Genomic DNA, 57,671 nt, shown 5'->3' with positions numbered 1-57,671 from the left:
CCCTTAATCTCGCCGTGATCTTGTCCAATCCCTACACGCAAAAGCAACACTTCGCGCGTATTAAACTGCCCCAGTCATTACCCCGACTCATTCTTGTCCCTGGACGAGATGATTACACTTTTGTTCCTTTGGAAGCAGTGATCGCTAACCACCTTGATCACCTCTTCCCCGGCATGGATGTGGTGGAACATCACCTTTTTAGAGTTACGCGTAATGAGAATCTCGAAGTCGAAGAAGATGACGCAGAGAACCTCCTTACTGCCATGGAAAAGGAACTTGAGCGCCGACGTTTTGGTGCTTTAGTACGCCTTGAAGTAGAAGAAACAATCTCCGATTTTGTGCTCACTTACTTGGTGCGTGAACTCAACATCTCTAACCAGGACGTGTTCAAACTTCCCGCGCCACTGGACCTGCGATGCCTTAATATCCTCCATGACTTGGATATCCCAGATCTCAAATACCCTCGTTACGTACCAGTCACTCCTCTTGGCCTTACACCCCGTGAATCGGCGAGCGCACCGGATGTATTCGCAGCTATACGTGAGCACGACGTCCTTGTTCACCATCCATATGACGCATTCGCTACCTCTGTCCAAGAGTTCATTGCGCAAGCAGCAGCGGATCCGAAGGTACTAGCAATCAAGCAGACCTTGTACCGCACCAGCGGTGACTCGCCGATTATTAACGCTCTCATCGAAGCTGCCGAAAGTGGCAAACAAGTCGTTGCTATTGTTGAGATTAAAGCCCGATTTGACGAAGAAGCGAACATTACCTGGGCACGTAAACTTGAACGCGCTGGCGTGCATGTTGTGTATGGCATGGTGGGGCTTAAAACACACTGCAAACTCGCTCTAGTGGTCAGGCAAGAAGATGATGGATTGCGCCGCTACTGTCACGTAGGCACAGGTAACTATCACCCCAAGACTGCCCGCGGTTACGAAGACTTGGGGCTCCTTACCTGCGATCGTGACGTGGCCCAGGACCTCACCACCCTGTTTAACCAACTCTCCGGCTACGCGCCACGTGCCCGCTTCCGCCGTCTCCTGGTGGCACCACGTTCCCTGCGTAGCGGCCTGATTGAACGCATTGAGCGAGAAATCGCCAACCACAAAGAAGGTAAACCCGCCTGGATCCGTATCAAGGTCAATTCCATCATTGACGAAACCGTCATCGATGCCCTGTACTGTGCCTCCCAAGCAGGCGTACCCGTGGATATAGTGGTTCGAGGCATTTGTGGGCTACGCGCCGGAGTACCAGGCCTCAGTACAACTATTCGTGTGCGTTCCATTCTTGGTCGCTACCTTGAACACTCTCGTATTTATGCTTTCGCCAACGGGGGAGACGAAGAGGTTTGGATCGGTTCAGCAGACCTCATGCACCGTAATCTTGATCGCCGTGTTGAGGCCCTGCTATCGATTACCGACCCGAGTCAGAAGGCCTACCTCATCTGGCTTGTCACCCATGGCGCTAGCGATGAGGTCTCTTCTTGGCACCTTGAGGCTGACGGCTCGTGGATACGTCACACTCATAGTGAGGATGGCGAGCCCCTTGAAGATATTCAGAGCACGCTTATGGCCAATGCGCGTTCACGGGTGGCCTGTCAAAACGAAGGCTAAGGGTGATGAAAGTCTCTGAACCTACCGTTATTCGTGCAGCGGGAGCAGTCGTGTGGCGCCGTCACGGACGAGGCATTGATATTCTTGTTGTTCATCGTCCCTCGCGCCGTGACTGGTCCTTACCCAAGGGAAAAGTTGACCCCGGCGAAAGCCTACCGGCATGCGCAGTGCGAGAAATCGCTGAAGAGACGGGATACGACGTCACACTTGGCATGTATTTAGGAATCGTCAGTTATCGACTTCCTTCTGGTAAAAAAAAGGAAGTCACATACTATGCCGCTACGCTCGTGGAAGACGACGCTCCCTATATAACCGCACGCCCCCATGCTCACCGCGCTCCGGCTAGCGAGATCGACGACGTGCAATGGCTTCCGATTAAAGAAGCTAGGCGTATCCTCACCTATTCACGTGATCGTCGTCTGCTTAATTCAGTAGCCGACCTACTGGACCAGGGAGCACTCAAAACGCGAACTGTTATCATCACGCGCCATGCACGAGCAACGAAACGTACCCAGTGGTTACGCCGAGGTGACGGAAAAGAAGAAACACGTCCCATTACTGCTCACGATGGAAACAGCCAATCAGAGGCGTTGGTGCCACTTCTGGCTGCTTACGGTCCTACCCAAGTGATATCCAGCCCCTGGTTGCGCTGTATCCAAACGATTGAGCCCTACTGTCAGGCCAGTGGTGTTCCGCTGAAAAGTAAGCGTTACTTAACTGAGGCTGCTCACCGAAAGAATGCGCGTACTGCGTATCGGTTGCTGAAGAAATTGCTGGACCATACGGCGTCATGCACCGTGCTGTGCACGCACCGACCAGTCTTGCCGAGTCTTTTCGATGCGATTGAACCCTTGTGTACCTCAAATACACGAGGAGACTTGCCAAGGAAAGACCCATGGTTGAAAACAGCTGAAAGTATTGTCATTAGTGTGGCTAAGCCACGGGGAAAAATGCCACGTGTTATGAGTATTGAGAGAGTGCGCCCTGTGAATCTTTGAGAGTTTCTCAGTATTGTCTGACCATTTACCTTGCGTTAACCCATTACTGTTTTTTCCTTTACTTCCGCCTCCTACCGTGTGGGATGCAGGCATGAGCGCCTGCAGGAGTGGACTTCCACTTCATCAGCAGACTTCACATATTGAGGACGGATCACCGTGATGATTTCCCGCCGCGCAGCAATGGGCACATTTGCCGCACTCACCCTGAGCTTGGCCGCATGTGGTCGTGACGCTGGGGAAACAGCCGACTCTGGATCAAATGACAGCACTGCCCCCGCTAAGGGCGGCGCACAGGTACGTGGTTCCATTAAGGGGGCCGGTGCAACTAGCCAATCCGATGCACAGGATGCATGGATGAATGCATTCATGGATGCCAACCCTGACGCAGATGTTCAATATGGCGGCGGCGGTTCCGGTGCAGGACGCGAAAAGTTTCTTGCAGGTGCCGTTGACTTCTGCGGTTCTGACTCCGCGATGAAGGATGAAGAACTGGCTACCGCCGGTGACATTATTGAAGTTCCCGCCTATATTTCCCCCATTGCTATCTGCTACAAACTTGCAGGTTTTGAGGGTGATAACCATGTCCAGATGAGCGCCTCCACCGTGGCTAAAGTCTTCTCTGGTGCCATTACCTCGTGGGATGCTCCCGAGATCGCAGCAGACAATCCCGGTGTTACTTTGCCTTCCACTCCCATTATTGTGGTTCACCGTTCCGATAAATCCGGTACTACCAAGAACTTTACCGACTTCTTGTCTAAGGCAGCTCCACAAGACTGGACCAATAAGGCTGAAGAAGTCTGGCCCTTTGACGGCCAGAGTGGAGATGGTACCTCCGGCATGGTTACTACCGTGGCAGGTGCAGAAGGTGCAATTGGCTACGCCGATGAGTCCAAAGTCGATACCAGCGCACTGGGGACCATTTCCGTGGGTCTGGAAGGAACCTTCGTTCCCCCATCAGCACAAGCCGCAGCAAAGGCTCTTGAAGCCTCTAAGCCTGCTGAGGGCGCCACTGACACTGTGATGGCTTACTCCATCTCCCGTAACACCGCCGGTACGTATCCGGTCATCCTCGTGTCATATCTCATTGCACACCAGAAGTACGATGACGCCGATATCGCCGACACAGTAAAGGCATACCTGTCTTACTGTGTTAGCGAGGAAGGTCAGCAGCAGGCACACGATAAGGCCGGTAGCGCACCCCTTACCGATGCTTTACGTACCAAGGTGATGGCCGCGGTGGAGACCATCCAGTGACATCTGCAACCACACAATCACATCATCAAGCCCCGGGGGCCGTAGGAAACACTATTTTCGCTGGAGCCGCCCGGGGGGCCGGTTTGGTGATCATGGCCGTTCTTGCTCTCGTAGCGGCCTTCCTCATCATCCAGGCTTTGCCTGCGCTTAGCGCGTCAAAAGACGATCTGGCAGCAGTGGATTTCATGCGAGGAAAATCATTTGCCGGATATGTAGCCCCGTTGGTTTTCGGCACAGTGCTTTCCAGTGCTATTGCTCTGTTCATTGCTGTACCTCTCAGTGTTGCTGTCGCCCTCTTTATTTCTCACCTGGCCCCGCGTTATCTTGCTCATCCCTTGGGCTATCTTGTTGATCTTCTCGCCGCAATCCCTTCTGTTGTGTTCGGTCTGTGGGGATTTCTCTGGCTTATTCCGCGTGTCGAACCAGCAATGGCTTGGCTCAACAAGGTCGCAGGGTGGATACCCTTGTTTGCGGACTACCAGGCCCCAGCGAAAAATATTGCAACCGCGTCACTCGTTCTTGCGGTCATGATTTTGCCGATTATTACCGCAACCGTCCGTGAAGTGGTCCTCCAAACTCCCCGTCTTCATGAAGAAGCAAGTTTGGCGTTGGGCGCTACTCGTCAAGAAATGATCGCCCAGGCCGTTCTTCCCTTTGCCCGCTCAGGAATCATTTCCGCGTCCATGCTCGGGCTAGGTCGTGCACTGGGCGAAACGATGGCTGTGCTCATGCTTTTGAGTCCCGGCGACAAAATCAATTTCAAAATCCTTGCTCCCGGACAGCACCAAACCATTGCAGCCAACATCGCAGGACAATTTCGTGAAGCCTACGGATTGAGCGTGAATGTACTTATTGCTACCGGCCTTGTCCTTTTCGTCATGACTCTGGCCGTTAACAGTTTGGCTCGCTGGATCATTGCCCGACGTGCAGAATTCTCAGGAGCTCGCTGATGTCCGCACACATTGATGTACTTGCAGACCCCAAACCGCCCCGCTCCTCCCTCGTTGCCCAGCGTTTACCCCGTTGGTTTATTTGGGCGACGCTTGTAGGAAGCATGGTGGTTTCCACCATTATCGTTTTTGTCTTATCCGGCTCAATGACAGCAGCACTCGCCCTTACTGGTGTTCTCTGGATTGTCAGCGCCACCGGTTTGTCTTGGTGGTACGAAGGTGCGCGGTGGGGTAAAAACACCCTTCTGACTGTGTCCATCTTCTGTGCTTTTGCCATTGTCATGGTCCCACTAGCCAGCCTGGTGTGGATGGTTCTCGTTCATGGACTTGAACGCTTCGGCATTGACTTTCTTATGACCACTATGCGCGGCGCTACCGATGAAAATGGCGGTATGTACCATGGCATTGTGGGAACCCTGGAAATCACCGGTATTGCCACATTGATCTCTGTGCCGTTAGGCATCATGACGGCTATCTTTCTTGTCGAATACGACGGTGGTTGGCTCGCTAAAGTCGTAACCTTTTTGGTCGATGTGATGACCGGTATTCCTTCAATCGTCGCTGGCCTGTTTGCGTACTCAGTGTTCCTGATCGTCATGGGCCCTCGTTTCCAAGCAGGCATCATCGGTGCTGTTGCATTGAGTGTCCTCATGACTCCTGTGGTGGTGCGAAGTGTTGAGGAGATGCTCAAACTTGTACCTCATGAACTTCGTGAAGCATCTTATGCGCTGGGCGTTCCCAAATGGCGCACGATTATTGCGGTGGTCTTACGTACCGCGATCGCTGGTATTACTACCGGTGTCATGATTGCTATCGCCCGCGTGATTGGTGAGACGGCACCTTTGCTCATCACTGTAGGCTTGCCTATGAAGGCCAACACTGACCCTTTCCACGGATCCATGGCAACTTTGCCTGTCCTCGTGTACGACCAATACGCACGTGGTGGTAGCGCAGCAATGGAACGTGCATGGGCTGGCGCATTAACTCTCATCATCATCGTTATGCTGCTCAATATCATCGCCCGACTGGTGAGTTATTTTTTCTCACCGCGTGGCGGACGCTAAACCCCATACTTGCGAAACTTTAGAAAGGCGACGCCGTGTCAAAGCGAATCGACGTCAGAAACGAAAATATTTACTACGGGGACTTCCTAGCCGTCCGCGACGTGAACGTCACCCTCGACCCCTGCACCGTCACAGCGCTTATTGGCCCATCCGGTTGTGGAAAGTCCACCTTCCTGCGCACCCTCAACCGCATGCACGAGGTTATCCCCAATGCTCGTGTTGAAGGCGAAGTAATCGTCGATGGAGTGAACCTCTATGCGCCGGGAGTTGATGCCGTTCAGGTACGTCGCGAGATCGGCATGGTCTTTCAGCGTCCTAACCCATTCCCCACTATGTCCATTGCGGATAACGTGCTGGCTGGAGTAAAACTGAACAACCGTCGTATCTCCAAGTCTGATGCTGATGATCTTGTTGAAGAATCATTACGTGGAGCTAACTTATGGGATGAGGTCAAGGACCGTCTGGCTAAGCCCGGTTCCTCCCTCTCTGGTGGTCAGCAGCAGCGTCTATGCATTGCACGTGCTATCGCCGTTAAGCCTAGTGTCCTTCTCATGGACGAGCCTTGTTCAGCGCTGGACCCGATCTCTACCTTGGCTATTGAGGACCTTATTACCACCCTCAAAGAGCAGTTCACTATTGTGATCGTGACACACAACATGCAGCAGGCTTCTCGTGTCAGTGACTTCACTGGCTTTTTCAACCTTGAAGCAACTGGCAAGCCCGGTCAACTCGTCGAATTCGATACAACCGATGTGATTTTTTCTAACCCCAGCGAACAGGCAACCGAAGACTACATTTCTGGACGTTTTGGCTGATCCTCATGTGAAGCAGTGGGGGGCCGCGCCATTCGGCGCGGCCCCCCACTGTGTTTAACGAATATGGATTTTCGTCAGGTGCATCAGGTTCTGATATACGCGCGTAAGGTGACGTCTTCTTTCAGGACAGCAGTGCTTGAGATCCCATAATCGGTTTTTACCGAGCGGATAGTTATGGGTGGAAGAACTCAGAGAAGAATGGCGCTGAACAACCAGGTCATCAACGCTGCCACTGCGCCAGCTGCAGGGAGGGTAAGCACCCATGCGGTGATAATGTCACCAGCGACACCCCAGCGCACAGCGCTCAGACGCTTGGTGGCGCCTACACCCATGATGGCAGCAGTGATGGTGTGTGTTGTAGAAACGGGAGCACCGAAGCCAAACGCAGCAATGTAGAGCAAACCAGCTGAGACAGTTTCAGCAACAAAGCCATGGGCCGGATCAAGTTCGATCACCTTAGAACCTAAGGTCTTCATAATGCGAGTACCGCCGGTGTAGGTGCCCAGAGAGATTGCACCGGCCGCAGCCAACTTTACCCACAGAGGGATGGCATAGGACGTATCGTGTAAGCCACCAGCGGCAAGAGCAATCACGATGACCCCCATAGTCTTCTGAGCATCTTGCAAACCATGGCCAAGAGCCATCGCTGCTGCAGAAACTGTCTGAAGAAGGCGGAAGTGACGCATGGTGCGCTGATAAGGAAGATTCGCGCAGGCACGAAGAACAAGCACCATAGCGATGTAGGCGATGATGAAGCCACCCAAAGGAGAAAGGATCATCGGGATCACAACTTTGTCGATAATTGTGACCCAATGGACGTGGATGCCAGCAGCAAGACCAGCACCGGCAAGGCCGCCGATCAGTGCATGCGAAGACGATGAGGGAAGACCAAACCACCAGGTGATGAGGTTCCATGTAATAGCGCCAATCAAACCGGACAGCACCACGACAAGACCGGGCATGCCACTACCGCCATCAATCGACACAATGCCTGAACCGATAGTGTGAGCCACGCTCGTTCCGAGCATGGCGCCCAAAATGTTCATCACAGCTGCCATGAGTAGAGCGCGACGAGGAGTCAGGGCGCGGGTAGACACGGAAGTTGCGATGGCGTTAGCAGCATCGTGGAAGCCGTTGGTGAAGTCGAAGATCAGGGCCAAGGCCACGATCGTGAACACGACAAAAAGCATGATTGTTTCTTAACTGGAAGGGACTAGTGCCGGTCAGTGAATCAGGACTCGTGAATGGCGATTGCCTCAACGGTATTGGCAAGAGACTCGCACGCGTCAGTTGCCGCTTCAAGGCGCTCAACAATTTCCTTGACTTTAATCAGGCGAATTGGATCAGACTCTTCAGCAAATAGACGGCCGATAGTGGTGCGGTACAACTGGTCGGCCTGGTTTTCCAAGGAGTTAATCTCCACCCAGTAGTCACGCAAAGACTTCAGTGAACTTAAACGGGGCATTGCCTCTGCAGTGAGTTCTGCACAACGGCGGAGAATCTCTACCAACTCAGTGCACTCAGAAGGTAAGGAACCCACACGGTACAAAACAATACAGTCACCAGCTTCGTCAACCAGATCCACACAATCATCGAGACGGGTGCCTAAGAGATGAAGGTCTTCACGATCTAAGGGAGTAACGAAAGTTGCATTAATCATGCGGTGAAATTCATGCTGAGCATCGTCAGCAGCGTTTTCCACTTCGTGTAATTGCTTATTCAGCGTCAGACGCTCGGGACGATCAGCTGCGACGATCTGTGTGAGAATGTCGCATGCCTCCACAAAATGCTGAGAAGTAGTAGTCAGCAGATTGAACAGTGCTGAGTCGTTATTACGGGGATGCAGACGCATAACTAGTCTCCTGAGGCGACAGTGGGTGTGTTCAGAATAGACCACACTGACTTAAGGACAAATTTTTCGTGAACAACGCAGAAACTACCCGGCAAGATACACGCTAAGTAGGCGAGCAATTGCATAGGTAGGACCACCTGCTGCAAGAACAGGAACCAGTGCGCTAGCAATAGCCGCGCGACCGCCGGGAACCCACACGTGAGTCCACATTACGCGGTTACCAGAAGCCATTAAGACGCCAACCACGACGCCCGCAATCATGCAGACTAGAGCAGTCATCATCGCTGGGGTAAAGGTCGTGTGATCAGGTCCAAAGAATCCTGATAAAGCCAGAGTGAGGCCGGCTAAGGCGCTGACAAGAGCAGAAGCGGTAACTGTAGTGCTTTCAAGTAAGCGAGCAGGCATATCCAAGATGGTCAGTAGAGGACCAACGAACAGGGCTAAGCAGATGGGAACAATGAGTGCTGGATTCGCAACACCAGGTTCAAAAGCACACCACGCTGCGCCACTCATCATTACCAGCATGCCGGTGACAGCAGCACTAATGTCCTCGACAACTTCTGAACGTTTGTTACCTCGAGCCATCTGGGCAACAAATGCAGCAATGATACTAATGCCCATGACTGTTGCTGCGGCACCAAAATCATGGGTGACGAACACGGCGATAGACGCGCTTACACCAGAAACCGCGATTACCATTGAGTCCGGTCGGCAATGATGAGCGCGTACCAACGCAGGCCAACCTTGCGCGGCAGCCAAAATCATGACAATCGTGAGAATAAGGCGTACCCAGGTGGGTAGTGACGCGCTGGAAGCAAGAAGAACAGGTAGCAAACAAGCCGTAAGTAATCGTGTCCAGGCTGGATCAACGGCACTCGGCGTAGGGCCGGGAGTAGCACCAGTGCGCGTGCCATGCTTCGGGGCACGTGGATGACTCTGTGCCTGACAGGTGGAGGAACTCACCGTCCCATCATGTCACGATAGTTCGATTGAATCCCACTGCATGACATCCTGCCTTAGTCTTAGAGATGAAAGATCACAAGACCCGCCCGACCGGCATAAGAAAGGAGCGCTCATGAGCATCGTGGTTTTATCGCCTGCTGCTGACATCACTAAAGTGCTCCCCGGCGCGGCATTTCTCGGTGACCGTATTATCTGTCTTCCCCCCACACCGTCTTCCTATTCTAGGCTTGATCATGCAGACGCCGTACTCGTTGATGCGCGAGGAGACATGGCTCGTGCTCGGGCATTGTGTCAGTTACTGACCGGTCCCCTTCAGTGCCCACCCGTTATCGTGATCGCTGACGAAGTAGTAGCCGCATGTCTTAGTCCCGAGTGGGGAGTGGTTGATGTCATGATGACTACTGCTAGCGAAGCAGAAGTGGCTATGCGTATGCGCATGATCCGTCATAAGGAACCCATCAAAGAACCCCAGTTCGACGATGACCGTATCGAAGTGGGAGACCTGGTGATTGACCCTATCTCCTACAGTGCGCGCATCCGTGGCAACCTTGTGGACTTGACCTATAAGGAATTTGAACTCCTTAAATTTATGGCTACTAACCCTGGGCGTGTTCTGACGCGTCAAACACTTCTCGATGAAGTCTGGGGCGAGGGATACATTGGTGGAGCTCGCACCGTGGATGTTCATATCCGTCGTCTTCGAGCAAAACTTGGTAGTGAACACGATTACCTCATTGGAACTGTGCGCAACGTCGGCTATCGTCTCGATCATCCTGAAGAAGATTTCTAAGGATTTTAGAGGGCGGTAGGTGGCTGTCTGGAGAACGGTGACACTTTCGACTAAGGTGGGTCCACGGCGTCGGGCCGTGACGGGCCCCGGGCTCCAAACAAAGCCGCCACGAGCGGCATACGCGCCGACTGGCGCTCTCCGGCCCGACGTCCATAACTCTCTCCCACAGTGAACTTATCTGCTCAGTAGACCACAAGGCGCGATAGGGTAGAGGCATGGCTTTTACCTTCCCCGATAACATTTCTCCAGAGATCTACCCTTTGGCATGGCTCCTGGGAACCTGGCGCGGTTATGGCATCCTTACTTATGGTGACGCCATTGACGAGCAGGTTGTTTACCAAGAAATGACATTCGATGAGGATGGTGGTCCCTATGTTCGCCAGATCACCACGTTGTGGACTGTTGACGCCACAAAGAGCGAGAATCTCGACTTTGAAATGAGTGGCGCCGAAGGAGCTTCACGTATTACCCCTGCGCAGGTATGGAGCACCGAAACTGCTTACTGGCGTCCCGTGGGGCAGCGCCCAGAGATTCCTGAGGACGCAAAAGACGGACAAACTATGCCGGAAACCGACAAACCCGCCCGTCCCAGCACCCCGATCACCGACCTTGAACTCATAACTGCCGACCCCGCTGGACACGTGGCTGTCTGGGAAGGCTACGTTCAAGGACCACGCATTGAACTCGCTAGCCAAGCTGTGGGGCGCACACGTACTGCTGTTGAGGTCCGCGAAATGGGGCGCATGTTTGGCTTGGTGAATTCTGACCTCATGTGGACTCAAGATATGGCTGCTTTCGGCCAGGAAATGGGGACCTACGCTTCTGGTCGACTGAGCCGACTCGAGGAAGGGGGCTCAGCCGAACCTCCTATTGGTCAGGCACTCGGAGAACGAGAAGATTCCAACTGATTCTCGACCACAGTGGCGAGTATGCCTCGCACTGTCTCCCAACTTGAGTGCAGGGCTTGAGACCTAGAGTTCTTGCGTCGTACCTCTATTTTTCTTCACGTCAACGGAGAATAACGTGCCCCACGAATCTTCTGACCTCATTCGTCCTTGGTGGACAGATCCTATCCGAGAACAGCACGCACTCGTAGATGGACGAGCCATCGCGCTATTGGATAAGGAATTTATTCGTATTCATGGTGATGACGGGCGGAAACTCATCACCATGCTTAGCACTCAGATTGTGGATGAGCGGGCAGGCAGTCAGGTCCGTGAAGGTCTTTTCCTCAATCATCAAGGTCACATCACTTGGGCATATACAGCAATTCCGTTGGGGCCCGAATCAGGTGATGACCTCATCATGATGGTTGAGCCAGGTAGTGCCCACGAGTTAGCCGATTTCATTATGAGCCGGCGTTTCATGATGGATGTCGGCGCCACCGTCGATGAATCCTATGGCGTGTTTGGGGTGTGGGCATCTGGTCGCGCTGATCTCGAACGACTGACTCAGGACGAAGAAGTATTTGTCACCTCATGGGCGGACCCATGGCCGCAAACGCAGCCCGACGGCGCTGCATACTCTCACAACGCCAAGCATCCCGGTGCGGAATACGAGGCTTGCTTTGTTCTGTGCCAGACGAAGAGATCGTCTGCTCAGGACTTACAGCGAGGTAACGTGGCATGGGATCCTACCGACATACCTGTGGCGGATACGGTGGATGCGAGCCGAAACTTTGGTGGTGTTACGAACGGACTTGCCGTGTTGGGTGGCCATCTTTTATCTCGGTGGATGAATCATGATGATGGTCGTCACATTATTGCCGGAACCCACGCATGGAATGCTCTGCGCATTGCCGCAGGGAAACCTTCATGGCCCACAGACGGAGATGAACGAACCCTCCCACACGAACTCGATCTCCTGCGCACCAGTGTTCATCTGACAAAAGGCTGCTATCCCGGCCAGGAAACGGTGGCCCGTATTGTTAACCTCGGGAAACCACCCCGTAGGCTGGTCCTTCTTAATATTGACGGCTATTCAGCCTCAACTACGGCTCCTGGTGCCGCAGTCCGCATGGGCAAACGCGTCGTTGGTACCGTCACGAGCGTGGGCCGTCATTATGAATGGGGTCCCCAGGCCCTAGCTCTCATTAAACGAGCAGTTCCTGAAAATGAGGTACTTACTGTTGACGAAGCAGACGAGAGTTCTGAGACGAATGGTGAGTCCATAGCGCCGTTTGCAGAAAAATCAACGAATATGTCCTCGTTAGTGACCGGTGACAGCAGGGATGCCGGCCGAGGTAGTGAGAAGCCTGAGGCGCTCGCGGCCTCGCAACGTATTCTCGTCTCTGTCGACGGACGTTCAACAGCATCCCCTGATCGCCGTCCGGGAACTGAACTACGCCGTAGCGGTGTGGGGCTGGGGTCAGTTTCGCGCATGGACCGATAGGCTCACCTCGTGGATGTACTTTTTCTCGTCGCCCAACTCATCGGCCAAACTGTCAATGCCGTGTGGTATGCCGCAACCTTGGCTTTCCTCGCTCTGGCACTATGGGCACTGATTGATTCGCTTACTCGTCCTGCTGTGGCGTTTGAAGCCACAGGCAGACGGAGCAAAAACTGGTGGATTATCGTGAACTTTATTTGTCTCATTGCGGTTTTTGCCCTGAATTTCGCATCCATGTTTGGATTGATGGCAGTGACGGCCAGTGCTGTGTACCTTGCTGATGTTCGCCCTGCCTTGGCCGAGTTCTCATCCCGCCGAGGCTCAGGAAGGTTCTGACGTGCGTGCAGTTATTCAACGAGTCAACGGTGCTAAGGTCACTGTTGACAGCCGTACCGTTGGCGCGATCGAGGGTGAAGGCCTCATGGTCCTCATTGGAGCCACCCATGATGACGCTCCCGATGACGTGGCTTACGTGGTGAAGAAAATCGCTAATTTGCGCCTTCTTGAGGGAGAACTTAGTGTTCTCGACGCCGAAGCCCCCATTCTTGTTGTCTCTCAATTCACGTTATACGCCGACATTCGTAAAGGGCGCCGCCCCAGTTGGTTCAATGCTGCAGGCCGAGAGGTTGCGGAGCCGCTCGTTGAGCAAGTCGTCACCGGTCTTCGTGAACATGGATTGACTGTGGCTACGGGAGAATTTGGTGCGGACATGATGATTTCTATGAATGCTTCCGGCCCGGTCACTATTTGGGTTGATTCGCGCGACCGGTAGTCTTTTTGAACCGATAGTCTTTTTGAAAGGGATTGTGATGGGTAGTGGACTCAAGATTGCTGCGATGGATCTGGTGAAAAATTTTGTTTTTTCTGATGCAGTCCCCATGCAGTACCGATGGAAAATTCTTAAAAAATTGGACTGGCCGCATCTCGAGTACTCGATGATTCGCTCGAAGTGTCTGTTTATCGGAGATGTGCGTTTGGGGGAGGAAAACTATCTGAATCGTCAGGTTTTCATTGATGGATCAGCAACTGTCACCACGGGAAGTCATGTTCAATTCGGCCCTCGTTCTATGGTGATTACGGGAACGCACGAAATCGGTGAGGCAAAATGTCGTGGTGGGAAGAGTACGGCGCAACCAGTGCATATTGGAAATGGATGCTGGATTGGTGCTGGAGCAATCATTCTTCCTGGGGTAACAATCGGTGATGGGTGCGTGATCGCTGCTGGTGCCGTTGTTGCGAAGGATTGCGAACCGAATTCCTTGTATGCCGGTGTACCGGCAAGGCTTGTGAGAAAACTGTGAGCAGTTTGTCCTTCTCCTCGGCTGTATGCGAACAGATGCCATGTTTTTTGGTGATGACCGATAGCCTTGACTTAGCGTGCTTACTAGGAACATGACGATCAATGTTCATGGCATCTTTGCTGCAGAACCACATCGTGCTCTCGCGTTCCTGATATCGCGATTTGAGCACATATAGAGGAGTAGACCGAATGTTTGAACGTTTTACTGACCGGGCCCGCCGTGTCGTGGTGTTGGCGCAGGATGAGGCGCGCTCCCTTAACCACAACTACATCGGTACCGAGCATCTCCTGCTCGGGCTGATCCATGAAGGTGAAGGTGTTGCCGCTAAAGCTCTCGAATCACTTGACGTGTCTCTTGATGCAGTGCGCGAGCAGGTCATCGAGATTATCGGCGAAGGTAAGGCAGCCCCCAGCGGTCACATTCCCTTCACTCCGCGTGCTAAGAAGGTTCTTGAACTTAGCCTTCGTGAAGCACTGCAACTTGGACATAACTACATTGGTACCGAACACATCCTTCTCGGTCTTTTACGTGAAGGTGAAGGCGTTGCCGCTCAGGTGCTGACAAATCTTGGTGCAGACCTCAACACTGTCCGTCAGACCGTGATGCAGTTGTTGAGTGGTTATGAGGGCAAGGAAACTGTTACCGCTGGTGGCGGTTCTAAAGAAGGCGTTCCTAGCGGTTCAGCCATTCTTGACCAGTTCGGACGTAACCTCACTCAGGCTGCTCGAGAGGGCAAACTTGATCCCGTAATTGGTCGTCATAAAGAGATGGAACGCGTTATGCAGATCCTCTCTCGCCGCACCAAGAATAACCCAGTGCTCATCGGTGAACCCGGCGTGGGTAAAACTGCCGTTGTTGAAGGTCTTAGCCAGGCCATTGTTCACGGGGATGTTCCTGAGACTCTTCGCGACAAGCAACTCTACTCACTTGATATGGGCAGCCTCGTTGCCGGTTCTCGTTACCGTGGTGACTTTGAAGAGCGTCTGAAGAAGGTACTTAAGGAAGTCCGTAGCCGCGGAGACATTATTCTTTTCATCGACGAAATCCATACTCTCGTTGGTGCAGGTGCTGCTGAAGGCGCTGTTGACGCTGCGTCGATTCTCAAGCCCATGCTTGCTCGCGGTGAACTCCAAACCATCGGTGCTACTACACTTGAGGAATACCGCAAGATTGAGAAAGACGCCGCGCTTGAGCGTCGTTTCCAGCCTGTCACCGTAGAACAGCCCACCATTGATCAGACCATTCAGATTCTTAAGGGATTGCGTGATCGTTACGAGGCGTTCCACCGTGTAGTCATTACTGATGAAGCCATTGAGGCTGCTGCGAAGATGGCTGACCGCTACATTAATGACCGTTTCCTCCCCGACAAGGCCATTGACCTTGTTGATGAGGCCGGTGCACGTCTGCGTATTCGTCGCATGACCGCGCCTCAGGAACTGCGTGACATTGACGAAAAGATTGCTGAAGTTAAGCGCGAAAAAGAATCCGCGATCGATGATCAGGATTTCGAGCGAGCTGCTGCATTGCGCGATGATGAGCGCCGCCTTGGTGAAGAACGAGCACAGCGCGAAAAGGCGTGGAAAGACGGAGATCTAGATGAGGTTGCTGAAGTCGATGAGAATCTCATCGCTGAAGTCCTCGCCATGAGCACCGGCATTCCTGTCGTGAAGTTGACGGCTGCCGAGAGTGCCAAGCTTCTCAATATGGAGGCCGAACTGCACAAGCGCGTTATCGGCCAGGACAAGGCGATTGCTGCACTGTCCAAGACGATTCGCCGTACCCGTGCGGGGCTCAAGGATCCCAAGCGTCCTGGTGGTTCCTTCATCTTCGCCGGTCCCACCGGCGTGGGTAAGACTGAGCTCGCCAAGGCTCTTGCTGAATTCCTCTTTGATGACGAAGACGCTCTCATCCAGATGGATATGAGTGAATTTGCTGAGAAGCATACGGTAAGCCGTCTTTTCGGTGCCCCTCCCGGATATGTCGGATACGACGAGGGTGGTCAATTAACTGAAAAGGTTCGCCGCCGTCCCTTCTCGGTGGTGCTTTTTGATGAGGTCGAAAAGGCTCACCCTGATATCTTCAATTCGCTTCTTCAGATTCTTGAAGACGGACACCTCTCTGACGCTCAGGGCCGTGTGGTGGACTTCAAGAACACCGTCATCATCATGACTACCAACCTGGGCAGTAAGGATATTGGTAAATCTGTTGCGACAGGTTTCCAGTCCACCCAGGGGGGCACTATGGACTATGAGGAGATGAAGTCTCACGTTAACCGTGAACTCAAGCAGCACTTCCGTCCGGAGTTCCTCAACCGTGTTGATGACCTGATCGTTTTCCCCCAGCTCAGCAAGAGCGAAGTTCGCCAAATTGTTGATTTGATGATCGGTCGTCTGGATAAGCGTTTAGCAGATCAGGACCTCATGATTGAGTTGACCGACGCCGCCAAGGAACTTCTGGCTGAACGTGGATTCGATCCGGTTCTTGGGGCTCGTCCCCTGCGCCGCGCGATTCAGCGTGATATTGAGGATGCGTTGAGCGAGAAGATTCTCTTCGGAGAAATTACTCCCGGTCAGAAGATTATTGTCGACGCCGAGGGTGAAGGTTTGTTGGGTGAGTTCACCTTCCGTGGTGAAGCCAAGCCGATTACTGCCGAAGATATTTCTCAGGCAGTTGAGGAGGCAGGCGAAGTGGCCGACGCAGTAGCCGAAGCAGAGCCCGTCGACGAGTGAACGAGTTCCTGCTAGGTCTTTGGGCTATCGCTGACTTGAGATGATTTGTTTTCACCTGCTCTTTGGTTGGTATGGCTTTGCCCTAGTAACGGATAGATAGTGAAAGCGCTGACGCTCTATTTTTTAGAGAATGACTGAGGGGTGGAATGAACTAGATGGTTCATTCCACCCCTCAGCAGCATTACGGTTCGAGTCGTTGAATGAAGTGGTACAATTTTTCCTCAAAATGTTCAGGGTCGTATGTGTGGGCTCTCTTTTGAACCTGTTCTCTTAATTGTCGAAGAGACGAACTGGGCAACTTGCTAAGCCTAATTGTGTTATCAACGAGTTCATCTAGAGTACTCCATTGAAGAAGCGGAGATATGTTTTGAGTTACCTCATGTGGGCCGGCAGTGTTAATGACGCAGGGAATTAAACCGTACCCCATCGCTTCCACGGTAGTCATTCCGAAATGTTCTTGTGTTTCTGGGTAGTTGTCGATATCTGCGTTAAAACCTTGAGCGTGCCAATAAAAACGGGCATTTTTGTAAAGGCTTTGCAATTGTGAAAACGATGCATTAGGGAAGAACTTTACGGGAAGCCCTTCCGTGAGGTCCTCTAAATGCTTTAGGTATGAAAAGCCTTCTCCTTTTGCGGTTCCTGCTAACCATAACTCGTATCCATTGCAATCGATATCCTTAAAATTGCGAAATGCATTAATAAGTTCATGTTGGCTTTTGTGGGGAATATTTTTTTTGATAACCTCAAATCGTCCGACATTGAGAATTGCGTTCCTGCGTGATGATTTTTCTGTTGTTGACGGGAATAAGCAGGGAGGTTCTAATACTTCTGAAATAACCCCCCATCTTTCGTTAATATACGATTTCGTAAAATGCGAATTCGCTAGGATGAGATCGTATGTTTCAAAAAAATCTTTGTTTCTGTGGAGGCCTTTTCGAAGCAGGTGCATGCCTTTGATGTATTTTGTGCGGATATTTCCCTCAACTGGTGGCAATATTCTTTGGGGGAAATGTACGATGTAGATATTTTTTTGCCCTGTCCCTGAAATATTTGAATATGAGGAAACGTTAATGAACAGATCTGCGTTAATTTTTCTTAAAAATTTTTCAGTGAATATGTCTTGGTAGAGATTGTTAACTGCGCGCGGGCCTACCTTAGGGTAAGTCGGAATTTTAATATGCGTCGTATTGTTGAGTGTTAATCCGTTGTATTTGGACTCATTTTCGATTATGCACTCTTCCATAGTTGCAATAATTGGGTGAAAACCAGCATTTTCGAGTCCTTTTGCAAGATATATGCAATATCGTTCCGCCCCGCCTCTATTTGTGAGGTTGTTGGATAGAATAAGTGCTTTTTTCATGGCTCACACTATTTTCTTTAGTAGGATGTTGATTGTGGGGAAGGGTGGGTGGGGAGTACTTTGGAATTCTGGATTGCCCGAACAATCCACCATACGATTCCACAGATAAGAACGATAACTCCACTGGATCCCAGGAAGAAACCGGCGATAAATCCGCCCACACCCTGAACTACACCACTCACATCGATGCCCTCTGACACTGCGTAATATGCTGAATTTGGCAGTGACGATGTGCAGTAAACACTGTAGTCTCCGCTTTCTTCAGTTGTGAAGTTCAGAACTCGTTCATAGTGGTTAATCGTTTCTGAATGATTTGGTGACAAAGGGGTGGCGGTGATGTCATTTCCTGATGGTGACGTCACCGTGCATGACGCGGTGCCGCCTTCCTCGCTTAGATAAATTCCGTACTCTTGCTCCGCTTCCAAAGCAAATACTTCATCAAGGCCAAATGTACCGGGGCGCATCGAACCGATCCCAGTTGTAGAGTCCATGGAATGGCTGATAGCAATAGTGGAGATGATGATGCTGGCGACGATTAGCACAATGCCGACGATCGTGACGATGATCGGTCCTTTGTATCCCTTGCGTTGACGGGAAGCACCCACAGGAGCCCCGGGAGGCGTAGCTAATTGCTGCGGGTATGGTGCCTGGGTGGGGTAGTAGTAGCCCGGTTGTTGCTGACCGGAATATGGCTGCTGCGGAGGTTGACTCATAACTTTATTTTCACAAACCATCAGGTTGTGGGCTAGTAAAAACGGAGTATTGGTGAGTTCTCCTCGTTTTATGTCACGTTTTTTGACTATGCATGAAGGTAACGAAACGGTTACGGTAGAAGAAGAACAAAATGAGGAAGACGTGTGAGCCTATGCGATAACCAGAATATGAGGACTCCGCGCCTTCAGCCGTCTACCAGAAAGTACCTTGTGTCCGACAATTTATCGGTGAACCCAAACACTGCTGCTCCTCAGGAGCATCACGACGAAGAGGCGAAAACGAAGCCCGCACTTCTTTCTTGGCTCGCAACCCACAAAGTTCTCAGTGTTATTGTTGCTGTCCTCCTTGTGGCAGGCATTAGTGGAACAGGATGGGCAATCGATCAATACCATTCAGTGACCGTTACTGTTGATGGCAAGCCCACCGAAGTTTCTCTCCTTGGAGGAACGGTCGATTCTGCTTTGAATAAGGCAAATCTGAAGATTTCTGACTATGACGTGGTTACTCCTACGCGCGATCAGAAACTTCGTGACGGAATGACTATTACCGTCATGCGTGCTCATGGAATCCCCGGCATCGTTAATGGAAAGCAAGTCACTTTCTATACGGCGGCTGACACCATTGATGGAGCACTTGATGATCTTGCTGAACAGAACCCAGGGACAACTGTGGCGATGATTCCCAGTCGAGATACGACGTCGGAAAACTACATGCCTCTGATGAAGTCAGGAATTGTTACTGTGACCGCTGATGGAACGACTACCTCGGTGACAGTTGACCATGAAATGAGCGTGGATGACGTACTGGCTGCTGCCAAATTGACTGCGTCAGAAACTGACAAACTGCTGGCTTCTAAGCCTGCGGCAGGGACTATGACGCTAGCCATTACCCGAATCACTCGACAGACTGTGACGAGCACGGAGCCTATCGCCCACGAAACTGAAAAACGCGACGACGATACGCTTGCCCTTGGTACTACCGAAGTGATCCAAGCCGGAGAAGACGGTGTGACTACGACGACCACTTACGTTGAGACCACTGACGGCAAGACCACTTTCTCCAAGGTTCTCTCCTCTGAGACCACTAAAGAACCAGTGAAGGAAATAATTGCTGTCGGCACTAAGGAAGAACCTCAACCTGAGCAAATTCAAGCATCGGGACAGCAGAAGACTCAGTCATCCGAATCAGGTTCAGCGCCTGCAGCAACACATAGTTCTGTGGATAACTCGGATGTGTGGGCAGCAATTGCTCAATGTGAATCTGGCGGTAATCCAGCAACGAACACCGGCAATGGTTATTACGGTATGTATCAGTTCGCATTGAGCACCTGGCAGGCATACGGTGGTCAAGGCCTACCCTCAGAAGCCTCAGCAGCAGAGCAGCTGCGTGTTGCTAAACTCGTCCAGCAAGGACAAGGCTGGGGTGCTTGGGGGGCATGCGCTGCACGTGCAGGCGTGTACTAAGACGTCGACCTTCATCTCTCGAAGAGACCTTGTGATTAAGCCGGACTGAGCAGATACTCCTTCCGCCTTCATCGCGAGGTCTCTTCAATTGCCGATAGGCTGAGAACATGTCAGAAACCGCCCATCCGGCCCCGGAACCGTTGCCTCTGCTTACTCCTCCCGATATTCGGAGTTTGTGTGATGCTCTTAATATTCGTCCCACCAAGACTCTGGGACAAAACTTTGTTCACGATGCCGGTACCGTCCGTCGTATCGTCAAGCAAGCCGGTATTGAACAGGGTGAACGGGTCTTAGAAATCGGACCTGGGCTGGGCTCGTTGACTTTGGCTCTTCTTGAGACGGGTGCTGATGTCACTGCTGTTGAAATCGATCCCGTGTTGGCCGGTGCCTTACCTGAGACGATTCATTCACGGGTACCTGATGCCGATGACCGCTTCCGAGTTATTCTCCGTGATGCTTTGACTCTTCGTGGCCCTGAGTCTCTGGCAGGCGTGGAACCCACCTGCATGGTGGCAAACCTTCCTTATAACGTCTCGGTTCCTGTGCTTCTAACTGTGCTCGAGTACTTCCCTTCTATTGAACGTCTTGTGGTGATGGTCCAGGCGGAAGTTGCCGACCGTATCGCGGCCATCCCAGGAAGCAAAATCTATGGGGTGCCTTCTATTAAGGTGGCATGGTACGGCCATGCACGGCGGACAATCACTATTGGGCGAACAGTTTTTTGGCCTGTTCCTAACGTGGACTCAGCATTAGTTGAGTTCACCCGTGGTGAGACTCCATCGACATCGGTTGCCAAAGAGAATATTTTCCGCTTAATTGACGCTGCTTTCGCACAGCGGAGGAAGACTCTTCGTCAAGCATTGGCAAGAACTTTAGGCAATACCTCTCAGAGTGAACAGTGCCTTGTCGAAGCAGGAATCGACCCATCAGCGAGAGGTGAAACTTTGGTGATCGATGATTTCGTTGCACTGGCCGAATCTTGCGAGCGCCTGGGTATTAGCGTCGACGGATTGAAGAACTAATGTCTTATTTACGTGCCATTCACCCTAAACGCTCAGGGGGGGAACTTGCTGGCGTTCAGGTTTGTTGTCCAGGGAAAGTCAATCTTTTCCTCTCAGCAGGCAGTCCTACAAGCGACGGCTATCACCCGCTGACCACAGTTTTTCAGGCAGTCAATGTTCATGAGACCGTCATTGCCAGTGTTCGTGATCACCAGACAAGCGTCACGATGTCTCTGGAGAGCCCAAACCCCTCGGTCCCGACGGATGAATCGAACCTTGCTGTTCGTGCTGCTCTTCTTTTCAAGAAGCGTTATGGCATCACACAAGGTGTCCATCTCCACGTTGACAAGAAGATTCCTGCTGCCGGAGGAATGGCTGGAGGTTCCGCTGATGCTGCCGCAACACTTCGCGCATGCGATGCATTGTTTAATAGTGAGGCATCTTTAGAAGACCTCGAATCACTAGCTCGTGAATTAGGCGCAGATGTTCCATTTCTTTTAACCGGGGGAGTGGCCCTAGCTGAAGGGCGAGGTGACCTCATCACTCCTCTGACTACTGATATGGAACTCACCTGGGTTCTGGCCTTCCAACGCGAGGGTCTTTCCACACCGGCTGTTTTCAGAGAATTCGATCGGCTACACGATGGGCGAGAAGAATTGACGCCTGCCGCTATGCCTGAGCCCCTGATTAAGGCTCTTCGAGAGGGAGACATTGATCTCCTTGCTGACTCCCTTTGTAATGACCTCGAGCAAGCGGCGATCAATCTTCACCCTGATATGGCTGAGACTTTGCGTCTTGCACGCAGCAGCGGCGCATTGGCAGCCATGGTATCGGGATCTGGTCCCACAGTCGCTGCATTGGTCACCGGTCCTGAGCAGGCGCGTAGCGTTCAAACTCTTCTCGAAACACTTCCTCAAGTCGCTGGCACCATGATCGTCCACGGTCCTGTTGCCGGCGCCCACGTAGAAAACTGAGATGGCACACTTACTTGGACTCGAAAATATCGGAATTATGGTGGGAAGCCGCCGACTCCTAGAGGACATTACCCTCGGCGTCGACGACGGTTCCCGAATCGGCGTACTGGGGCCTAACGGTTCCGGAAAATCAACACTTCTCAGCGTCCTCGCCGGAATGCGAGAAGCCGATGCCGGGCAGGTCACCCGAGCGCGCGGCGTCGCCTTATCGATACTCACCCAGGTCGATGAGTTCGATGACTTGGACACGGTCGTTGCCACTATTCACGGTGATACGCCTGAGCACGAATGGGCAGGAAATCCTACGATCCGTGACATCCATGAAGGCCTCCTTCGCGATGTTTCGCTGGAACAGAAGATTGGTGAACTCTCCGGTGGTCAGCGGCGTCGTGTGGCATTGGCACGTGTGCTGAGTCAGGACTCTGACGTTCTCATTCTTGATGAGCCAACGAACCACCTTGATGTGGAGGGCGTGGCCTGGCTTGCGCAGCATGTTAATGCTCGTTTTGCTTCAAAAAAAGACGGTGGCGCTCTTATTGTGGTGACTCACGATCGCTGGTTCCTCGATGCAGTATGCACGCGAATCTGGGATGTGGTTCCTAGCGTCGATCCAGGCAACGGCCGTCCACAGATTCCTGGCTACATTGAGACCTACGAGGGTGGGTATGCTGCGTTTATTTTGGCACGCAATGAACGTGCCCGGCAGGCGCAGGTCAGTGCCCAAAAGCGTGATAATGCACTGAGAAAAGAATTAGCGTGGTTACGTCGCGGAGCACCAGCACGTACCTCGAAGCCAAAATTCCGAATCGAGGCTGCCGAGGCGTTGATTGCTGATGTGCCACCTCCACGTGACACGGTAGAACTCATAAAGATGGCGACGGCTCGTTTGGGGAAAAAGGTCATTGATCTCGAGAACGTTGGCTTGGCTTACCCCCGTGACGATGGCGACGAGACTGAGATTCTTCGTGATGTGACGTGGCGCTTGGCGCCAGGCGAGCGTGTAGGAATTATCGGCGTAAATGGTGCTGGGAAAACCACCCTGCTCCGGTTGCTCGAGGGTGTTCTGGAGCCGACTGCTGGCCGCGTAGTTCGCGGCAAGACGGTTCAGTTAGCAGTTCTATCGCAGAGTACCCACGAACTCGATGCGCTTGCTGATAAGCGAGTGATTGAGGCCGTCAGTGATGTGGCTAGGCATATTGAGGTTGGTGGCAAAGAACTGACCGCGTCACAATTGGTGGAACGCTTGGGTTTTACGAAGCAGCGCGCATGGACTCGTGTTGCTGAAATCTCTGGTGGGGAGCGCCGCCGTCTTCAATTACTACGCTTGCTTATGACTGAGCCGAACGTGTTGCTGCTTGATGAGCCAACCAACGATCTGGATACGGACACGTTGGCATCCCTTGAGGATTTATTGGATTCGTTCCCAGGCACGCTTGTGGTGGTCTCTCATGATCGCTATCTGTTGGAACGTGTCACTGACCATCAGATAGCCGTATTGGGTGATGGAAGTGTCCGTGATCTTCCCGGCGGAATCGATGAGTATCTTCACCTTATCCACCATAGGAATTGTGAGGGAAAAGAGTGGAACGCAGAATTTAGTAATCCAGGACCTCAAACCGGTGGCGTCAAATCACCTGGTGACATTTCCGATGAAGTGAAGACGTTCACTTCGGCTGAGCGTAGAGAAATGACGAAAGAACTCAGCCGCATTGAACGGCAACTTCACAAATATGAAGAGCAGCGAGAAAAAATCCATGCTGAAATCGTTGCAATATCGACGACAATGAATGACTCGCAAAAATTAGTCAAATTAAGTCAAGATCTCAAAGCACTTGATCGTGAGGTGGATGAACTTGAGTCTCGATGGGTTGAGATCAGTGAGTATTTGATCTAAGAGTTTTTTGTGGCGATTGTTCGTAGACGTTTTTGGTTGCTAATGGCGATGTATATCCATGTAACGCTAGACCATAAAGTACGCAGAAAGGTGTCGATAGGAAAACTTCACCTAAACGCCAAGAGCACACTAGGAGCGCAATAGTTGCTGCTTCAGTGTATAGGGGAAGTCCTGTTGATGGGCCGGACTTGAATAGGGACAAGCAGAAAATAGCGATAAAAAGTAAGAAAATGATAAGGAAAGGCCACCCGCCTTCTTGAAAGAGACCTCGGTAAGAATTGTGGAAAAACCAGTTTCTTCCCTCTAACTCAACTTGGGCGGTAGTGAGGCCGGTACCGTGCCACGGTGCGATTGAGTTTTTCGCTTCGGTGGCTGCATCGATTCGTGCGCGTAATATATCGCTTCCCGCATGAGACTCAAAATCACCTTCATGTGCGAAATTTTCCGTGGCATAATTTAGTGTGGTGTAGCCGATAAAGATTCCGAAAATTTTCAATGGGACATTTGTCATGAATCGCCGGAGCAGTAGCCACGTTATCGCAGCAAGAAATGCGCTAATGCTCGTGCGTGAGTTCGTTAAATAGATAGTAAAGAGGAAAACTGGTGAAAGGAGAATTTGAATTTTCTTTGGAAAAATACTGAGCAAGATAATGAAATAGCAGGCCATTATTGCGCCGGCAAGGTTCTTGTCTCCCAGAAATCCTGTCAAAGAGCCTTCGTAACTGGCGGGGGCGATTCCAAGATAAAAAAGAGGAATATTGATTACTATGGTGCTAAAAATTCCTGCGAGCAATGATTTGATGTGTATCTGTCCAGAACTGATCACTATTGCAGCGACGATCATTGCCGTAATTCGAGATAGTCGAATGATGGCTGGGGTTCCAATGTCGGATGAGACTATGTATAAGTAAAATGCTAGAGGGATATAGGCGGCGATAATTGTTTCAGCGCTACGTAATTGACGTGTAGGGTTTCGGCTGAGACCGATGAGGATGATTCCTGCCATCGCGAGGTCGGAAGGTAGTACCGGTGTATGAATAGGTGATGTGTCACGGATAACAATTAAGGCTCCCAAGATGAAATCTAGGGGGCGGAGGTCCGTGTAGAGGAATCGCAGGACTCCAGCCAACGACTCCTTAGCGCTTTTGGGCATACTAGAAACCTATTTCAGTTTGAGTTGGGTCAAAATTTTGCCCTTCAAATTATCCGTGCCATACTAATCGAGCCTTCCGCCCTAGTGTAACGGCAGCACGCAGGCCTTTGGAGCCTTGCGGTCCGGGTTCGAATCCTGGGGGCGGAACTATTCTAAGTCTTGTTACGCGTGGGCGTTATATCGCGGGTAGAATGCGATGTGGCGTTGTATGACGCTGCGTAGTTCATTCTCTACAGGTCTCACGGAGGGCACAGCCTTATGACAGGCATCATTACTACCGGCGAGAAGCGACTCGTCATCGTATCAGGGCGTTCGCACCCGCAACTTGCCGAAGACGTCGCTCATGAACTCGGCACTGAAGTGCTTTCCTCTACTGCCTACGACTTTTCGAACGGCGAGACTTACGTTCGTTTTAACGAATCTGTTCGAGGCTGTGATGTTTTTGTTATCCAGTCTCATGGTGATCGGGTTAATGACTGGCTGATGGAGCAGTTGATTATGGTCGATGCTCTTAAAAGAGCATCGGCTAAACGAATTAGTGTTGTTGCTCCATTCTTTCCATACGCCCGGCAGGATAAGAAGCATCTTGGTCGTGAACCGATTTCTGCACGACTTGTTGCAGATATGTATAAGACCGCTGGTGCGGATCGTTTGATGAGCGTCGATCTTCATACGGCTCAGGAACAGGGATTCTTCGACGGGCCATGGGATCATCTCTGGGCGCAACCTGTTCTTGTTGAATATGTTCGTAAAAACATTGATGTTGAGAATGCTTGCGTTGTCTCTCCTGATGCTGGCCGTATTCGTGTTGCTGAGCGTTGGGCCAATCAACTTGGTGGAACACCCCTTGCCTTTGTTCACAAGACTCGAGATGTCACTCGTCCTAATGAGTCGGTAGCTAACCGTGTCGTTGGCGATGTGTCAGGTCGTTCATGTGTTCTTGTCGATGACATGATTGACACTGGGGGCACCATTGCGAAGGCGGTTCAGGTTCTCCTTGAGTCTGGCGCGAAAGACGTTGTTGTCGCTGCTACTCACGGTGTTCTTTCTGGTCCTGCTGTCGAACGTCTGAGCACTTGTGGTGCTCGTGAAGTGATCGTTACTGACACCCTTCCAATTTCCGAAGAGAAGCAATTCGATCAATTAACAGTCTTGTCAATTGCGCCTTTGCTTGCGCGTACGATCAAGGCAGTTTTTGATGACGGTTCAGTGACTGAGATTTTCGACGACAACGCTCTTTAATCATCTGTTTGTTGGCTATTGGTGCCGCAGCCTCATTTTGAGGTTGCGGCACTTTTCGTATCGATTGATAACAATAGGGTCCATTGTGAAAGAACAACTGTGATCATGGCGAACAAAAAAATGAACTCTGCTGAGAGAATCGGGAAAAAACCGAGTGTCCAATAGATCAGTGCTGTGCCGAAAGAGAGAACGTTGAATTTCTTGCTTGAGTTGAATGCATGTCTAGTGTTACGGATTTGAGGGAACCTGATTGTAATGTGTAAGAGAAAGATTGGGATCAGAATATCTGCTGGGACATGCGCCGTTGAAGCAAGAATGGCCCATGAGTAGACAAGACCAAAAGAAAATAAAACGCCTAAAGTGACTTTGAGGGCTTGTGTCTGTCGAATAAATACAAGGCAAGGGATCCAGATGGATAACAGGGCACTGAAATGTCCCGATGGAAGAGTATTCCAATGGGGGAAATAACCATAATCTGGATGGGGTAGAGTGCTTTTCAGCACAAAGCAAACCATAAGAAAAGCAAAAAGCAGGATAAGTATTCGAAAAGACAGAAATGGTTCTTTGTTCCGTGCACCTAGAAGAAGGGTAAGAATGACACTAATAAGAACTAGGTGTAGTGGGGAGAATGCTATTAGTAAAAAACTCAGACGGGGTACGCCTATTGCTAAAAAGGAATCACGTCCGAGGAGTGATTGATAGCCAAGTAGTTGCCCAGGCTTTGTCATTCCAAAAAGAATAATAAAAAGGAATGTTGTCACAAGCGTGATCGTTGAAAACTGTTTAATACGCACCACGAGAGGACAGAACTGCTCGGAGGGTTTTCATGAGGATAGAGAGGTCTTGGAGAAGTGACCAGTTATCGATGTAGTACAGATCGAGACGAATGGTTTCATCCCACGAGAGATCTGAACGTCCAGAAACCTGCCAAAGACCAGTAAGCCCAGGACGTACACGGAGGCGGCGCCATTCGTCATCACTGTACTGGACTACTTCCCGTGGTAACGGTGGCCGAGGGCCGATAAGACTCATATCCCCACGAAGAACGTTGATTAACTGAGGTAGTTCATCAATAGAAAGTCTGCGGATAATACGACCAATCGGAGTAACGCGAGGGTCATGTTCAAGTTTGAACATCACTGTATTAGTGCTGTTTCCACCTCGGAGTTCGGCTAGTTTTGTTTCAGCATCAACGACCATTGAGCGGAACTTTAACATCGTAAACATTCGTCCGTCGCGCCCTACACGGGTCTGTTTGAACAGAACAGGGCCACCATCGGTGAGTTTTACTCCGAAGGCTGTTCCGATCATGAGTGGACTAATGATAATTAGGATGAGGGAGGCGAGAACGAAATCAAAAAGCCGTTTACCTCGGGAAAGTGCTCCTTGGGAGCGCGGATCTTCAACGTAGACGATCGGGAGTCCGGCGATAGGACGAGTGCGGATACGATCAGCAGCAACATCAACTAGTGAGGGCATCACTGCCAACTGAGTGTGGTGTCCTTCGAATTGCCAAACAAATCGGCGGAAATCGGTGGATTCGGGTACTGATCCAGAAGCGAAGAGAATAAGGTCGACGTCATTATTGTCGGCTAACGGAAGTAGTCCATCTGAGGGGTTGAAGACTGGTAATTGATGGTGTTGGGTAGGTTGAGGGAAGGAGACCTTGCTGTCAACAACACCGATGGGCTTCATCCCCAGCCAAGGGGCCCTATTAAGCATTCGAGATAATTCTGCAGCCTGAAGATCTGTTCCTACGATTAGCACACGTTTCATTCCAAAACCTCGTTGGTAGAGGAAGTGGAGGATACGGCGTCCGGTCATTCGGAAAAGAAGAACTAAAGGAATGCCAATGGTGAAGAGCAAGAGGAAGAATGAACGAGACAGGGATGTCTGTGTAAGAAATAGGCCGAGCGCAAAAACAGAGACTGTAGCGAGAGAGGCGTTGAAAACACGACGGTAGGCCTCGACACCGGCACCGTACTCGCGTGTGGCGTATCCCCCGAATGCTGCGATCATGAGCATCCAGACAATTACTCCAACGGGGCGTACGCGGGTTAGTGCATTATTGAGCGTTGCGTCATCATTGAGGAATCCGATATCACCGCGAAGGTGTGTAGCTAGCGTAAAGGCGATAATGATTGCGAAAAAGTCGAGAACTAAAACGCCCAGACGAACCAAATGGCGGACCTTGTCTTGCGGAATCACTTCAATTCCTTCGATTGTCCTAGATGCTCATTAACTATTAAATTCAGCGCATGATGAAAATTTTTTTCATCGAAAGTCTTTGCGTGGTTGACAATGCTGTCTATGTTCCATGAAAACTCTTCAGAATGTAGGACAGCGTCGCGGATCTTGTCGGGTGTTGGGGACTCGAAGAATAGTCCTGTGATATTTTCTCGAACAGTATCGAGATAGCCTCCTCCTCGCAATGCGATGACTGGTTTTCCGAAGGAGAATGCTTCCAATGGGGCTAAGACCGAAGTCTTCGAACGATGGTGCGATAAGAGCTGTGCAGTGTGTGTACGCCCAGGCCATTTCGCTGTCTTCTAAACCAGATAGCAAATGAATATTCTGTGGAGCGATGGAATGTAAATACTCTTTTTCTGGACCTGATCCAATAATGACAAGATTCTTTGAGGGCAAGTCTTGAAAGGCTTTGATAACCTTGTCGACATTTTTGTAAGGCATCAAACGACTGACAACTAGATAGAAATTATCGATATTTTTAAGGGCATCGATCGGAATTTGCGCCTCAGATCGTCTGATACCGGCTGGGGGAAAAATGATAGGAGCTTTTCTGCCGTATATACGGGAAATTCGTTCAGCCACAATTGTTGAATTAGCAATGTATGTGGTCGGGATGCTAGCAGCAGACTGATCCCATAATGTTAGAGGTTTTTTTAAAAAACGAAGCGCTAGTTTCTTGGGGGAAAACTTGCTTGATGATCGAAGATACTGGTCCTCTAAATAGAGGAAACGCGCAGGGGAGTGGCAGTAAACGATATTTGCACCAGATGTTCGGAAACCATGCGCCCAACCGGTTGAAGACGTCAGTACGAGATCAGCATCGATAGACATCATTGATGATGCGGGGGCTAAGAATGGTAGAGCTAGTCGGTGATCTTGGCGAAACAGTGAGATGTGGTTAAGTGGACTCGTAATAATGTTTGCGTCTTGAAATTCAGGAAATGTTGTCTCTGGGTTATAAAGCGTTGTGTAGATAGGCGCATCAGGGAACGCCTTGTGCATCGAAAGCACAACACGTTCAGCCCCACCACGTTGGGTGAGGTAATCGTGTGCGAGGGCAATATGTGGGGTAGTGCGCAAAGTCATCGTATAGACATCTTAGAAACGGGATTTTAATGGGGAAGAAGAATAATATCCTTTGACCGCGGCGCTTTCAATCAGAGAAGCGACCAGTTTTTTTCCGATCGCGGGATGCAGGAAAGGCAATATTTTATCGACGTACTCTGATGCTTTGAGGTAGTTTTCCTCCGTTTCGAGACTGCCTACTACGCGTAAGATTTTTCCCCAAGTATCATGTGGAAACTCAGGAGGATCGAGAACGCTGGGATGTTCTGAGGCAAAGGTGTTTTTAGCGGCGGCGGAGTGAAACGCACGGATCGTACGTGATGAAACCGATATTGCCGCTCCATGGTGTATTGTTTCCAACTCAGGTGCAAGGATTACGGGAATATTATGTTTGTAAAGGCGATATCCGTAATCAACGTCTTCCCAGCCATAATGAGTATATGCAGGAGAATATTCCCCTACACGTTCCCATGTCTCTCGACGTATTGAGCAGTTTCCAGCCCATAGGTGCCAAGTCTGTTCTCCCATGAGATATGCCTGACGTCGAAAGTCTTTGTTGCGAGGATATCCATAGACTTGCGCATAGCGGTTCTGAGGGAGGATGTCATCATATAGGCCAATGACGCCGACTGTTTCAAATTGATGGCGCGCGATGTGGGCACTAACGTAGTTTGAACAGGGCTCCAGGTCGTCATCACAGCGGATGAGAACGTCTCCCCGTGCAGCATTGAATCCTGCATTGAGTGCCGATACCCGCCCGCGATTATCGGGAAATATTACGGCTCGAATGTTTAAACCCAAAGATTTATGGGTTTCGATTAACTTTTCAGATTTATCAAAAATGCCATCGAGAACGACAATGACTTCAAAATTATCAGTTGTTTGAGACAGTAAAGCCGGTAAGAGGGTCTGTAATTTTAATTCCCCTTTATATGAGGGAACAATTATTGATGCTGTTGGTGTACTCATCAGTTATTCTCCGGAGGGATGGTGTCTGTGAGAAAACAGTGGATACGTTGGCTTGCTGCCTCTGTGGAGAAGCATGTGCGCCAGCGTTCGTGGCTCGCATCAACAAGTGTTTGCTGATCTATAGGGTTGAGAGTGGATAATGCTGCGATTGTTCGGGCCAAGTCTTTTGGATCATTTTTCCTTGCGATGAAGGGATAGTCTGGTGGAAGAATCTCTGGAAATGCGCCAGAGTCTGTCACTACTAGTGGAATACAGGCAGACATCCCCTCAATCAAGGTAAGGCCAAACGGCTCGTCCCATGAGGAAGGAACAACCAGAAGGTCTATCTGAGAATAGAATTTTTCCTGATTTACCCAGCCTAGACGGGTGGTGAAAGATGAAATATGAGAGAGAGCTTTTTCAACCTCTGCAGTTTCGGATTCGCTAGAGAAGCGTGGCTCACCTGCGATGACAAACTCTATGTTAAAAGAACGAGTTTCATTGAGAATAACTAAAGCATTAGCGAGGTCGATGATTCCTTTGAGGGGAGATAAACGACCAATAAAACCAACTCGAATAACATTTTCGGATTTTTTTCGGTGAGAAACATTGATTGGATCGCACCAGTTCCATAGCAGTTGAGCGAATGGAAATTGATTTTTCATGAAAATTGATGGCACGACGAGAGCTAAGGAGCCGGCACCCGCTAATCGTCCGGCCATGATGTGCTTTTTCGAAGGTGCTTGATGAAGATGAACGATCCTCTTTGGATGTCCAATAGTGGCTAATCCAGGAGTATGCCCATGACACCACAGCACGCCGTCACGATGTTTTTTATCCCATTCACGAAGATTGCGCATGTACTCCATTTTGGAATGTGCGCGAATTCCTACGGTTGAAAAACCAAGATCTGAGGCTTCGCGCCCCACACCATCGTTACTTTGTGGAGCGACGACCGTGACATCATGCCCAAGTTCTCGACAAATCTTGGCGTATTGGAGAAGCATGACTTCACCGCCACCAATTTCAGCATTATTTGCTGCGAAGTAGAGATGGGTCATTGGTAACACTCCCGATAAACAGCAGCAATCTCAGTGCACATCATGCTCACACTTGGCCATTGAGTGGGCAGAGAAGGGCGTGATTGCGGATTTTCGCACTGGTTGACTATTGCTGCAGACACAGCAAGAACATTGCTTCCTTCAACAAGGCAATGTGAGGGAAGCATCTCGGAATTTCCTCCCACGGGAGTTGCTACGACGCCACAGGGAGAATTCATAGCATCGAGCAAACTGTATGAGCAGTTTTCCCACTGGGATAATTGGACAAGAACATCGTGAGAGTACAATGCGTCATGAGCATCGATGAAACCAGGGAAAGTTACAGACTCCGAAATCCCAAGAACCTTACACATGCGTTCGAGATCTCCGCGAAGTGGACCTTCTCCGGCCATCGTGAGAGTTGCTTCAGGATAGTCTCGATGGACAACACTGAAAGCCTTGAGGACATCTTCGAGGCCTTTTTCGTGGGACAGACGTGAAAGAGAGAGGATTTTCCACCCGTCTCGAGAGTCTGTAGAGAACGCTGAGAAACTTTCACCATTGTCAGAGGAATCAACACCATTGCGAATCACCGTAATGGGCTTCGTGACGTTCCATCGAGCTCGCATCGCTTGAGCGGTGGCATCGGAGACAGCAATCAAAGCATCGAAAACACGTGAGCGAAAATGGTGAGCGGTTTCCATTACTTGAGCAGACATGCCTGAAGAGTGATACACCGCAGCGGTTCCAGCAATTCCGTGTTCAGTACTGACAAGTTTGGTATCCCAACGTGTAACTAATGCCAGCGCTGCAACAATATCTGCGTATGCCAGATGGGTATGAATAATAGCGGGACGGAGAGTAGTCACCGCATGACGGAGAGCTTGGATAGACGAAAGAAGACCAGCGTCGGGACCGAATTCATCCACAATAACAGGAATACCCTCATCCGAAAGGGCTCGAGAAAGTGGCCCATCCGGGCATAGCACCATGAGACGAGTACGTGGAATTCCCTGGCGTGCGACGTCGAGAACATGACGCCCCACCCCAGCTAATTCACCTACGGGCACGCACCATAATGCGATCGGTGCGTGGCCAGAAATACCGTGAAAACTACTCACAGGTATTCCTCGAGGCGATCGAGAGCCAGCCAGAACCCTTCACCATTGTTGGTGTGACCCATCCAAATTTCGGGAATGAATGAAACTCCAGGTGCAAGGCGATCCAACTGCTCGGCAAGCTCAGCGAAGTCCACATCGCCTTCACCGATCTGGACCCCTTCACCGTCAACGCCCTTACCATCTACCACGTGGAGGTGAGCGGACAAGGGTGCCAGAATCTCTGTGTATTCACATAGTGGGCGATGCTCGTGATTCGCAGAGAGCATTGAGTGGGAGATGTCGTAGGTAATCTGAAGTCCAGAACGCTCTGCGAAATCAGCCAGTGCTTCAGGGCTCATAAAGAGGTTGTGGTACTGCTGGCCGCCGAGCAACCACGGGTAAGGAGGAAGCGTCTGCGGCGCGAGGCGAACACCCGAATGATCGATGTGCTTCAAGCCCTCGATAATCCGGTCGTACATGCCTGGGATTTCATCCTTGCTTACTGGACCATTCTTTGTGAAGCCACCAAGAGTTGCAATGAAGACAGGATCTTCTTCTTGAGTGAAGTACGGGCGCAGTGACTTGGTGATATCGATAGTGCGCTGGAGTTCCTTGATTGAGCGTTCCCAGATTTCATCGTTCTGAGAAGCCATGTCGAGGATAAAGTCACCGCTGAAGAGATCGGGAAGGTGACAGGTGTAGCCCATGGGCAGAGGGGAATCTGTGTAACGAGCAAAGACTTCGTCCACGTCCATGTCTAGGTCCTTGTAGGAGTAATGGAACTCTAGGAAGTCTGGGTGAGCACCAATATCTAAGATGCCCTGGAAGTCGTGGTAGCGAACGGGCACACCCCAGGGGCGGCGGAAAGAGTAGTTACGGGGGAGTGCAGGGTTGTCGCTAATATCGCCGTCATAGAAGAAGTCTCCTGCGGCAATATTGCGGCTTGATATGCGCCCAATAAGTTGGGGGAGGAGGTTAGGCTGGAGGCCACGTCCGGGGCTTTTGACGGTTACGTCATCTTCACAAATGCGTTGGCCGGCAGTTATATCTTTTGTAGCCACGAGGCTCTTGGCAAGATTGGCGCGGTTCATAAATTCACCGGGGTGAACAATGCGAGGCTCTGCGGTGCCCAGGGACGCTTCGACTTCACGAATTTGGCGGACCATGGTGGCGAACTCATCGGGGAGAAGAGAGACCTTGTGGTCGTTACCTTCGAGGTTGCGGTCGATGGTGAAGTGCTTTTCAACAATGGATGCACCAAGTGCTACAGCTGCGAGCGGCACGTGGTAGCCGCGCTCATGGCCGGAGTATCCTACGGGGCAATCTCCAAGTTCAGCCAGGCGCTTCATGTACCGCAGGTTCAAATCCTTAAACGGTGCGGGATAGGTGGACTGAACCTGGAGAAGCGCGTAGGGAGCACCAAACTTGCGGATGAGTGCTACAGATTCGTTGATTTCTTCTTCGGTGCTCATACCGGTGGACACAACCATCGGTAGGCCTTCTTTTGCTGCTGCCCGAAGGAGACCATGGTTGGTAAGGTCTGCCGAAGCAATCTTGAGACCATCAATGCCGTATTCAAGGAGGACATTGAGGCTCGGAATATCCCACGGAGTACACATGACATCGATTCCGCGATTACGGCAGTGATCGAAGACTTGAATCATTTTCTCAGCGGGCAGAGAGAACCGGGTCAGTAGGTCGAGGGTGTACTGAGCACCTAAGTCTTCACCAGAAGTGAGTTTGCCTGATGCTCCACGGTAGAGAGCATCCATGTCACGGAGCTGGAACTTTACACAGTCAGCACCCGCGTCAACAGCAAGATCAACGAGTTGGAGGGCAAGATCGATATCGCCCTGATGGTTGTTGCCGATTTCAGCGATGGTGAAAACGGGCTGCTCTTTGCCCACGCGGTGTTGACCGATGGTAAAGGAATCATTTCCTGGGGACGCAATAGCAACGACGCGTCCACGTTCGTCGAGAACTGGGACGAGAGTCACACCATCGCGGAATTTCCAATCCAGTTCGTCAACCATGGTGCCTTCAGAGACGGACTTGGGAGAAGGATTAGCAACGGTTTGTGCTTGGACGGAGAGATCAGAATTGCCTGCGGTGAGCCAACGGCGTACGTCGCCGTCAGTTAATGAGCCGGTAAGAGTACCGTGTTCATCAACAAGGAAGATTGTGCGTGATTTATTGGCATTGATTTTTGCTAATGCAGTGAGGAGGGGATCCTCAGAAAAAGCGATATAGGGGGTGATGGAGCGCTCGATGCTCATGAGAGCCCTTCCTGCATTGTCATTTCTTGAAGTGTTTTACCAGCGAGTTGGAGATCGAGTGGACTATCAATATCAACGCCCTCGACCTCATCCATGATGAATAAGCCAATTTTTCCGCCGATACGGTTATGGTTCTCAATGTAAACCCATGGCCGAGTGATATACAGCGAGCCAGTTTCTCGGTAGCGGAATTGGTCAGGAGTCAGTTCTTGACGACGCGGTCGATTGTTAACATCGAAATCTGCTGTGGGGCCGTGGCCGTCACGTGCTGTCCACCATAAGAATGGTGTCTGGGGGACGACGCCGACAAGACAGTCCATCCCGGTCTCTTCTATTTGTGTGATCGCTCGGTCTACTGTTCCGGGACGACGCACTGGAGACGTTGCTTGAAGAAGCATAACGGCGTCGGGATGGTAGCCATCTGCAGCGAGGGTGTCGATGACGTGCTCAATCACCGGTTCAGTCGCGGTGGTGTCCTGAGCTAGTTCGTCGGGGCGGATAAGGACTTCAGCGCCTGCGTGACGGGCCACCCCAGCGATTTCAGCGTCTTCGGTTGATACCACGACGCGAATATCGTGAGTTGCTGCTAAAGCCTGTTCAATCGTCCACACAACGAGAGGCTTGCCACCAACATCTCTGAGGTTTTTCCTAGGGATACCTTTGGATCCTCCACGAACAGGGATAACACATAAGGTTTTCATGAAGGGATCTTTCTTTCGGTCAAGCGCTAGGCAATGTTTAATTTAAAGAATTGCACAAGAATGCGATACGGGCAGCTGGGGACTGGGTCGGTAATGATGGGGGAGCAGTAGGGGACTCGCCCCACTGAGCCATGTTATACCGCGAATGGAACGAGTGGACCCACGAAGGTGCCCCTGGGGCGTAGACCCACGAAGGAATCCCTCGGCATGCCATTTCTACAACACCAGTTGAAAAGACTGACACCACCGGGTGGCCAGATTCAGTAAGCGGCCTACTGGAATAATCGATACTGATTCCCTGACGTTGCCATACTGCGTGAATGGCTCGTGACACCTTGTCTTTTTCAGAGGGGTGTGGGCGGTATATAGCCTGATTCATTGAGCAGAATGAATAACTTGTTCGTGTCATGTAATAACGGCCAAGTTCAGTGCCGTGTAACTGTCCAAGAAACATCGGTTGAACTGATTCATCGATGGTGACTACCGGTGTTTGTGCGGCTTGCCAGAGTAATTCACTACTGACTGTTTGCGTGGTGACATCTGTTCGTCCTGAGAGCCAGAATTCGGCGTCGTTATCAGAAAAAACAAATGCATGTGCACCGCGGGGGAGGGGAGCCATAAAAGGGGTGAGAAGGCCGTGTTGAACTACGCAGAAACGGAGGTCTCGGTGAATGGCGAATCGGTAGGCGAGTGTTCCCAGGGGGAGGTAATGACCCGAAGCGAGAATGGTGGAGATGCTTTGGGGGAGCGCAGACAGATGAGCAGGAGTGAGTGTTTCCTCTTCCCATTGACCTGACAGGAAGGGGGTAACGCTACGCGGGCACATCACTACACATGAGTCCATATGATTGGCGGGAGCAATGAGGGCTGCTTGTTGTGACGAAGTGGGAGCATCAATGACAACTAAAGTCTTTGGGGCATTTCCCTTAGTAAGAAGAACGTTGTCGTCTATCTGAGGGGAACGAGGACGCAGGGAGCCGGTTACAGCGTGCTTGAGATTTCGCACACGGTGTTGATCGTGCTCCCACTTTTTCCACGCCTGAATGTCCCTGGGAAATAGGAGGCCGTGGTCTGGGGCGTATTGAGGTGTTAATCCCACAATGACTCCAAAACGGGAATGCGATGGTCAAAGGTATGTTCAGCCAGGGTACGTTTTTGCCCAGCTTCTCGAATTGAATTCGCCCAGGCGGGTTCTTTTTTCAAGCGCTGCGCTAATTCCACTAGTTCTTCCGGGCTATGGAACACGAGTACTTCAGTACCGGGATCGTACAGATCGGAGACATCGTCACGGTCGATCAACTGCACTCCACCAACACCGGGAATCTCGTAAGTACGCATCGTGAAACCATCTTGGTTCTCATGGACGTTGAGGCTCGCCAGAGCACCGGCCTGGATCCCATAAGCACGATCTCGAGGAATGTCACGGAATGCTGGAATTGAGGGGCGAGGGGAGAACCATGTTCGTGCGAGGTCAAAGGGATGGTGAGACCACTCTCGACCGTAAGCTGCTACGTTGACACCTGAACGATGTAAAGTTTCCAGGAGTGGTGCGCGTTGGCCATAGCGAGCACCAATGAAAACGACATTTTGTGAGGGGGTGGAGGTGAAAGGAAGAGTTGCATCGTAAGCGTCTAAGACATGGACAGTTCGAGCCCCGCGTTTTGTGAACTCTGCAGTGTCATGTTGCGAGTACGAGGCAACAGGGCCATGAGACATGAGTTCTTCATAACTCATCGTCATTCGGGCAACCTCGTCATACACCAGGGTAATCGGGCGAGCGCCCACGTCGTTGACGGCCTCCCAGAACGAATCACGAAGGAGATCGCCGCGAATGACAAGTACTAATTCGGGTTTCACATCACGGACGTGTTGGGCGACCTTTGCTGAGACTTCACGTGCTTGTTTTTCACGGGTGTCCTGGCCGAACTTTTGGGGAAGCTCAATCGTCAGTTTGTGGTGGAACTTGTCGCTAAGAGTCGCAAGAGTGTCGTAGCAGACCGTTCGAGCGTTATAGCCACGACGTGTGAACGCTGATTCGTAGGCTTTCCAATAACCGTGAAAACCTGGGGAGAGAATCAGCAATTTTTTCATACGCAAAATATTTCTGTTTCTAGTCGAAAAGTAGAGTTCTTGTGCTGGTAAGGCGGCGTCGAAAGACTCATTGAATCTGTAGTATAATATATATCTGGACTACTATTTTGGGTGGATGTCGTTTCTGAAAAGCGTGATTCTTCTCAAGTTAGTGGTTCGTACGTGCCGTAATGGAATGAAGTTGGGCGCTTGTATGGCTAATGAAGAAGTTGAATGCGATTTATTGGTAGTCGATCTTGCTGGTGCAGGATTTGATGGGGAATCATATTTTATCCCCAAGAAATCTGCGGCGGGGTTGTTGAAACTTTTTTCTGAAGTTAATTACAAGGTCTGTGTCATTTTTAAGGATTGTTCTTTTTCTGTCGGCCCCGGACTTGTAAAATTTTCTCCTGGCGAGGCTCCTTTTGGGATTATTGTCGTCGATGATATTCCAACTGCAATTCAGTCTATAAAATATAAAGTTTTTTCAGGGCTTTTGTCTCCGACTGTGCGTTTTATTTGGGATGCGGTCGATTATTCTCGCTCGATTCCCCTTCTAGAAAACAATATGCGTAATAGAATGCTTTTCTCGGGGCTTATGAACGTCGATTTTGTCACTAGAATTCGTATCCTTGTGGGTGCGGTTCGTGAAGAGTTGTTTATCAGGAAGATCGTTCGAAGATCCGCTGGGATTGAGTGTAATGGTTTTCCTGCAGCAAACAGTTATTCTTCGATAGCGAAGAAAAATATAATGTATCTTGATTCAAGGGTTGATCCATCTCAAACTTGTGGAGGCCCATCCTTTCGAGAACGCGAGAGTTCTGCCATCCGTGTTGCTTTTTCTGGTCGTTTGATCGCCCAGAAAGGGTTCGATGTTGCTTTGCAGGCTTTCATTGACGCAAGAAATCTCGGATTCAATGGCATATTTGAAATATTTGGTGATGGCGAGTTAAGGGAACTTATCCCGAAAGATGATCCCAATATCATTTGGCATCGAGAAATTCCCTTTAATCCTGATTGGATAGATGCTGTTTCTTCACGTATTGATGTGATGTTGATTCCCCATACGCAAGGTGACCCCTCGGGAACTTATATGGAGTCTTTTATTTGCGGTGTGCCGATTATTTCATTCGATAATGACTCGGCGCGTAATATAATTAAGGCAAGTGGCGGGGGGTGGGTGATTTCGATGGGTAATTTAGGTGATATCGTCTCGTTGCTACTAAGACTCGCTTCTAATCCTGAAGAAATTGTTGAAAAAGCACGTCTTGCATATCTGTTTGGTCAGAAGCATTCGTTTACGAATGAATATAAAAAACGGGCTGAGTTCGTGTCGTCTATTATTGAGTCAGTAATGGTTTGAATCCGTGCGTTTAATTGGTCTCCTTTCCCCTCTGGCTGCAGATGCAGTCACGTCGCAACTCATTGACGACGCCGCGTCCACTGTTCGTGATGACCGTTCCGTTATTGTCGGCCCGGGTGCACGGCCTGCTCTTGTTGCGGCGTTGCATCTGGGGAATGAGGCTTTACGTAATCCAGGACGTTCTGTTTCGACGAAGAAAACTCCGCTCCTTGTTGTGACTGCAACGGGGAAAGAAGCAGATGATTTCGCCACGGCGCTTCGTTGTTATCTCCCAGACGCTGACGTTGATGTTTTTCCTGCGTGGGAAACCTTGCCTCATGAGCGCTTATCTCCCAGGGCAGACACTGTTGCTCAACGTTTGTCGGTTCTTCGTCGTCTGGCACACCCCGAGGATGCAGAAGATGGTGATTCGACTCGAGGGCCTATTGGTGTCCTAGTTGTTCCCATCCGCGCGTTGCTTGCACCGATTATTCAGGGCCTTGGCGACATTGATGTATGCACGATTGCTGAGGGCCAGGAAATCAGCCTTGATGACTTGGTCGATTTCTTATCTTGTAGCGCATATACCCGCGTCGACATGGTTGAAAAACGCGGTGAGTTTGCAGTGCGTGGCGGGATTGTGGACGTCTTTCCCCCAACACTTCCTCGCCCTGTCCGTATTGATTTTTTTGGTGACGAGATTGATGACGTGTCCTGGTTTGCCGTGGCCGACCAGCGATCAATCGAAGCAGTGGGCCACAGCCTGACGCTGACCGCCTGCCGAGAAATGCTCTTGACCGATGATGTACGCAAGCGCGCTCAGGCGCTGATCTCGACGATTCCTTCTGCTCAGGATCTCCTTGAGAAAATCAGCGAGGGGATTGCTGTTGAGGGCATGGAATCACTGGCGCCGGTGCTGGTGGATGGCATGGAACCGCTCCTCAATCACATTGGTGAACGACTCGTCGTTGTTGCAGAGCCTGAGAAAGTTCGCAAACGTGCCGACGATCTTGTGGCAACTACCGAAGAGTTCCTTGCTGCTGCATGGACGAACGCAGCCTCAGGTGGTCATGTTCCTGTCGATCTTTCAGGTGCGGCGTTTGCTTCGTTAGCCCAGACACGTGCTAGAGCGCTTGCTGACGGAAATGGCTGGTGGTCTCTCGCGTCCTTTGGTCTCTCTGATGCTGATATTTCCCTTCCTCTTCGCGAGCCGCAGGGATATCGAGGAGCACTCGATCGTGCCGTGGCCGATATTCGTGCTTTGATGAAGACCGGCTGGAAAGTTGTGGTCGCAACGGATGGCCCTGGTCCAGGCCGTCGCCTGGCTCAACTGTTCACCGATGGGGATGTGCCTAGCACCATCGTCGCGAATGTCGACGACCTCAGCGACATTGATGATGGTGTGGTTGCCATTACCACTGCTTCTGCGGGACATGGATTTGTTCTCGATGACCAGCAAATCGCACTCATCGCGGAATCCGACCTCACTGGCCGTGCATCATCAACACCAGCACAACGCTCTAGTGTCCCCACCCGACGCTCCAAACGCAGTGTGGACCCACTGTCACTGCGTCCGGGAGACATCGTGGTTCATACCCAACATGGTGTGGGACGGTTCGTTGAATTGACGAAACGGACACTAGGCAGTTCGAAAAACGCCTCCACGCGCGAATACCTGGTGATTGAGTACGCGCCCTCACGTCGTGGACAGCCAGGAGACCGACTTCTCGTCCCCACTGATGCCCTTGATCAGGTGACGAAATATATTGGTGGTGATTCGCCGTCGTTAAACAAAATGGGCGGTGCTGACTGGCAAAAGACGAAGTCCAAGGCACGTAAAGCAGTACGAGAGATTGCTGCAGAATTGGTTCGCCTTTATGCTGCACGCTCAGCTACTCAAGGTTTTGCTTTTAGCCCGGATACACCATGGCAACGCGAACTTGAAGAGGCTTTCCCCTATCAGGAGACTCGCGATCAATTAGTGACCATTGACGAGGTCAAAGCAGATATGTCGAAGCCTCAGCCGATGGACCGTCTGATTTGTGGCGATGTGGGCTACGGGAAAACGGAGATTGCTGTTCGCGCTGCCTTTAAGGCTATTCAAGACGGTAAACAAGTTGCTGTTCTTGTGCCTACGACTCTTCTCGTGAGCCAGCACGCAGAGACATTCTCGGAGCGTTACGCGGGCTTCCCTGTACGTGTGGCCCAGTTGTCGCGCTTCCAAAATGCTCAGGAGAGCCAGGAAGTCTTAGAAGGACTGGCTGATGGCAGCATCGATGTGGTGATTGGTACGCACCGACTCATCACTGGCAACGTGGTATTTAAAGATCTCGGACTGGTCATCATCGATGAGGAACAGCGTTTCGGTGTGGAACACAAAGAAACGCTCAAGGCACTACGGACGGATGTGGATGTGCTGAGCATGTCCGCCACCCCGATTCCTCGTACTCTTGAAATGGCAGTGACGGGGCTGCGAGATATGTCGATTTTGGCGACGCCGCCCGAGGACCGACATCCGATTCTCACCTATGTGGGTGCATACGAAACACCTCAGGTGCAGGCCGCGATTCGACGGGAACTTCTCCGCGACGGTCAAGTTTTCTACGTGCATAACCGAGTTGAGGATATTGACTCAATTGCTGCTCATTTATCTGACATGATCCCCGAAGCCCGAGTAGCTGTTGCCCATGGACAAATGGGCGAGCATCGACTTGAGCAGATTATCGACGCCTTCTGGCATAAAGAAATCGATGTGCTTGTCTGTACAACTATTGTCGAAACGGGACTCGACGTGTCCAATGCGAATACGTTGATTGTGGATCGTGCAGATCGTATGGGGTTATCCCAACTGCATCAGTTACGCGGGCGAGTCGGCCGTGGCCGAGAACGTGCCTACGCCTACTTCCTTTACCCAGGAGATAAGCCGCTTACTGAAACTGCCTTGGAACGTCTTCGGACAATTGCGAGTAATACGGACCTCGGTGCGGGGATGCAAGTGGCAATGAAGGACCTGGAAATTCGCGGCGCCGGTAACCTTCTTGGCGGAGAACAATCGGGGCATATCGCCGGAGTGGGCTTTGACCTCTACGTCCGCATGGTCTCTGATGCTGTGAATGCTTTCCGTAAGGGTTTGGGCCATGACGTGGAAGAAACTGAAGATGATGACCTGACAGTCGAACTTCCGATTGATGCCCATGTGCCTGAGGATTACATTCCTCATGAACGCCTTCGCCTTGAGGCTTACTCAAAGTTCGCGGCATGCCGGAGTGATGAACAGGTCGCAGATGTTGTAGCTGAACTCGAAGATCGTTACGGGTCGCTGCCTGAACCTACTGTTCGTCTCGCTGATATGGCGCGACTGCGTGCCAAAGCCCGATATTTGGGACTTCGAGAAATTGTTGCCCAAGGTAAGAGCGTGCGTATCGCCCCAATTGAAATGCCTGAGAGTAAGCGTCTTCGCCTCATGCGATTATATCCTGGTACTACTTTGAAAATACCAACGAGAACGATAGTCCTTCCACTTCCTGGGGTGCGGAAAATTGGTCAAAAAAAAGTTGGAGCCGTCGAGTTTTTGGAATTTATTAGTACTGTTATTGAGGAATTCGGTAATTCTTCTTTAAAAGGATGAAAAATGGATCTTTCAGTTGTGATTTGTGTTCGTAACGGGCGTTCTGTTATTGGAAAACAACTAGATGCATTGGCTGTCCAGAAAACCAGCATTGATTGGGAAGTAGTCGTTGCCGATAATGGTTCTACGGACAGCACTCGAGAATACTGCGAACAACGTTCGAAAAGTTTTCCAGTCCCTCTTCGTGTGGTTGATGCAGGTAAACAGCCATCGATCCCTATCGCTCGCAATGTTGGGGCTCAACATGCTGCTGGTTCTGTTATTGCCTACTGTGATTCTGATGACGAAGTTGTCGCTGGTTGGGTTCAGGCTGCTTGGAACTCCATTAACAAGGGATTTGACATTGTTGCTGGTCAGTGTATCGAGAGATCCGATAGTCTCTTCGCCCATGGAAAGGTACTCAATCCTGGGTGTTTGATCGGCCAGGAAACTGGGAATCTCGCGGTAATGGCGGGAAATTTTGCGGTGAAGAAAAAGATATTTATCGAAGTTGGCGGCTTCGACGAAGGTCTTCCACCCTATGGCTGTGAGGAATTTGATTTCTCTATTCGGTTGAAAAATTTGGGGGCGGAATTTGGTGCTGCGCCAGATATGGTGATTTTATTTCAGCCAACTCATAACAAAAAAAAATTGATTAAAAAGATTTACCGCTCCGCTATGGCGGAGCATGTTTTGTGGCATCGACACCCGGAACGTTTTTCTGATGAGTTGCGGCCGCATTATCTAATGAAGCGTTTTATTAGATGGCCTGTCGATTCAGCGTGTTTAGTTTATCAAAAGAGGTCTCGGGCGCTGAACCCAATACTTCGATCTTTAGTCAACCTGTGTGGGCATATGGATGCAGAGGTTCGTTGGGTCCGGTTGGGCAAATTGAAGCCAGGAAAGTATTTGCAGGACAAGCGCGATAATGTTGACAGTCTGCAATAGATGTCACGCCATGTGCGAACATATCTCGACAAGGACCTTCGCCATTCCCCTGCGCGGCGAAATCGCGTTAGTCTAGACGCGTTAATAGGTCCAACCCATCTTAGGAGTACCAAGTGGCCCTGATTGAAAACGTTCACGCACGCGAGATCCTCGATTCCCGTGGCAACCCCACCCTTGAAGTTGAGATCCTCCTTGAAGACGGCGCATCTGCACGCGCAGCCGTTCCCTCCGGTGCATCCACCGGTGCTTTCGAAGCAGTCGAGTTGCGTGACGGCGACAAGGGCCGTTACCTCGGCAAGGGCGTTGAAAAGGCTGTTGATAACGTTAACGACATCATCGCCCCTGAAATCATCGGTTACGACGCGGCTGACCAGCGCGGTCTTGACCAGTTGATGATTGATCTTGATGGCACCCCCAACAAGGGCAAACTTGGTGCCAACGCCATCCTCGGCGTGTCCCTTGCTGCTGCACAGGCATCCGCAGAATCCGCAGGCCTCGACCTCTACCAGTACATTGGTGGCCCCAACGCACATGTTCTGCCCGTCCCTATGATGAACATCCTTAACGGTGGATCCCACGCAGACTCCAATGTTGACATCCAGGAATTCATGATCGCCCCCATCGGTGCACCCACCTTCCGTGAAGCACTCCGCATGGGCGCAGAGGTCTACCACGCACTCAAGGCAGTGGTGAAGGATCGTGGCCTGTCCACCGGTCTCGGTGACGAAGGCGGCTTTGCTCCCAACCTCGACTCCAACCGTGAAGCACTCGAACTCATCGTTGAAGCCATCGAGAAGGCCGGTTACCAGCCCGGCAAGGATGTCGCTCTCGCCATGGACGTTGCCTCCACCGAGTTCTTCAACGAAGACACCAAGACTTACCTCTTCGAAGGCGAACAGCGCGACAACGACTACATGGTCAACTACTACGAGCAGCTGATCACCGACTTCCCCATCGTCTCCATCGAAGATCCCCTCTCCGAGGATGAATGGGAAGACTGGGCCGCACTGACCGCCAAGATTGGTGATCGCGTCCAGCTCGTTGGTGACGACTTCTTCGTCACCAACCCCGAGCGTCTCGCCAAGGGCATCTCCATGGATGCAGCAAACGCACTGCTCGTGAAGGTCAACCAGATTGGTTCCCTCACCGAGACTCTCGACGCTGTGGAAATGGCACACCGTGCAGGTTTCAAGAGCATGACCTCTCACCGTTCCGGTGAAACCGAGGACGTCACCATCGCTGACCTCGCCGTTGCCACCAACTCCGGTCAGATTAAGACCGGTGCTCCCGCACGTGGCGAGCGCATCAACAAGTACAACCAGTTGCTCCGTATCGAAGAAGCACTGGGTGACGCAGCAGTTTACGCAGGTGCTGGAGCATTCCCCCGCTTCCAGGCCTGAGGTTGAGAGTTCGTCAACTCTGATGAACTAACCTCATTCTTTACGCCAGTGGCTGGGAAACATCGTGTGATGTTTCCCAGCCACTGGCGTTTCAATCTCCGCTAAGGAATGATTCACACTATGAAGCCATGTCGTCCCCAACCCGCCCGGCCGAGAACCGGTTCGGTGACTCACTATGAAAAGCGGCGGGACGGCGTCGAATCCCACGACGAATCGCGAGAGCAAACTCAGGGTGCGCCAAAGAGCAACGGTGGACTGAATCCATCCACGAAAAAGTCTCCGACTAGGACGCAGCCTGTTTTGACCGTCGGCGGCCATGACGGCATGACGGTGCCGTGGACGTCAATCGCTTTAGTCGTTGTTGGACTGTTCGCTATCTATGTCATTTTTCCTTCGTTGCGGTCTTATCTCATCCAGCAGCAGCAATATGACGAAGTAGTTTCTCAGGTTCAGAGCACTAAGGAACTCAACCAGTCATTGGAAAATGAACTCCAGCGGTGGAACGACGATGATTTCGTCCGCTCCCAGGCGCGAGATCGGCTTGGCTACGTGATGCCAGGAGAAACCACTTATATCGTAGTCAATCCCGGTCACATGCATGGAGAGCCTGAGGCGGGATCGGAATTATCACAACAAACTCATGAGCCCTGGTTTGTTCAACTGAACAACACCGTACAGATCGCCGGCCAGATTAGTGATCGACACATTCAGGATCCGGCTCAACGAGGTTGGACAACTCCAACTCCACAGGTTCCGAGTGAATCTCCGAGTCCTGCATCCGAGAATTCTCCCTAAGCGTTGTATAGTGCCGCACTAACACCTAGCATGAAAGAAATTTGATATGGAAACTCTTTCCTCCGTCACCGACGATGACATTGACGCTTTGGAACATCAACTTGGTCGTTTGCCGCGGGGAGTAGTTTCCATTGCCGCACGATGCGTTTGTGGCAAACCAACAGTCGTGCAAACAGCACCACGTCTTCCTGACGGCTCACCGTTCCCAACGATGTACTACTTAACCCATCCCGCGGCGGTTAAAGGATGTTCCACCCTTGAAGCCGAGCACGTCATGGATTTGATGAACGAGGAACTTCGCAACAATGAGGATCTGGCGCAGCGCTATCAACAAGCTCATGAGTACTACATTGAGACTCGTCGAGTTTTAGGTGACGTTCCTGAAATAGATGGTATTTCGGCTGGCGGCATGCCTACTCGGGTGAAATGTCTCCATGCAGTGCTCGGTCATGCTCTCGCTGCAGGGCCTGGAGTTAATCCGATCGGTGACTGGACGCTTGATTTACTGAAGGAACGTGGTTTTTGGAACCACGAGGCCTGTTTCTGTGAGTAATTCCCCTGAGACGATTTGGACTTTGTGATGACGCGTGTGGCAGCAATTGACTGTGGAACAAACACTATTCGCCTTCTTATTACGGATATCGAATTCAATGACGGCATGCTGGTCATGAATGATCTTGTTCGTGAAGGTGCGATGGTTCGCCTTGGTAAAGACGTCGACAAAACGGGCATGCTTGATCCGCAGGCACTGCAACGCACCCTTGATGCTACACAGTATTTTGCTCATTTATGTCGTGAGAACAGCGCAGAGTCTCTTCGTTTTGTTGCAACTTCGGCAACACGTGATGCTTCGAACCGTGATGAGTTCATGAACGGTGTTCAATCCATTCTGGGAGTTGAACCGGAGGTGATCTCTGGTGAAGAAGAAGCTTCACTCTCTTTTTTGGGGGCTCGTATTGGTGCTTCAGTTGAATCCGGAAAACGTCTTATCGTTGACCTCGGTGGAGGTTCTACAGAACTAGTCCTGGGGGAAATGGACGTTGACAGTTCATACTCTATGGACATTGGAAGCGTCCGCATTACCGAACGATACTTTCAGGACGGAGTCACTGAACAGGCAGAAGAACTAGCGCGAATCGACGTACGTCAACATCTTCAGCATGCACAAGAGCGTGTGGATCTTTCGCAGGCGTGTGAACTGATCGGTTTAGCGGGAACTATTACAACCGTGACTGCGCACGCATTGAAATTGGAACATTTTGATCCAGAGAGAATTGATCGTGCGGTGCTCGGGTGTGAACAGCAATTGGCTTCGTGTGATGCGATTGTTCATTCGAAATCTGAAGAACGTGAATCGATGGGATTCCTCGCAGCAGGACGTAGAGATGTGATTGCTGCTGGTGCCTTGATCTGGAGTGAAGTGATTCGAGCTGTTCAACAAGCCACTGCTCAGACCGATCATCCTGTTACTCACACCATGACGAGCCTGCACGATATTCTCGATGGCATCGCTTTGTCTCAAATCTGAGGGAATAATCCAATGTCATCTGTTCAGATTGGGCATTTTCGAGCATCTTCCGAATCGCCGCTGATTGCAGTTCCCATCACCGCTTCATCATTTGATGAGTTACTAGTTCAAGTTGATTTGGCGGTTCAGGCGGGTACTGATGTGGTGGAGGTACGGCTCGACACTCTGCATCCTGATGGAGTACCTTCCTGTGAATTAGTGGAGCAGATTCGCAACACGGTTCGCCAAGTCTACCCTAACCTTCCACTGATTTGGACATACCGGACGGTCCAAGAAGGCGGTCGTGGCATAGTTACTACAATCGACTATTGGCATTACCTGCGTGCTCTTGTTGAGGTTGTTAAAAACGATCAGTTGAGTGTGATTGACTGTGAGTATCGGACTGTTAATGATGCAGATGCTTCGAATAGTTTTTTTGATTCAATAGATGAAGGTGTTATCTCCATTACTTCTTTTCATGACTGGAAGAATGTACCCGATAACGATGAATTGACCACTCTTTTTCGAGATATGCAATCAACAGGTTGTTCAATTATCAAAGTTGCATGCTTCGCCCCCAGCACTACAGAAGCTGATCGCTTCGCTGCATGGGCGCGAGAGGTATCTTGCCAGACTCATCAGGGGCTTATTGCCATTGTCATGGGAGAGGCCGGAGTACCGTATCGGCTCCATCCGGGATGTGCAGGTTCTCTCTTGACCTTCGCCACGGCCTCACTCGATCATCAGGGGTCAGCGCCTGGACAGCGAACCGTCAGCGAAGTACGTGCTGTCCTGTAGTCGTGTCATAGTCATGCCCAGTAAGCGATGTTGTGATGTTTCCTCGGCATCAACACCAGTAGAGTTGTACGTATGAGTGAACAGACGGAACAGATGACCGCGCAGATTCCTGCTGGGGTTCGTGCGCATCTTGCTCATGCTGCACTCCATACACTTGCTGCTGATGAAGGAATTGATCTCCTTCATATCAAAGGGCCAGCAGTTCACGAATCAATAGGACGGCCATTATGGGCATCTACCGATGCGGATGTAATCGTTCGTCCTAAGCAGGTTTCTGCTTTCCTCAATGTATTGACCGAACATGGTTGGCGTCATGTCACAAGTTTCGCTTCTGGTTCTGCTTTCGAACATGCTGCTACATATCATCACGATTCTTGGGGGTATGTTGATGTTCATCGAGTATTTCCGGGACTGACCTCTTCGGATTGGTTTGATTCGTTATGGGCAGACCGTCGTTTCCAGGTGATTGCCGGAATTAACTGCCCTGTTCCGTCATTGTTAGCCCAGCGATTGTTATTGCTACTGCATGTTGCTCGTAATGGACGTGGTGAATCGGATGCTGATTTTTCACGCGCATGGCGCGCGCTTAATGAGCGGGAGCAAATTGATCTGAGGTCGTTGGCGAGCCGTCTTGGTGCCCAGGTTGGGCTTGCTGCTGCACTAGGGGAACTCGACGATTACTATGATGACCCGACACACGATCTTTGGATGGTGTTTTCTCAAGGAAGCGCAAGCCGCCTTGATGAGTGGAAAGCTCGTTTTCATGCCGCACGAGGGCCTGTAGAAAAAACTCGAATTATTGCTAAGAGTCTTTTTGTCAATACGGATCATTTGGCTATGCGTTTAGGAAGGGCACCGACAACAGCAGAAGTTATGAGGGAATTTGTTGGGCGCTATACTGAAGCGGTTCATGAAATATCAACGAAACTATTCAAGAGGTCATGATGTCTTTCGTTGTCAATGAACGTATTGCTTATCTGACATACGGTAAAGGCTTTAATAGGCTTCTGTATCTTGCTTATCTTCCCGATGGTGTTCCTGTTGTTGTGCATGAACCGGGTGTGAGGATTTGGGATTACTTGCTTGAGGGCGCCGCTGTTTCCGAGATTGCTCAACTTTTATCGGAGGACTATGAAATGGCTCCGGGTGAACTGATTGCTGATATTCAGGATTTTGTCGACAATCTGCATTCACAAGGTTTTCTTAGGAAGAGTGTAGAATGAATATGGGCTACTCTTTCGGTGAGATTTCAATTTTTGGTGGTTCCTCAGATCCCCACATATTTCGAACTCCAATATTGCAAAGGCGGCATGGAGGAAATCCCAGGATTCTCTTTGTCTGCACAGCAAACATTTCTCGTAGTTCTTACGCTGAATTAGTTCTTCGACACCGACTTGGTCCTGAAGCGCGTTGGAGTTGTGTGAGCGCAGGGATTCCTGGTATGGATGGTCGTGAGATGGATCCTCTGATGGCTGCTGAAGCAATGAAACGAGGGATTTCATTTGACGAGTGCCGAGAATTTCGTTCATCAACATTAACCCGTAGAGCAATCGAGCGAGCTGCATTTGTTATTACGATGACGGTGGATCATCGCAACAGAATTCTTGATGAATATCCGGAAATGCTGGATAAAGTCTGGACTCTAGATCAATGGGGACGAACAGCACAGGTTTTGCTCACTAATAGAGATCAGACAAATAGTGTAGTGCAAACTACTGCAGATCAGATTTTGCGAGAGTTTTCTGAGAGAAAGTTGCGGCCGACTGAACAGGGTGACATTGTGGATCCCTTTCGGCGCGGTGAGTTTGTAGCAGTATCTGTTGCATCATCGATTGACGCGGTATTGGACACTGTTTACCCTCTGCTCATGCGTTAAGAAGTGTATAACCGGTACCCTTGACCGTATTGAGTGGGTTGCCCGACCTGCTCGTGTGGAAGAAAGATAAAGCCCTCGTGACTATTCAGGATTTCCTGCGGCTAACCCGCGTAAATCTCCTCCTTATCGTTTTTTGCATTGTTTGTGGAGGACTCGCTGGTTTTGGCTACGCCCAAACTCAACCTAAGTTGTATCAGGCTACTAGTGGTGGTCTCGTTGTGGTGACTGGTACTGACCCGTTTTCAGCCAACTCCATTGCCCAGCAAAAGGCGGGGGCATACGCGACCCTTGTTACCTCACGTGCGGTGGCAGACCGAGTCCACGAGGCCGTGGGCGATGGACCTGGAGGATCTTTCGCTGCTTCATCAGAAGGATCCGTCCCCATCATCCACGTGACAGTGACGTCGACCGACCCACAGCGTGCGCGTGAGATGGCTGATGCAGCAATTCCTGCAGTCGCTGCTGAAGCGGCTAATTTGGAGAGTTACAGCGCTCCCGATGCTCCGCCTGTTCCTGAGGTCGCTGTTATTGATCCTGACGCTGACGAGGAAACGAAAGCTGCTGCGCAGCAAGCGGCCCAGGATGCTGCAGCAGCAGCTAGTGCTGCAGTGCAAGAACAGATGGATCGTAGCCAGACAAAGGTTGTTCCTGTTGAGCCTGCGGTTTTGCCTGGAGCCCCAATCTCTCCTGATATTAAAAAGTTAACCATGATGGGGCTTTTTGCGGGTCTCGTTGCTGGTTATTCCATTGCTTTCTTGCGCCGTATTCTCGATAATCGCGTTCGTCACAACTCTGATGTTGAAGAACTTCTTCATACGAGTGTTCTTGCTGTTGTTCCTAAGTCAAGTGAACTCAATGCTAAGGGTCGTAAGAAGGTCGATGGCTTAGGGCAGGCTGCTGAAGCACTTCGACACCTCCGAACGAACCTACGCTTCGTTGACGTTGATAAGCCTCCACGAGCCATTGTGATGACAAGTGCAAATCCTGGCGAGGGTAAGTCAACTGTCTCTGCGGTTCTTGCACAGATGCTGGCGGCTTCTGGCCAACGCACTATTCTCGTTGACGCTGACCTTCGCAAGCCCGTGGTCCATAAGATTTTTGATCTCGATGGTTCACTTGGTCTCACTCAGGTTCTGGCAGGTGATGTGACGATTGATGCTGTTGCTCAAGAGATTGATGGACAACCAAATCTTCGTGTCATTTCTGCAGGCCGTATTCCGCCGAATCCATCGGAACTTCTCGGATCTCAGCGGATGAAGGCTTTGATTGATCGCTTGTCACAAGAAGCGATGGTTATTTTTGATGCGCCACCGCTCCTCCCTGTTACTGACTCAGGGCTGCTTGCTGCTCTTACAGATGGTGCGATTCTTGTGATGGAGACGGGTGGCACGTATAAAGAGCAAGCAAAGTTGTGCGGCAAGGTATTAAAGCAGGTCGATGCACGACTTTTAGGTGTTGTGCTTAACCGTGCATCACGTCGTAATCTCGGTAGCGTGTATTACGGTTACGGTTATGGTAACTATGGTCAGTCCTACTATTACTATGAGGGTAAAAGTAAGAAAATCCTCGGTTTTATTCCTCGGCGCAAAAAACGTCGTAAGTCCGGTATAGAAGCAATGTCTATCTCACAAGAGAAGAAAACAAGTGCTGTTGTTTCTTCCGTTGAGCCGCCTTCCGTGGAAGCCAAGTCTGCTGTGACGTCCCGTCGAGCACTTCGTCAGCAGAGTGCTCAAGAGGTTCCTCCTCCTGCACCGCCTTCTGAATGACAGCACAAATTTCTTCTTAAAGCAGGAGTGCCCCCAGAAACGTTTTCTGGGGGCACTTACTTTTGGTGTGTACGGGGAGGACATTAGTTCACATCGGTGCCGAGGATATTTAATTCATCTCGGTGCTCGTTGACATAAGAAGTTACAGTATCGTGAATAAAAGCATCACTAACCGCGTTTAGTCGGTCATGGTTGAGGATAACGATTGACTGGCCATCCTCAGATGTCCCTGTGCCTTCGATTGGCGCCTGGAAGAAAGTGACGTCCTGTGCGCGGACATTTTGTAATTCACGTCCGAGATCGAACATCGTTGACGTTGTGAAGCCCTCGTCGACGGCAACTGATGATGAAGCAGTTTTGATGAAACTGGTCAGTTTCACAGGGTCAGTAAGAGTATCTTTGTTAATTGCCGCCATAAGAATTGCTCGAATCCAGTTTTGTTGGCGTTTGATTCGATCAAAATCACCGTTCGGGAGGGTATAGCGTTCTCGAGCATAGACAAGGGCTTGCTCGCCAGTGAGTTTGTGAGTGCCAGGCGGCATCATATTCTGTGAATTGGAATGTTGAAGCCCTGTTAAATCTAGAGGTTGGGTTAGTGTGATATCAACGCCTCCCAGCGCGTCGGTCAGTGTCTTAAACGACTCAAAATCTGCGATTGCGAAATGATCGATGTGGATATGGGTAAGATTTTCTACGGTTTGAATCAGTAGCGAAGGGCCACCCCAAGAATAGGCAGCATTGATTTTTGCGAAACTTTCGTGTGGAACAACATTATTTGCCGGAATACTTACCCATGAGTCACGGGGGATGGACATCACATTGACATGATCTCGTTGTCCGTTGATCTGGACGAGCATGATGGTGTCAGTGCGTTGCGCTCCTTCTTGCCACGTACTGGGATCTCCTGCCGAGATACGGGAGTCTGAGCCTAAAACGAGGATGTTGACAGGTTGCCGCGTTGCCGTCGTTGTACCCCGAGGTGCGCGTTCGGGGAGGCCAAGGAACGGATCGGGAATCCTTTCGGTTCCTGATAACAGATGATTGAGATACCAGAGTCCGCCAACCCCAGTTCCCATTACCAAGAGGAGGAGAATAAGGAGAATTGTGAGTGCCTTATGTCGGCGGAACCAATTTTTCTTCTTCGGCCGTCGTTTTTTCAATGAATGGCGTTTTGAAGTGGAAGTGTCGTCTGGCGACGCCGAGGACTCACTACTAAAAATAGGGGCGGATTTATTGAGTGCCTCTTCAAAAGCGTCGATTCCCGTGGATTCCTTGTCTGAGGGAACGGACTCGTTAGGGAAATCGAGTAATTCGTGTGCTGCCATGGATGCTCCGTGTTGGTTGTGAAGGAAGTGAGTGAGGTGGTCACCATTCCCTCGCAACGAAAGTCATATAGAAATCACGGTATCATCACTCTTGTTAACTCTCACTATTACCTACAGAGGCCCCTGAGTGATTCTTCAGATTCTTGGTGCGAATATTGCTGTTGATCTTTCTGATCTCCCCGATTCACTCGCTGCACCTGTGCGTGAGGCTTGGCGTCATTGTACTGTCGATAATTTTGATCATCTTGACCGTGAAATCCGTGTTATTACTCATCCTGACGATAAGCATTCCGATGACGATTTGGTTGTGGGGGAGACCAAGGAGGATATTACCTATCGGGTGTCGCAGCATCTCACTCGATTACTGATTGCTTGGCATGCTGGACGGTCATTGATGTTCCATGCTGCAGGGTTAACATCTCCGGACTCGGGCAAGGTTATTGGTGTGATAGCTCCGTCGGGTACAGGGAAGACGACTTTCTGTGAAATGCTCACTCATGAGTTCGGGTATGTCACTGATGAAACCCTTGTGATTGCTCGTTCTGGCGAGGTTTTTCCTTACCAAAAGCCCCTTTCAATAATTCGCCGTTCGATTGTTGCGTCGAAACAGGATTATTCTCCGCTTGATTTAGGTCTTACTCTTCCGAACGCGGAGAAACTATCTTTGGGGGCGCTTGTATTAGCAGAGCGTAGTCCTAAGGTAGGTAGTGAAGAACTGATACCGATGACCTTGGCTGAAGCGATGGAAGACGTGATAGGCCAAACATCGTCATTATTTAAATTAGAAAACCCTCTGGATTTTTTAGCTTCAGTTCTTGTTCAGGCTGGTGGACCGTGGAAGTTACGTTTTCACGATCAGTCGAAATGCGCAGATCTACTAAAACAACTCGCACATCAGAATGATGTGGGAGTGAGTTATCGCCATATTCCCGGAACTCTTGACGGAACAGCAACGTTAAATCCTCATAATTATGGGCCGATTGCTGAGCACGATCGTTTTGTTCGTGCGCCGTGGACCGATGCAATCGAATCGGAAGGACACGTCATTATTTTGGTTGGGCACCAGCCATTGATCCTTGGAGGGGCGGGGGCGGCTGTTTGGCTGGCATGCGAACATGCCGCGACGATCACTGAATTACATGCTCAAGTTGTGTCAACGTTAGGGGAACATCCTGGATCGTGGCGTCTCGTTGAAGAGGCAATGGGGACGCTTGTATCTCAAGGAGTGTTAATTGAAGTAAGGAATTTAAATGAATGTTGACGTTCTTTATATAAAACCACATGGTTTCGGATGGGAGCCTATCTCTCGACTTGCCGAGAAAATGACTAAGTATTTCTCCGGAAATCTATTTACTCTTTCGGACTCGGGGGTAACAAAAATAGATAAGATTTTTTCTTGCCTTCCGATTAGCAGAGGAGGGGATTTCCTTATTGTACTTAGCCCCATACCCGAACATCTTTTATATGCACGGAGGTTTTTGAGGAGGCAGGGGAATTATAAAACAATTGTTGCTTGGGTGATTGATAGTTGGTGGGATAATCGTATTCCGAAATCATTTAAATACCTTTCGTTTTTTGATCACGTGTATGTGACTGAATTAGAAATGGTGTCAATATGGAGGGCGTTGTTTTCATCTACTGTTTCCTGGCTTCCTTTAGGTTCCGACGTCTTATCTGAAGTCTTGGGGATGAATTCAAAGAAAACGATCGATCTTCAGCGGATCGGACGTCAGCCCGTATTGTGGGATGATGATGTGTCTCTTGAATTAGTTGCTAAAAGAATTGGTTTAACATTCCGTGGGCGGCCACCATTTTCCGATAATTCGCAAAAAAGTATTGAAAATGTATTGATGGCTAATAGAGAAGCAAAGAGAGTTTTAGCGTTCTCGAATTTGATGTCGCCGGCTAATTATACGCATCCAAATCGTGAGTATGTGACGTCGCGCTGGCTTGATGCTCTTGCTTGTGGGGCGAAGGTTGTTGGTGTTAGGCCGCGAGAAGAAGGTAGTGATGATCTTCTTTGGGATGGTGCAACGTTAGATATTCCCGTCGATGATGTTGAGCGAGGTCTTCAGATGATTAAGGAAGATATTTCTCGGGAGGAGCCAGGGGCTGCGAGAGAGCGTCAGTTGGAGGCCCTCAAGCGTTTCGATTGGGCGTGGCGTTTTAAGCAAATTGCTGATGATTTTCATCTCGACGTTCCTCTGGTTGATAGTCGTATCGATCGTATTAATGGAATTCTTTCTGGCGAAGATAGTGTTTTGTAGATTAACAGCGCTCCTATCGCGACATCGCTCTTCTTCAATGTGACAGAAATCTGGTTTTTTCTCGCTTCTCGGGTTTCTTGGATGGACAAAGCGTTGATAAACTTCCTGGGTACCTCGGCGAGGGAAGCGTTTGACGACGAACTTCCGTGATCGACGTGGTGGTGCCTAAGGCGCTCTTCCACCGTTGTTACTCGCCTGCAAACCACCACCTCAGCCCATGGGCTGAACGAGGAGAAAATCTCATGGCAAACAAGGCCATTGTCCTGTCCGCACAGGAACGTAAGAACTTCGGTAAGGGTGCATCTCGCCAGGCACGTCGCGATGGACTCGTTCCCGGTGTCGTATACGGCCACGGCGCTGACCCTCTCCACATCCTGCTCCCTGCACACGAGACTGCTCTCGCTCTGCGTGGCAACGACAACGCCCTCATTAAACTCGATGTTGATGGTGAAGAGTACCTCGTGCTTTCCAAGGCTGTTCAGCGCCACCCTATTCGTCCCGGCGTGCAGCATGTTGACTTTGTGCTCGTGAACCGCAACGAAAAGGTTGAGGTTGAGATCGCCGTTACCACCGTCGGTGAAGTTATTGCTGGTGCTTCCGCCATGATTGAGGCCACCACCATCCTCGCCTCCGCTCCCGCTATCTCCATCCCCGAGAATATTGAGGTTGATGTCACCGGTATTGAGGCTGGCAGCGCTATTCGCGTTGAGGAACTCACCTTCCCTGAGGGCGTCGAGGCTATTGTTGACGGTGAAACTGTTGTAGTTAACATCGTTGATGAAAGCGCGATGATCACTGCTGAAGATCTCGAGTCCGATGCTGAAGTCGAATCTGAAGAAGCAAGCGAAGAAGAATCTGCTGAGTGAGTTTTTAACTGACATTTCGTTAGTTGCTGACTAACACAGTGTCCAATGTGTGGGGCGTGTGTGCGAGGAAACGCACACACGCCCCACACATTGACTAGGTATTGTCGATAGGGTTGCCAATGAGAACAAGGAGAAAGCAATGAGCGATTTGTGGGTTGTTGTTGGCTTGGGAAACCCCGACCTGAAGTACCAAAAGGACCGGCACAACGTTGGACAAATGGTTCTTAACCTTATTGCTGAACAGCAACAGGCGAAGTTCACCTCTCACCGCGCACGTGCTCAGGTTCTTGATACCCGTTTGGGGGTGATACCTGGTGGTGCGCCTGGACCGCGTGTGATTTTGGCAAAGTCTCAAACCTATATGAATACCTCAGGTGGGCCGGTACGGGCATTGCTCGACTACTACAACGTCGCCCCGGATCATCTGCTTGTTCTTCATGACGATATGGATCTTCCTGAACACGCGCTACGTCTGAAAAATAGCGGGGGAGAAGGAGGCCATAATGGTCTGAAATCGATCTCTTCTCATTTGGGAACCCGCGATTATGGACGTCTTCGTATTGGAGTGGGTCGCCCTCCGGGACGGATGGATCCTGCAGACTATGTGTTGTCCCCATTCCCCAAAAATCAGACTGACGAGTGGGCAGTGACTATCGGGCAGGCAGTAGATGTCATTCAAGACGTCGTGATCAGGGGTTTTACTGCAGCGCAGATGGATCTTCATTCACGAAACTGATTGATAGGTCCTTTTCTGCAACACTTGGCAGTAGGGATAGATGAGACGGCAGGATAGTGTGATTAAGTGCTGCTTTGTCAGTACAAGGTCAGAACTCAGAATCAGGCTCCGCCATGTGAATGTGGCCGAATGAGACCAGATTCGTAGGCGTAGACCACAGCCTGAACCCGGTCGCGAACACCAAGTTTCGTTAGAACATTGCCTACGTGAGTCTTGACGGTCGTTGCCGACACATACAGTTGCTCAGCAATCTCCGCATTCGACAATCCTTGAGCGATGAGCATGAGGATTTCCTGTTCCCGTGGAGTTAATCCATCGAGAATTTCTGAGTTTCCATCGGAGGTGTCGATATTCTCTTCTTCTTCAGGAAGGCGCGAGGCGAACATGTCGAGCATCCGCTTAGTGACGCGAGGTGACACCACAGCTTCGCCACTGGCGATGGTACGGATGGCCTCGACTAACTCCTC

Annotated in this window: 53 protein-coding genes and 1 tRNA gene (2 of these 54 only partly in view); 35 read left to right on the top strand and 19 right to left on the bottom strand. The window is 50.7% G+C overall.

Annotated elements, in window-relative coordinates; translation table 11 throughout:
• From A9753_RS06485 to pstB, 6 genes are all read left to right on the top strand, one after another.
• On the top strand, positions 1-1,616 hold the 3' portion of the coding sequence (locus A9753_RS06485) for an RNA degradosome polyphosphate kinase (protein WP_083090373.1). Its footprint begins 691 nt before the window's first position; the window shows 1,616 of its 2,307 coding nt (coding positions 692-2,307); its start codon lies beyond the left edge, outside the window; it ends in the stop codon at positions 1,614-1,616.
• A 5-nt stretch (positions 1,617-1,621) separates the two neighbouring features.
• Positions 1,622-2,614 (top strand): NUDIX hydrolase, encoded by a 993-nt coding sequence (locus A9753_RS10120; protein ID WP_067782376.1) that lies wholly within the window; start codon positions 1,622-1,624, stop codon positions 2,612-2,614.
• Between the two features lie 159 nt (positions 2,615-2,773).
• Positions 2,774-3,868, top strand: a complete 1,095-nt coding sequence (pstS, locus tag A9753_RS06475) for a phosphate ABC transporter substrate-binding protein PstS (protein ID WP_067782040.1) — start codon at positions 2,774-2,776, stop codon at positions 3,866-3,868.
• A complete protein-coding gene (pstC, locus tag A9753_RS06470; RefSeq protein ID WP_067782038.1) occupies positions 3,865-4,818 on the top strand; it encodes a phosphate ABC transporter permease subunit PstC in 954 nt (317 codons plus the stop codon). Before pstS ends, pstC begins: the two co-directional genes overlap by 4 nt.
• Positions 4,818-5,882, top strand: a complete 1,065-nt coding sequence (gene pstA / locus A9753_RS06465; RefSeq protein ID WP_067782036.1) for a phosphate ABC transporter permease PstA — start codon at positions 4,818-4,820, stop codon at positions 5,880-5,882. Before pstC ends, pstA begins: the two co-directional genes overlap by 1 nt.
• Positions 5,883-5,917: 35 nt before the next feature.
• Entirely contained in the window at positions 5,918-6,697 is a 780-nt protein-coding gene (gene pstB, locus A9753_RS06460; RefSeq protein ID WP_067782033.1) for a phosphate ABC transporter ATP-binding protein PstB, read from the top strand.
• A 188-nt stretch (positions 6,698-6,885) separates the two neighbouring features.
• Here pstB and A9753_RS06455 read toward each other — a convergent pair whose 3' ends face one another.
• From A9753_RS06455 to A9753_RS06445, 3 genes are all read right to left on the bottom strand, one after another.
• Positions 6,886-7,887: an inorganic phosphate transporter gene (locus A9753_RS06455; RefSeq protein ID WP_067782031.1), complete on the bottom strand. Its 1,002-nt coding sequence runs from the start codon at positions 7,885-7,887 to the stop codon at positions 6,886-6,888.
• 41 nt (positions 7,888-7,928) lie between these two features.
• Positions 7,929-8,549 (bottom strand): DUF47 domain-containing protein, encoded by a 621-nt coding sequence (locus tag A9753_RS06450; protein ID WP_067782030.1) that lies wholly within the window; start codon positions 8,547-8,549, stop codon positions 7,929-7,931.
• Positions 8,550-8,633: 84 nt separating this feature from the next.
• Positions 8,634-9,512, bottom strand: a complete 879-nt coding sequence (locus A9753_RS06445) for a tellurium resistance protein TerC (protein WP_245637388.1) — start codon at positions 9,510-9,512, stop codon at positions 8,634-8,636.
• Between the two features lie 112 nt (positions 9,513-9,624).
• On the opposite strand from A9753_RS06445, the gene A9753_RS06440 reads away from it, so the two are divergent.
• The 7 genes from A9753_RS06440 to A9753_RS06410 all read left to right on the top strand — a co-directional run bounded on the left by A9753_RS06440 (position 9,625) and on the right by A9753_RS06410 (position 16,720).
• Positions 9,625-10,302, top strand: coding sequence for a winged helix-turn-helix domain-containing protein (locus A9753_RS06440; protein ID WP_067782024.1), 678 nt, complete (start codon positions 9,625-9,627; stop codon positions 10,300-10,302).
• A gap of 215 nt (positions 10,303-10,517) precedes the next feature.
• The gene (locus A9753_RS06435) at positions 10,518-11,210 is read left to right on the top strand and encodes a heme-binding beta-barrel domain-containing protein (RefSeq protein WP_067782020.1); all 693 of its coding nucleotides are present in this window, start codon (positions 10,518-10,520) and stop codon (positions 11,208-11,210) included.
• A 115-nt stretch (positions 11,211-11,325) separates the two neighbouring features.
• Positions 11,326-12,693 carry a CAF17-like 4Fe-4S cluster assembly/insertion protein YgfZ gene (ygfZ, locus tag A9753_RS06430; protein WP_067782018.1) on the top strand — a complete coding sequence of 456 codons (1,368 nt, stop codon included), beginning with the start codon at positions 11,326-11,328 and terminating at the stop codon, positions 12,691-12,693.
• Between the two features lie 9 nt (positions 12,694-12,702).
• Positions 12,703-13,026: a DUF2516 family protein gene (locus A9753_RS06425; RefSeq protein ID WP_083090370.1), complete on the top strand. Its 324-nt coding sequence runs from the start codon at positions 12,703-12,705 to the stop codon at positions 13,024-13,026.
• A gap of 1 nt (position 13,027) precedes the next feature.
• Positions 13,028-13,462 carry a D-aminoacyl-tRNA deacylase gene (gene dtd, locus A9753_RS06420; RefSeq protein WP_067782016.1) on the top strand — a complete coding sequence of 145 codons (435 nt, stop codon included), beginning with the start codon at positions 13,028-13,030 and terminating at the stop codon, positions 13,460-13,462.
• Positions 13,416-13,991: an acyltransferase gene (locus tag A9753_RS06415; protein ID WP_083090369.1), complete on the top strand. Its 576-nt coding sequence runs from the start codon at positions 13,416-13,418 to the stop codon at positions 13,989-13,991. Before dtd ends, A9753_RS06415 begins: the two co-directional genes overlap by 47 nt.
• 188 nt (positions 13,992-14,179) lie before the next feature.
• Positions 14,180-16,720: an ATP-dependent Clp protease ATP-binding subunit gene (locus A9753_RS06410; protein WP_067782011.1), complete on the top strand. Its 2,541-nt coding sequence runs from the start codon at positions 14,180-14,182 to the stop codon at positions 16,718-16,720.
• A gap of 181 nt (positions 16,721-16,901) precedes the next feature.
• Here A9753_RS06410 and A9753_RS06405 read toward each other — a convergent pair whose 3' ends face one another.
• The gene (locus A9753_RS06405; protein ID WP_067782008.1) at positions 16,902-18,080 is read right to left on the bottom strand and encodes a glycosyltransferase family 4 protein; all 1,179 of its coding nucleotides are present in this window, start codon (positions 18,078-18,080) and stop codon (positions 16,902-16,904) included.
• Between the two features lie 17 nt (positions 18,081-18,097).
• The gene (locus A9753_RS06400) at positions 18,098-18,793 is read right to left on the bottom strand and encodes a hypothetical protein (RefSeq protein ID WP_067782004.1); all 696 of its coding nucleotides are present in this window, start codon (positions 18,791-18,793) and stop codon (positions 18,098-18,100) included.
• Positions 18,794-19,003: 210 nt separating this feature from the next.
• On the opposite strand from A9753_RS06400, the gene A9753_RS06395 reads away from it, so the two are divergent.
• The 4 genes from A9753_RS06395 (at position 19,004) to A9753_RS06380 (ending at position 24,126) form a co-directional block, all read left to right on the top strand.
• The gene (locus A9753_RS06395) at positions 19,004-20,257 is read left to right on the top strand and encodes a resuscitation-promoting factor (protein WP_176702755.1); all 1,254 of its coding nucleotides are present in this window, start codon (positions 19,004-19,006) and stop codon (positions 20,255-20,257) included.
• Positions 20,258-20,364: 107 nt separating this feature from the next.
• Positions 20,365-21,279 carry a 16S rRNA (adenine(1518)-N(6)/adenine(1519)-N(6))-dimethyltransferase RsmA gene (rsmA, locus tag A9753_RS06390; RefSeq protein WP_067782002.1) on the top strand — a complete coding sequence of 305 codons (915 nt, stop codon included), beginning with the start codon at positions 20,365-20,367 and terminating at the stop codon, positions 21,277-21,279.
• Positions 21,279-22,232 carry a 4-(cytidine 5'-diphospho)-2-C-methyl-D-erythritol kinase gene (locus A9753_RS06385; RefSeq protein ID WP_067781999.1) on the top strand — a complete coding sequence of 318 codons (954 nt, stop codon included), beginning with the start codon at positions 21,279-21,281 and terminating at the stop codon, positions 22,230-22,232. The genes rsmA and A9753_RS06385 overlap by 1 nt, the downstream gene beginning before the upstream one ends.
• Position 22,233: 1 nt before the next feature.
• Entirely contained in the window at positions 22,234-24,126 is a 1,893-nt protein-coding gene (locus tag A9753_RS06380) for an ABC-F family ATP-binding cassette domain-containing protein (protein ID WP_067781996.1), read from the top strand.
• On the opposite strand, the gene A9753_RS06375 is transcribed toward A9753_RS06380, so the two are convergent.
• Positions 24,107-25,279, bottom strand: a complete 1,173-nt coding sequence (locus A9753_RS06375; protein WP_067781993.1) for a hypothetical protein — start codon at positions 25,277-25,279, stop codon at positions 24,107-24,109. The genes A9753_RS06380 and A9753_RS06375 overlap by 20 nt on opposite strands.
• A 75-nt stretch (positions 25,280-25,354) precedes the next feature.
• On the opposite strand from A9753_RS06375, the gene A9753_RS06370 reads away from it, so the two are divergent.
• Both A9753_RS06370 and A9753_RS06365 read left to right on the top strand, forming a co-directional pair.
• Positions 25,355-25,426, top strand: a tRNA-Gln gene (locus A9753_RS06370).
• Positions 25,427-25,537: 111 nt separating this feature from the next.
• Positions 25,538-26,521, top strand: a complete 984-nt coding sequence (locus tag A9753_RS06365; RefSeq protein WP_067781991.1) for a ribose-phosphate diphosphokinase — start codon at positions 25,538-25,540, stop codon at positions 26,519-26,521.
• 32 nt (positions 26,522-26,553) lie between these two features.
• On the opposite strand, the gene A9753_RS06360 is transcribed toward A9753_RS06365, so the two are convergent.
• From A9753_RS06360 to A9753_RS06320, 11 genes are read right to left on the bottom strand one after another with little or no spacing between them, the layout of a single operon-like run.
• The gene (locus A9753_RS06360; protein ID WP_176702754.1) at positions 26,554-27,318 is read right to left on the bottom strand and encodes a hypothetical protein; all 765 of its coding nucleotides are present in this window, start codon (positions 27,316-27,318) and stop codon (positions 26,554-26,556) included.
• Positions 27,305-28,729, bottom strand: coding sequence for a sugar transferase (locus A9753_RS06355; protein WP_176702753.1), 1,425 nt, complete (start codon positions 28,727-28,729; stop codon positions 27,305-27,307). The genes A9753_RS06360 and A9753_RS06355 overlap by 14 nt, the downstream gene beginning before the upstream one ends.
• The gene (locus tag A9753_RS10185) at positions 28,726-28,953 is read right to left on the bottom strand and encodes a hypothetical protein (RefSeq protein ID WP_425394246.1); all 228 of its coding nucleotides are present in this window, start codon (positions 28,951-28,953) and stop codon (positions 28,726-28,728) included. Before A9753_RS10185 ends, A9753_RS06355 begins: the two co-directional genes overlap by 4 nt.
• Entirely contained in the window at positions 28,850-29,857 is a 1,008-nt protein-coding gene (locus A9753_RS10115; RefSeq protein ID WP_281180963.1) for a glycosyltransferase, read from the bottom strand. Before A9753_RS10115 ends, A9753_RS10185 begins: the two co-directional genes overlap by 104 nt.
• A gap of 12 nt (positions 29,858-29,869) precedes the next feature.
• Positions 29,870-30,805 carry a glycosyltransferase family 2 protein gene (locus tag A9753_RS06350; protein ID WP_067781984.1) on the bottom strand — a complete coding sequence of 312 codons (936 nt, stop codon included), beginning with the start codon at positions 30,803-30,805 and terminating at the stop codon, positions 29,870-29,872.
• Positions 30,805-31,845 carry a glycosyltransferase family 4 protein gene (locus tag A9753_RS06345; protein WP_067781982.1) on the bottom strand — a complete coding sequence of 347 codons (1,041 nt, stop codon included), beginning with the start codon at positions 31,843-31,845 and terminating at the stop codon, positions 30,805-30,807. The genes A9753_RS06350 and A9753_RS06345 overlap by 1 nt, the downstream gene beginning before the upstream one ends.
• Positions 31,842-32,945: a glycosyltransferase family 4 protein gene (locus A9753_RS06340; RefSeq protein ID WP_083090367.1), complete on the bottom strand. Its 1,104-nt coding sequence runs from the start codon at positions 32,943-32,945 to the stop codon at positions 31,842-31,844. Before A9753_RS06340 ends, A9753_RS06345 begins: the two co-directional genes overlap by 4 nt.
• On the bottom strand, positions 32,942-35,200 hold the full coding sequence (locus A9753_RS06335) for an N-acetylneuraminate synthase family protein (RefSeq protein WP_067781976.1): 2,259 nt from the start codon (positions 35,198-35,200) through the stop codon (positions 32,942-32,944). Before A9753_RS06335 ends, A9753_RS06340 begins: the two co-directional genes overlap by 4 nt.
• Positions 35,197-35,901 (bottom strand): acylneuraminate cytidylyltransferase family protein, encoded by a 705-nt coding sequence (locus A9753_RS06330; RefSeq protein ID WP_067781971.1) that lies wholly within the window; start codon positions 35,899-35,901, stop codon positions 35,197-35,199. The genes A9753_RS06335 and A9753_RS06330 overlap by 4 nt, the downstream gene beginning before the upstream one ends.
• A gap of 37 nt (positions 35,902-35,938) precedes the next feature.
• The gene (locus A9753_RS06325) at positions 35,939-37,000 is read right to left on the bottom strand and encodes a hypothetical protein (RefSeq protein ID WP_067781968.1); all 1,062 of its coding nucleotides are present in this window, start codon (positions 36,998-37,000) and stop codon (positions 35,939-35,941) included.
• Positions 36,991-37,992, bottom strand: coding sequence for a CgeB family protein (locus tag A9753_RS06320; protein WP_067781965.1), 1,002 nt, complete (start codon positions 37,990-37,992; stop codon positions 36,991-36,993). The genes A9753_RS06325 and A9753_RS06320 overlap by 10 nt, the downstream gene beginning before the upstream one ends.
• Positions 37,993-38,185: 193 nt before the next feature.
• Between A9753_RS06320 and A9753_RS06315 the strand changes: the two genes are divergently transcribed.
• From A9753_RS06315 to A9753_RS06260, 12 genes are all read left to right on the top strand, one after another.
• The gene (locus A9753_RS06315) at positions 38,186-39,334 is read left to right on the top strand and encodes a glycosyltransferase (protein ID WP_067781960.1); all 1,149 of its coding nucleotides are present in this window, start codon (positions 38,186-38,188) and stop codon (positions 39,332-39,334) included.
• A 4-nt stretch (positions 39,335-39,338) separates the two neighbouring features.
• On the top strand, positions 39,339-42,941 hold the full coding sequence (gene mfd, locus A9753_RS06310) for a transcription-repair coupling factor (RefSeq protein WP_067781957.1): 3,603 nt from the start codon (positions 39,339-39,341) through the stop codon (positions 42,939-42,941).
• A gap of 3 nt (positions 42,942-42,944) precedes the next feature.
• Positions 42,945-43,868, top strand: coding sequence for a glycosyltransferase family 2 protein (locus A9753_RS06305; RefSeq protein WP_067781954.1), 924 nt, complete (start codon positions 42,945-42,947; stop codon positions 43,866-43,868).
• A gap of 113 nt (positions 43,869-43,981) precedes the next feature.
• Positions 43,982-45,268 carry a phosphopyruvate hydratase gene (gene eno / locus A9753_RS06300; protein ID WP_067781951.1) on the top strand — a complete coding sequence of 429 codons (1,287 nt, stop codon included), beginning with the start codon at positions 43,982-43,984 and terminating at the stop codon, positions 45,266-45,268.
• 165 nt (positions 45,269-45,433) lie between these two features.
• Positions 45,434-46,063, top strand: a complete 630-nt coding sequence (locus A9753_RS06295; protein ID WP_176702752.1) for an FtsB family cell division protein — start codon at positions 45,434-45,436, stop codon at positions 46,061-46,063.
• 46 nt (positions 46,064-46,109) lie between these two features.
• Entirely contained in the window at positions 46,110-46,616 is a 507-nt protein-coding gene (locus A9753_RS06290; RefSeq protein ID WP_067781946.1) for a DUF501 domain-containing protein, read from the top strand.
• A gap of 27 nt (positions 46,617-46,643) precedes the next feature.
• Positions 46,644-47,591, top strand: a complete 948-nt coding sequence (locus A9753_RS06285) for a Ppx/GppA phosphatase family protein (protein ID WP_067781943.1) — start codon at positions 46,644-46,646, stop codon at positions 47,589-47,591.
• 12 nt (positions 47,592-47,603) lie between these two features.
• Positions 47,604-48,368: a type I 3-dehydroquinate dehydratase gene (locus A9753_RS06280; protein WP_067781940.1), complete on the top strand. Its 765-nt coding sequence runs from the start codon at positions 47,604-47,606 to the stop codon at positions 48,366-48,368.
• Positions 48,369-48,440: 72 nt separating this feature from the next.
• Entirely contained in the window at positions 48,441-49,313 is an 873-nt protein-coding gene (locus A9753_RS06275) for a nucleotidyltransferase family protein (protein WP_083090364.1), read from the top strand.
• Entirely contained in the window at positions 49,310-49,591 is a 282-nt protein-coding gene (locus tag A9753_RS06270) for a PqqD family protein (RefSeq protein WP_083090363.1), read from the top strand. Before A9753_RS06275 ends, A9753_RS06270 begins: the two co-directional genes overlap by 4 nt.
• Positions 49,588-50,244 carry an arsenate reductase/protein-tyrosine-phosphatase family protein gene (locus A9753_RS06265; RefSeq protein WP_083090362.1) on the top strand — a complete coding sequence of 219 codons (657 nt, stop codon included), beginning with the start codon at positions 49,588-49,590 and terminating at the stop codon, positions 50,242-50,244. Before A9753_RS06270 ends, A9753_RS06265 begins: the two co-directional genes overlap by 4 nt.
• Positions 50,245-50,321: 77 nt before the next feature.
• Positions 50,322-52,010: a tyrosine-protein kinase domain-containing protein gene (locus tag A9753_RS06260; RefSeq protein ID WP_141673339.1), complete on the top strand. Its 1,689-nt coding sequence runs from the start codon at positions 50,322-50,324 to the stop codon at positions 52,008-52,010.
• A gap of 83 nt (positions 52,011-52,093) precedes the next feature.
• Here the strand turns inward: A9753_RS06260 and A9753_RS06255 are convergent, their stop codons facing one another.
• Entirely contained in the window at positions 52,094-53,335 is a 1,242-nt protein-coding gene (locus A9753_RS06255) for an LCP family protein (RefSeq protein ID WP_083090361.1), read from the bottom strand.
• A gap of 127 nt (positions 53,336-53,462) precedes the next feature.
• Here A9753_RS06255 and A9753_RS06250 point away from each other — a divergent pair, with 127 nt between their 5' ends.
• From A9753_RS06250 to pth, 4 genes are all read left to right on the top strand, one after another.
• The gene (locus A9753_RS06250) at positions 53,463-54,596 is read left to right on the top strand and encodes an ATP-binding cassette domain-containing protein (RefSeq protein WP_067781928.1); all 1,134 of its coding nucleotides are present in this window, start codon (positions 53,463-53,465) and stop codon (positions 54,594-54,596) included.
• Positions 54,586-55,602: a glycosyltransferase gene (locus tag A9753_RS06245; RefSeq protein WP_067781925.1), complete on the top strand. Its 1,017-nt coding sequence runs from the start codon at positions 54,586-54,588 to the stop codon at positions 55,600-55,602. The genes A9753_RS06250 and A9753_RS06245 overlap by 11 nt, the downstream gene beginning before the upstream one ends.
• Positions 55,603-55,844: 242 nt before the next feature.
• A complete protein-coding gene (locus A9753_RS06240) occupies positions 55,845-56,468 on the top strand; it encodes a 50S ribosomal protein L25/general stress protein Ctc (protein ID WP_067781922.1) in 624 nt (207 codons plus the stop codon).
• 139 nt (positions 56,469-56,607) lie between these two features.
• On the top strand, positions 56,608-57,204 hold the full coding sequence (gene pth / locus A9753_RS06235; RefSeq protein WP_067781919.1) for an aminoacyl-tRNA hydrolase: 597 nt from the start codon (positions 56,608-56,610) through the stop codon (positions 57,202-57,204).
• Positions 57,205-57,305: 101 nt separating this feature from the next.
• Here the strand turns inward: pth and A9753_RS06230 are convergent, their stop codons facing one another.
• Positions 57,306-57,671: the 3' portion of a response regulator gene (locus A9753_RS06230; RefSeq protein WP_067781917.1), read on the bottom strand. Its footprint extends 339 nt past the window's final position; only the last 366 of its 705 coding nucleotides appear in the window; its start codon lies off the right edge, out of view — the gene reads right to left on this strand; it ends in the stop codon at positions 57,306-57,308.

Source organism: Actinomyces vulturis (assembly GCF_001687305.1).
Classification (GTDB): Bacteria; Actinomycetota; Actinomycetes; order Actinomycetales; family Actinomycetaceae; genus Actinomyces; species Actinomyces vulturis.
This window is presented reverse-complemented; position numbering and strand designations above follow the sequence as displayed.

Bases quoted from the DNA above. Each gene is read 5' to 3' on its own strand.
- A9753_RS10120 (WP_067782376.1), top strand. From the start codon at position 1,622: ATGAAAGTCTCTGAACCTACCGTTATTCGTGCAGCGGGAGCAGTCGTG.
- pstS (WP_067782040.1), top strand. From the start codon at position 2,774: ATGATTTCCCGCCGCGCAGCAATGGGCACATTTGCCGCACTCACCCTG.
- pstA (WP_067782036.1), top strand. From the start codon at position 4,818: ATGTCCGCACACATTGATGTACTTGCAGACCCCAAACCGCCCCGCTCC.
- A9753_RS06455 (WP_067782031.1), bottom strand. From the start codon at position 7,887: ATGCTTTTTGTCGTGTTCACGATCGTGGCCTTGGCCCTGATCTTCGAC.
- A9753_RS06450 (WP_067782030.1), bottom strand. From the start codon at position 8,549: ATGCGTCTGCATCCCCGTAATAACGACTCAGCACTGTTCAATCTGCTG.
- A9753_RS06440 (WP_067782024.1), top strand. From the start codon at position 9,625: ATGAGCATCGTGGTTTTATCGCCTGCTGCTGACATCACTAAAGTGCTC.
- A9753_RS06435 (WP_067782020.1), top strand. From the start codon at position 10,518: ATGGCTTTTACCTTCCCCGATAACATTTCTCCAGAGATCTACCCTTTG.
- A9753_RS06415 (WP_083090369.1), top strand. From the start codon at position 13,416: ATGCTTCCGGCCCGGTCACTATTTGGGTTGATTCGCGCGACCGGTAGT.
- A9753_RS06410 (WP_067782011.1), top strand. From the start codon at position 14,180: ATGTTTGAACGTTTTACTGACCGGGCCCGCCGTGTCGTGGTGTTGGCG.
- A9753_RS06405 (WP_067782008.1), bottom strand. From the start codon at position 18,080: ATGAAAAAAGCACTTATTCTATCCAACAACCTCACAAATAGAGGCGGG.
- A9753_RS06400 (WP_067782004.1), bottom strand. From the start codon at position 18,793: ATGAGTCAACCTCCGCAGCAGCCATATTCCGGTCAGCAACAACCGGGC.
- rsmA (WP_067782002.1), top strand. From the start codon at position 20,365: ATGTCAGAAACCGCCCATCCGGCCCCGGAACCGTTGCCTCTGCTTACT.
- A9753_RS06385 (WP_067781999.1), top strand. From the start codon at position 21,279: ATGTCTTATTTACGTGCCATTCACCCTAAACGCTCAGGGGGGGAACTT.
- A9753_RS06380 (WP_067781996.1), top strand. From the start codon at position 22,234: ATGGCACACTTACTTGGACTCGAAAATATCGGAATTATGGTGGGAAGC.
- A9753_RS06375 (WP_067781993.1), bottom strand. From the start codon at position 25,279: ATGCCCAAAAGCGCTAAGGAGTCGTTGGCTGGAGTCCTGCGATTCCTC.
- A9753_RS06365 (WP_067781991.1), top strand. From the start codon at position 25,538: ATGACAGGCATCATTACTACCGGCGAGAAGCGACTCGTCATCGTATCA.
- A9753_RS10115 (WP_281180963.1), bottom strand. From the start codon at position 29,857: ATGACTTTGCGCACTACCCCACATATTGCCCTCGCACACGATTACCTC.
- A9753_RS06350 (WP_067781984.1), bottom strand. From the start codon at position 30,805: ATGAGTACACCAACAGCATCAATAATTGTTCCCTCATATAAAGGGGAA.
- A9753_RS06345 (WP_067781982.1), bottom strand. From the start codon at position 31,845: ATGACCCATCTCTACTTCGCAGCAAATAATGCTGAAATTGGTGGCGGT.
- A9753_RS06335 (WP_067781976.1), bottom strand. From the start codon at position 35,200: ATGAGCATCGAGCGCTCCATCACCCCCTATATCGCTTTTTCTGAGGAT.
- A9753_RS06330 (WP_067781971.1), bottom strand. From the start codon at position 35,901: ATGAAAACCTTATGTGTTATCCCTGTTCGTGGAGGATCCAAAGGTATC.
- A9753_RS06320 (WP_067781965.1), bottom strand. From the start codon at position 37,992: ATGAAAAAATTGCTGATTCTCTCCCCAGGTTTTCACGGTTATTGGAAA.
- A9753_RS06315 (WP_067781960.1), top strand. From the start codon at position 38,186: ATGGCTAATGAAGAAGTTGAATGCGATTTATTGGTAGTCGATCTTGCT.
- A9753_RS06305 (WP_067781954.1), top strand. From the start codon at position 42,945: ATGGATCTTTCAGTTGTGATTTGTGTTCGTAACGGGCGTTCTGTTATT.
- A9753_RS06290 (WP_067781946.1), top strand. From the start codon at position 46,110: ATGGAAACTCTTTCCTCCGTCACCGACGATGACATTGACGCTTTGGAA.
- A9753_RS06285 (WP_067781943.1), top strand. From the start codon at position 46,644: ATGACGCGTGTGGCAGCAATTGACTGTGGAACAAACACTATTCGCCTT.
- A9753_RS06280 (WP_067781940.1), top strand. From the start codon at position 47,604: ATGTCATCTGTTCAGATTGGGCATTTTCGAGCATCTTCCGAATCGCCG.
- A9753_RS06275 (WP_083090364.1), top strand. From the start codon at position 48,441: ATGAGTGAACAGACGGAACAGATGACCGCGCAGATTCCTGCTGGGGTT.
- A9753_RS06270 (WP_083090363.1), top strand. From the start codon at position 49,310: ATGATGTCTTTCGTTGTCAATGAACGTATTGCTTATCTGACATACGGT.
- A9753_RS06265 (WP_083090362.1), top strand. From the start codon at position 49,588: ATGAATATGGGCTACTCTTTCGGTGAGATTTCAATTTTTGGTGGTTCC.
- A9753_RS06255 (WP_083090361.1), bottom strand. From the start codon at position 53,335: ATGGCAGCACACGAATTACTCGATTTCCCTAACGAGTCCGTTCCCTCA.
- A9753_RS06245 (WP_067781925.1), top strand. From the start codon at position 54,586: ATGAATGTTGACGTTCTTTATATAAAACCACATGGTTTCGGATGGGAG.
- A9753_RS06240 (WP_067781922.1), top strand. From the start codon at position 55,845: ATGGCAAACAAGGCCATTGTCCTGTCCGCACAGGAACGTAAGAACTTC.
- pth (WP_067781919.1), top strand. From the start codon at position 56,608: ATGAGCGATTTGTGGGTTGTTGTTGGCTTGGGAAACCCCGACCTGAAG.